Source organism: Arhodomonas aquaeolei DSM 8974 (assembly GCF_000374645.1).
Classification (GTDB): domain Bacteria; phylum Pseudomonadota; class Gammaproteobacteria; order Nitrococcales; family Nitrococcaceae; genus Arhodomonas; species Arhodomonas aquaeolei.
Genome location: NZ_KB894805.1, coordinates 112544 through 169103, shown reverse-complemented (window position 1 = coordinate 169103; position 56560 = coordinate 112544). Strand labels below are relative to the sequence as shown.

The window sequence follows — 56560 nt, the reverse complement described above, 5'->3', positions numbered from 1 at the left end:
TCGATTTCCCGGTGATCTACGCCTCGGCGCTCAACGGCTACGCGAGCATGGACGCCGATGCCCGCGAGGGCGACATGACGCCGCTGTTCGAGGTCATCCGCGACCGCGTCTCCGCTCCCACGGTGGATCCCGAGGGGCCGTTCCAGATGCAGGTCAGCTCGCTGGACTACAGCAGCTACGTCGGCGTGATCGGCATCGGCCGTATCAAGCGTGGCCGGGTGCGCCCCAACCAGCAGCTCACGGTCGTCGACCGCGACGGCAACCGCCGCAACGCCCGCCTGCTGCAGGTGCTCGGCTTCCTGGGGCTGGAGCGCGTCGAGGTGGACGAGGCCCAGGCCGGCGACATCATCGCCTTCACCGGCGTCGACGGCGTGCACATCTCCGACACCCTCTGCGATCCCAAGACCCCCGAGGCGCTGCCGGCGCTCACCGTGGACGAGCCCACGGTGAGCATGACCTTCCAGGTCAACACCTCGCCGTTCGCCGGACGCGAGGGCAAGTACATCACCTCCCGCCAGATCCGCGAGCGCCTGGAGCGCGAGCTCCAGCACAACGTCGCCCTGCGCGTGGAGGAGACCGACGACCCGGAGAAGCTGCGGGTCTCCGGCCGCGGCGAGCTCCACCTCGCGGTGCTGATCGAGAACATGCGCCGCGAGGGCTACGAGCTCGGCGTCTCCCGGCCCGAGGTCATCGTCCGCGAGGTCGACGGCGTGAAGCAGGAGCCTTACGAGCAGCTCACCGTCGACACCGAGGAAGACTACCAGGGCGCGGTGATGCAGAAGCTCGGCGAGCGCGGCGGCGAGCTCACCAACATGCTCCCGGACGGCAAGGGCCGCGTGCGCCTGGACTACACCATCCCCGCCCGCGGGCTGATCGGCTTCCGCACGGAATTCCTCACCGCGACCTCCGGGACCGGGATGATGTACCACGTCTTCGACCACTACGGGCCGGTGAAGACCGGCGATTACGGCCAGCGCATCAACGGCGCGATGATCGCCAACGCCCCCGGCAAGGCCATCGCCTACGCCCTGTTCAACCTCCAGGGCCGCGGCCAGATGCTGATCGGCCCGGGCGACGAGGTCTACGAGGGCATGGTCATCGGTATCCACAACCGGGACAACGACCTGGTCGTCAACCCGATGAAGGCCAAGCAGCTCACCAACGTGCGCGCCGCCGGCTCGGACGAGAACATCATCCTCACCCCGCCGACACGCTTCACGCTGGAGCAGGCGCTCGAGTTCATCGACGACGACGAGCTCGTCGAGGTCACCCCGGTGGCCGTGCGCCTGCGCAAGAAGCTGCTCACCGAGAACGAGCGCAAGCGCGCCTCCAAGAAGGTGAGCAACGGCTGAGACCGGGGGCAGCCGCACCGGCCAACCCGCCGGGGATCCCGGTGCGGGAGGCCGGCCCCGGGTGAAGCGTCAAGTCCGTCACGGGGGATGTCGGCTGCCGTGAGCAGCCGACCTACGTGACCGGTCACCGCCGGGCCTCTGCTGTAGGTCGTGCGCCGCAGGCGTGCGACATCCCGGCTCGGTCATTGAGGACGTCGCACACGGCCCGCGGCCGTGCACGACCTGCCGGTCTTCCGCTCCGGGAACATGCAGGCGCGGCGGCTCAGCGACGACAGCCGACGGCCGGGCCAGAGACGGAGCCGAGCCGCGCAACGTGGCCGGAAACCGGCACGGCCTGTCCAGAACCACGCCCGGCTCAGACGTCCGGCCCCAACGCCCCGCTATCGAGCGCCTCGGAGCGCGTCCGCCAGTCCGGCAGGGCTTCGTCCATCAGGGCGTAGAAGCGCCGGGAGTGGTTGAACTCGAGCAGGTGGCAGAGCTCGTGGACCACCACCAGATCGATCAGCGCCTCGTCGCGCTCGACGAGACGCACGTTGAGGGTCACCTCGCCGCTGCGGGAGCAGCTCCCCCAGCGGCGGCGCATCCGCCGCAGACGCAGCCCCGGCTGGCCGATGGGCCAGTGGGCAAGACGGTCGCACCAGTGTGACAGCCGCTCGGCGAAGACCCGTTCCGCCCGGGTCCGGTAAAAGCGCCGCAGCGCCTCCGCCACCCGGCCCTCGTCCAGCCCCGGCAGCGTCAGCCGCAGCGTCCCGTCGCGGACCTCACCCCCGTAGCGCCCCGCACGCTCCAGGCGTAGCGGGTACTCCACGCCGAGCACCGGGTGCGGAGCCCCCTCCTCCAGCCGCCGCGGCACGGGCAGCCCCGGCAGCGCGCGCTCCACCCAGCTCCGGCGGCTGTCCAGGAACCGCCGCACCACCGCCTCGGGACAGCCCCGGGGCAGGCGCAGCTCCAGCACCGGCCCGGGCAGCAGGTGCAGCGCGATGGTGCGCCGGCGCTGGACGCGCCGCCGCAACGGGATGACCGTCTCGCCGACGGTGAGCGTGCGCGGCAGCACTCAGACCACCAGCACCGGCTCCTGCAGGGCAGCGAGCTGCTCACGCAGGCCCAGCAGGTGTTCTTCCCAGTAGCGCTGCTCCGCGAACCAGGGGAAGGCCCGGGGGAACGCCGGGTCGTGCCAGCGCTGGGCGAGCCAGGCGGCGTAACGCATGACCCGCAGGGTGCGCAGCGCCTCCACCAGGTTGAGCTCGCGGCGGTCGAAGTCACGGAAGTCCTCGTAGCCGGCGAGGATGTCGGAAAGCTGGCCGGTCATCTCGGCGCGGTCGCCGGAGAGCAGCATCCACAGGTCCTGGACCGCGGGCCCGGTGCAGCAGTCGTCCAGGTCGACGATGTGCGGCCCCGCCTCGGTCCAGAGGATGTTGCCGGGGTGGCAGTCGCCGTGGATGGCGATGGACGCGACGCCGCCGGCACGCTCGAAGGCGGCGTCGATGCCGGTGACCAGCTCCGCGGTCACGCTCTCGTAGGCGTCGCGGAGATAGTCCGGGATCCAGCCGCCCGATAACAGGTACTCCCGCGCCGTCGCCGCCGTGCCGGGGTCCAGCTGCGGCCGGTGGCGGAACGTGGTCGCCTCGCCCACGGTGTGGATGCGCCCGAGATAGCGCCCCAGCCACTCCAGCGTGTCCGCGTCGTCGAGCTCGGGGGCGCGCCCGCCGCGACTCGGATACACCGCGAAGCGGAAACCGGCGACGGTATGCAGGGTCTCGCCGCGGTGGCGTATCGGCGCGACCACGGGGATCTCGGCGGCGGCCAGGGCCTCGGCGAAGGCATGCTCCTCGAGGATCGCCGCCTCGCTCCAGCGCTCCGGGCGGTAGAACTTCACCACCACCGGGCGCTGATCCTCGATGCCCACCTGGTAGACCCGGTTCTCGTAGCTGTTGAGCGGGAGCAGGCGGCCATCCACCTCGAAGCCGACGGACTCCAGCGCGTCCAGCACGGTATCCGGGCCGAGGCGGGTGTAGGGATGATCGTCGGCCTGTTCGCTCATCGCCCTCGCCTCGCTGATACCGGACCGCCAGCATGCCGGGCCGGTGCGGCACGCGCAACGCCCGCGGCGGTAACGCTCGCCGTCGCCGGGCGCGTAGAATGCGCACCATGCTGTTACAACTGCGAGACGCCACCGTCACCCTCGGCCCGCGCACGCTCATCGACGGCGCCGGGTTCACCCTGGACGCCGGCGAGCGCGTGGCGCTGATCGGCCGCAACGGCACCGGCAAGAGCACCCTACTGCGCGTGCTCGCCGGCGAACTTCAGCCCGACCACGGCGAGCGCGAGACCCGCCGCGGTCTGCGCGTGGCCACCCTCGACCAGGAGGTCCCCGCCGGCACCGCCGGCCGGGTGTTCGACGTGGTCGCCGACGGCCTCGGCGAGGCCGCCGCACTGCTGCGCCGCCACCACGACGCGGCCGCCGCCATGGCCCGGGGCGAGTCCGGCGCCGAGACCCTCCTGCAGCGCCTGCACGACGAGCTGGAGGCGGCCGAGGCCTGGCAGACGGCGTACCGCGTGGACGCCGTGCTCGAACACCTGGCGCTCCCGGCGGACGCGGAGTTCGAGGCGCTCTCCGGCGGCCTGCGCCGCCGTGTGCTCCTCGCCCGCGCGTTGGTCTCGGCACCGGACGTGCTGCTGCTCGACGAGCCCACCAACCACCTGGACGTGACCACCATCGACTGGCTGGAGGACTTCCTCACCGGGCTGGACTGCGCGATGGTGGTGGTCAGCCACGACCGGCGCTTTCTCGAACGGATCGCCACGCGCATCGTCGAGCTCGACCGCGGCTGGCTGACGAGCTGGCCGGGCAGTTACGCCGAGTACGAACGGCGCAAGGCCGAGGCGCTGGCCGCGGAGGAGAAGGCCAACGCGGAATTCGACCGCAAGCTCGCCCAGGAGGAACGCTGGATCCGCCAGGGCATCAAGGCCCGACGCACCCGCAACGAGGGCCGGGTACGCAACCTCCAGGCGATGCGCCGCGAGCGTGCCCAGCGCCGTGAACGCACCGGCCAGGCCCGTATCGCCATCCAGGAGGCGGAGCGTTCGGGGCGCCTGGTCGCCGAGGCGGAGCACGTGGACTTCGCCTACGACGGCACCCCGGTGGTCAAGGACTTCTCCACGCTGCTGATGCGCGGTGACCGCGTCGGCCTGGTCGGCCCCAACGGCGTGGGCAAGAGCACCCTGCTGAAGCTGCTCCTCGGCGGACTGGAGCCGGACAGCGGCCGGATCCGCCGGGGCACCAACCTCGAGGTGGCGTATTTCGACCAGCACCGCAGCACCCTGGACGAACAGGCCAGCGTGATCGACAACGTCGCCGGCGGCAGCGAGCAGATCACCGTCAACGGCCGGCGCCGCCACGTGATCAGCTACCTGGGGGACTTCCTCTTCGCCCCGGAACGGGCGCGCACCCCGGTGGCCTCGCTCTCCGGCGGCGAGCGTAGCCGGGTGATGCTCGCGCGGCTGTTCGCCGAGCCGGCGAACGTGCTGGTCATGGACGAGCCCACCAACGACCTCGACATCGAGACCCTGGAGCTGCTGGAGGAGCGCATTGCCGCCTTCCAGGGCACCGTGCTGCTGGTCAGCCACGACCGCCGGTTCCTGGACGACACGGTCACCAGCCTGCTGGTATTCGAGGGCGGCGGGCGGATCACCGAGTTCGTCGGCGGCTACAGCGACTGGGCCGAGCACGAACGCCGCCGTGCCGCGGAGCAGGCCCCCGCCGGTGGCCGAAGCGCCCGCCCGGCGGCGTCATCGCAGCAGCGCGGCGGACGCCGCAACCGCAACAAGCTCAGCTACAAGGACCAGCGCGAGCTCGACGCCCTGCCCGCGCGTATCGAGACGCTGGAGGGGGAGATCGAGGAGACCCAGCAGGCCCTCGCGGACCCCGCACTCTACCAGGGCGATCACGGCGAGCGCATCGCCGAACTGAAGGAGACGCTCGCCCGGCTCGAGGACGAGCTCGGCGAGGCCTACGGACGATGGGAGACGCTGGAGGCCGGCGGCGAGGCCTGAGGCGGCCGCCGCCTCAAATGGCTTGGCGCGCCAGACCGCGGGCGTCGGTCAGCGCCTCGACCCGGTCCCAGCCCTGCCAGACCGGGACGAGCTCGCCGGGCAGCGGGCGCAGGTGGCCAAGCTCGCGCCAGCGCTGAGCGGGCTCGTGGAAATCGGAGCCCAGCGACGCCGTCAACCCCAGGCGCAGCGCCCGTGAGCGCGCGGCGTCCAGGTCGCCGGGCCCGCCCCCGCCCACCACCACCTCGATCCCGTCGCCCCCGGCCTCGGCGAAGGCGGTGCACGCCCGGCTGAGCTTGGTGGCGGTGAGACCGTAGCGCGTCGGGTGGGCGAGCACCGCGCGTCCTCCGGCGGCGTGAATGGCCTCGACACCCTCGGTCATGGCGACCCAGCCCGAGCCCACATACGCCCGCCGGCCCCGGGCGAGATAGCGCCGGAAGGCGGCCTGGTGGGAGTCCACCACGCCCCGGGCCACCAGCGCCCGGGCAAAATGCGCGCGCCCGATGGCACCCTCGCCGGCCTCCGCCCGGGCCGCGTTCAGGGCACCGTCCACCCCCGCGCGCTCGAGCTTGTGCGCGATTCGGGCCGCCCGGTCGTCGCGGGCGGCGACCTGGCCGTCGAGGAGCCGGGTCAGCGCCGGGTGCGTCGGGTCCACCCCCAGGGCCACGACGTGCAGGTCGCCGCCGGCCCAGGTCACCGACAGCTCCAGCCCGGGCACGAGCTCGACGCCATGCCGCTGCGCGGCGGCGCCCGCCTCATCGAGACCGGCCACCGTGTCGTGATCGGTCAGTGCCAGTACCCGCACGCCGTTTGCCGCGGCTCGCGCGACCACCTCCGCCGGTGCCAGGGCACCGTCGGAGGCCAGACTGTGGCAGTGCAGATCGATGGCGGACAATACGCCCATTTTGCGCCTTTCCCGGTTACTGCCGCCGGACGGCGGACCAACCAGTCTGCCACACCCCGGTTTCACGCAACACGGCGTCCCGATGAACCCCGTTCACGCTCATCGGGACCGGGATGACGGCCCCGGCGGCGTTGGCTACCGTTGTCAGTGGGAACACCCCAGTGGAGGACAGCAAATATGGCCATCAAGAGTTGGGATCCCCGCAAGCTCCAGGACCACGACATCCAGGGCAGTCGCTTCGAGCATCTGGTCGCCGACGCCTGGGCCGAGGTCCATGAGGACGACGGTCTGCCCGGCCAGTCCGCGGAGGCTTCTTACACCGAAACCGCCTCCGCCAGCGAGAACGGCTCCGACTGGCACGCCACCCATACGCCCTTTGCCAACCTGCGGGACCAGCTCACCCGCCACTGACCTGCGAATCAAGCCCGCCTCCGGGCGGGCTTGAACTCGACCTTCCCCGCCCCCACCTTCCCGGACGCGTGTTGCCTCGCGTCAGCCCGGCTGACTAGACTGCGACGACACACCGTCATCGCCGCCGCGCGCGGCAGACCGGCACCATAAAGAGCGATCCATCCGTCCCGGCTTGCGCGGGGCGCTACAAGCAATCCAAGCACAGGAGCTGCAAGATGAAGATCGAACTGCCCGAACTCCCCTACGCGATGAACGCGCTCGAGCCCCACATCTCCCAGGAGACCCTGGAGTACCACTACGGCAAGCACCACAAGGCCTACGTGGACAAGACCAACGCGCTCATCGAGGGCACGGAATTCGAGCAGATGCCCCTCGAGGACATCATCCGCAAGGCCAGCGGCGGGCTGTTCAACCAGGCCGCCCAGGTCTGGAACCACACCTTCTACTGGAATTCCATGAGCCCCAACGGCGGTGGCGAACCCACGGGCCCGGTCGCCGAGGCGATCAACCAGGCGTTCGGCTCCTTCGAGGACTTCAAGAAGGAGTTCAACGAGAAGACTGCCGGCAACTTCGGCTCCGGCTGGGGCTGGCTGGTCAAGACCGCCGACGGCCGCGTCGAGATCCGCGAGACCGACGACGCGGATACCCCGGTCACCGACACCAGCGTGACCCCGCTGCTGACCTGCGATATCTGGGAGCACGCCTACTACATCGACTACCGCAATGCGCGGCCGAAGTACCTCGAGGCGTTCTGGAACCTCATCAACTGGGAGTTCGTCAACCGCAACTTCAGCGGCTGACAGACCGCGGCGGGGCGGCTTGCCGCCCCGCCGGCGTCTCCCTATAATCGCCTGCAAGGCAGCCGCGCCGTGGCTGCCTTTTTTATTTTCGTCACCCGGGCCCTGTGCAGGCGAAGGGACGCCCCGGGCCGATCCCCTGGCGGGACAGACAGCGAGGCAGGACGAGCATGCAGCCGCGACACTTCCTGACCCTGGACGACTGCACCCCGGAAGAGCTCCTCGGCATCCTCCGGCGCGCCTCCGAGCTGCGCCGGCTGCACGCGGACGGCGCGGTGCACACGCCGCTGACGGGCCGCGTGCTCGGCATGATCTTCGAGAAATCGTCGACGCGCACCCGCGTATCCTTCGAGGCGGGCATGGCCCAGCTCGGGGGCTCGGCGCTGTTCCTCTCGCCACGGGACACCCAGCTCGGCCGCGGCGAACCCATCGAGGACACCGCCCGGGTGATCTCGCGCATGGTCGATGCGGTGATGATCCGCACCAGCGCCCATGACACGGTGACCCGCTTCGCGGACCACTCCCGCGTGCCGGTAATCAACGGCCTCACCGACGACGCCCACCCCTGCCAACTGCTCGCCGACCTGCAGACCTACTTCGAGCACCGCGGCGACATCCGCGGCCGCACGGTGGCCTGGCTCGGCGACGGCAACAACATGTGCCTGTCCTACATGCGGGCCGCCCGGCTGTTCGACTTCCGCCTGCGCATTGCCGCCCCCGAGGGCTATGCCCCGGATCCGTCCCTGGTGGACGGCGACCGCATCAGCCTGACCTCCGACCCGGCGGCGGCGGTGACCGGCGCGGACCTCGTGGTCACCGACGTGTGGGCAAGCATGGGCTTCGAAGCCGAGCAGCAGGAGCGCATCGCCGCGTTCCGCCCCTACCAGGTGGACGCCGGACTGATGGCGCAGGCCGCGGAGGACGCGCTGTTCATGCACTGCCTGCCCGCACACCGCGGCGAGGAAGTCACCGCCGAGGTCCTGGAGGGAGCGCAGAGCGTGGTGTGGGACGAGGCGGAGAACCGCCTGCACGCCCAGAAGGCGCTGCTTGAGTTGCTGCTGCTGAAGGAATGATCGTGGGCCGGTGGACGACGGCAACGGCCCGTGCCCGACGACGTCCGCTGGCCTTGATCCGGGATGTCGCACGCCTTCGGCGCACGACCTACGGCGGCTGAGGGAATGATCGTCCCCGGCGCGGTGACCGGCCATGCGCCCCGACGCACCGGGACGATCCATGATCGCCGTAGGCTGGCAGGAGCGACCTGCCTGCCCGGGATCGCGGCGGATCGGCCTCTGCCGTAGATACCGTCTCGCGTATCAAGCGATTTGCGGGGTATCCGGTGTCTGTTTTTTGATGACGCCGAAGCGGATGTGGACGAGCCTGCGCATGACCGCCCCCGGGGCGGCCATCCTGGCGTTGCCCCGCCGGCGAAGCGCGCGCACGCCGGGGGCGTACGGTCGGCCGCTCAAGGCGGTCGACGTCGCCGGCACCGCAGGACGGGATGTTGGCTGCCGGGAGCAGCCAACCTACAACGCCGGTCTACTCCACGGGCGTTCCGCAAAGGATTCCCGCCAGCAAACCCGGTAACCCGCCCCTACCGTAGGTCGGCTGCTCCCGGCAGCCGACATCCCGCCAGATCGGCCGCGAACCTATCGCTCGGAAGCGATCGACAATCGGCGGTCCGCAACCGGCGCCTACCGGGACCGGGCTAGCGCCGGTCGCCGGTGGCCTCGGCGGCCATCTGCTCGAAGCTGGTATGGCGTACATCCTTGCCGCGGACGAAGTAGACCACGTACTCGCAGATGTTGCGGGCACGGTCACCGATACGCTCCAGCGAACGCGCCGACCACATGATATCCATCACCGGCGAGATCGCCTTGGGGTGATCCTCCATGTACTTCATCAGGTGGCGCATGATGCTGTCGTACTGCGCGTCAGCCGTGATGTCCTCCTGGGCCACCCGCACCGCCTGCTCGGCGTCCATGCGCGCGAACGCATCCAGGGCACCGCGAAGCATGCCCTTGACGTGCTCGCCCAGGGCCTCGATCTCACCCATGGGCCCGCTCTGGCGGTCCGCCTCCAGCAGATGCAGCGCCATGCGGCCGATACGCTCGGCCTCGTCGCCGATACGCTCCAGGTCCGTGATGGTCTTGATCACCGCGAGCACCAGGCGCAGGTCGCTCGCCGTGGGCTGGCGGCGGGCGAGCACCTGGGTGCACTCCTCGTCCAGCTCCACCTCGATGGCGTTGACCTTGTAGTCACTGGTGACGACCTTCTCGCCGCGATCCGTGTCGCCCTCCACCATCGCCACCAGGGCGTCGGCGAGCTGCTGCTCGACCATCCCGCCCATGGCCATGACGCGGTTGAGGATCGCCTCGAGCTCCTCGTTGAACTGCTGGGAGATGTGCTGGGAAATCGATTTCTTGTCCACCATCCTTTCCTACCCCGCTGGACCGGTGCTCAGCCGTAACGCCCGGTAATGTAGTCCTCGGTCTTCTGCTCACGCGGGTTGGTGAACAGCGTGTCGGTATCGTTGAACTCCACGACCCGCCCCAGGTGGAAGAACGCCGTGTAGCCGGCGACACGGGCGGCCTGCTGGAGATTATGGGTCACGATCACGATGGTGTAGTTGTCCTTGAGCTCGTCGATGAGCTCCTCAATGGTGGCGGTCGCCAGCGGGTCCAGCGCCGAGGCGGGCTCGTCCATGAGGATCACCTCGGGGCTCACCGCGATGGCCCGGGCGATGCAAAGGCGCTGCTGCTGGCCGCCGGACAGCGCCGTGCCGGGCGTGTGCAGCCGGTCCGCGACCTCGTTCCACAGCCCCGCGCGGCGGATACTCATCTCCACGAGGTCGTCCATCTCCGAGCGGCCGTTCACGAGCCCGTGGAGCCGCGGGGCGTAGGCGATGTTCTCGTAGATGCTCTTGGGGAACGGGTTGGGCTTCTGGAAGACCATGCCGACGTGGGAGCGCAGCTGCACGACGTCCACGCTCGGGTCGTAGATGTCCTCGCCGTCGAGCTCCACGCGCCCCTCGATGTGCACCCCCGGTACGAGGTCGTTCATGCGGTTGAGGCAGCGCAGGAACGATGACTTGCCGCAGCCCGAGGGCCCGATCAGGGCGGTGACCTGGCGCTCCTGGATATCCATGTTCACGTCGAACAGGGCCTGGGTGTCGCCGTACCACAGGCGCAGGTCCCGGACCTCCACCTTGCTCGGCGGCGTCTCCGAGTGACGGTCCCGTGGGGTCGCGGTGGTGGTGTCTTCGGTATCGATATTCGTCATCTCGGACCGGCTTTCAAGCGTTTCAGCAGAATACATAGCGTTACGGTCCCCTGGCTACCAGCGGCGTTCGAAACGGCGGCGCAGCAGCACGGCGGCCGCGTTCATGGACAGCAGCACGACGAGGAGCACCACGATGCCCGCCGCCGTCTTCTCGACGTAGGCCCGCTCCGGCATGCTCGCCCAGGTGAAGACCTGGGCGGGCAGCACCGTCGCCGCCTGGGTGATGGAGGTCGGTGCATCCGGGATGTAGGCGATCAGGCCGACGATGATCAGCGGCGCCGTCTCGCCGATGGCCTGGGCCAGGCCGATGATCGTGCCGGTGAGGATCCCCGGCAGCGACAACGGCAGGACGTGATCGCGCACCACCTGCCAGCGCGTCGCCCCCATGGCCAGTGCACCCAGCCGGATCGGATCGGGCACCGCGCGCAGCGCGGCCCGCGAGGAGATGATGATGATCGGCAGCGTCATCAGCCCGATGGTCAGCCCGCCCACCAGGGCGGAGGAACGCGGCACGCCGAAGAAGTTGATGAACACCGCCAGCCCCAGCAGGCCGAAGAGTATCGACGGCACCGCGGCAAGGTTGTTGATGTTCACCTCGATGGTCTGCGTGAGGCGGTTGTCCGGCGCGAACTCCTCGAGGTAGACGGCGGTCATCACGCCGATCGGAAAGGCGAACAGGAACGTCAGCACCAGCAGATAGATCGAGCCCACCGCCGCGGACCAGATGCCCGCCATCTCCGGCAGCTTGGAGTCGCCGTTGGTGAAGAACGGCGTATTGAACGCCGTACGCAGCCGCCCGCTTTGCTCCAGCTCGTGGACGGTCTGCACGACGTCATCATCGAGCTTGTTGGTATGCCCCTTGCGGAACTGGTCGATGTCGGACTTAGCCGGCACCCAGCGCTCCACGGTGGTCCCCAGCAGGTCCGGGTTCTTCTCGACCTCCTGCGGGATCACCCGGAGAACGCCGCGGGAGACGACGGGTCGGAGCTTGTCGGAGACCGCCAGCGGCGGCAGCTCCACCGTGTCCTGGCTGTAGGTGATCTGCGCCTTGACCTCGGTGTAGTAGAACGCCGGCAGCCCCTGGTTGAGGATGTCGGCGAAGAACGCCACCAGGAACGCCACCGCGAGCAGGATCGCGCCGCCGCAGATAGTGCGAAAGCGCCGCTCGGCACGATAGCGCCGGCGCAGGAGTGGATTATCCCTGGAACCCTTGAGTTTCATGCGCTGGCCCCGTTCAGTCGTACTGCTGCTTGAAACGCCGGACCATCACGGCGCTGATCACGTTGAGCGAGAGGGTGATGATGAACAGCACCAGCCCCAGGCCGAACGCCGAGAGCGTCGCCGGGCTGTTGAACTCCTGGTCCCCCGTGAGGGCGTCGACGATACGCACGGTAACGGTGGTCATCGCCTCCAGCGGGTTCGCGGTCAGGTTCGGGCGCAGGCCAGCGGCCATAACCACGATCATCGTCTCGCCCAGCGCCCGGGAGACACCCAGCAGCGTCGCCGAGACAATGCCCGGCGTGGCCGCCGGCAGCAGGATCTGCTTGATGGTCTCGCTCTTGGTGGTGCCGAGGGCGTAGGCCCCCTCCCGCAGGCTCTGGGGGATGGCGTTGATGACGTCGTCGGACAGCGAGGAGATGAAGGGGATGATCATGATACCCATCACCAGGCCCGGCGAGAGGATGTTGTTGTAGGAGGCATCCAGCCCGAAGAACGCCGCGATGTCCACGATCAGCGGGCTCACCGTGATCGCGGCAAAAAAGCCGTAGACGACCGTAGGGATGCCCGCGAGCACCTCCAGCACCGGCTTGGCCATGCCGCGGACACGGCGGCTGGCGTACTCGGACATGAAGATCGCCGAGAACAGGCCCACCGGCAGCGCCACGGCCATAGCGATCAGCGTGACCATGAAGGTGCCCGCGAACAGCGGCACCGAACCGAAGGTATAGCCCGAGGACCCCGCCTCGCCGGCGCGTCCGGCACCGACCAGGAACGCCTTGTCCGGCGCCCACTCCGTGCCGGTCACGAAGTTCCAGAGGCTGACGACCTTGAAGAAGCGGATCGCCTCGAAAACGATGGACAGCACGATGGCGATGGTGGTGGCGATGGACACCAGCGCCGCGGCGAGCAGCAGCCAGCGCACCAGCCGATCCAGGTGATTGCGTGCACGCAGCCCCGGGCGGATCTGGTGCAGCCCCGCGGCGAGGCCGCCCGCGGCCAGCACCAGGGCCGCGGTGAAGGTCATCGCCACCGGCGGGTGGGCGATACCCAAAAGCCCGGCGAAGCTCGCCACCAGGGCCACCGCGATGGCCGGCATGGCCATCCAGACGACGGCGTACCAGCCGTACTGCTGCGGCCGCGAGTGCATGCGCTCGCCGCCGCCGCGTGCCAGCGCCACCGCGCGCCGCCGCCCCATGACGAAGGCGGCATAACTGAGGGGGATCAGGCCCCCGAAGAACACCAGGATCGCATTACCCGTATCCACCGGGCCCTCCGTTCAGCGTCTGCACCGCGGGTCGAGACTGGGCGCAAGCCTAAGGCAAACGCGCGCGAGCGCAACCCCTACCAAAGAAACCGGCCACCCCAGGGATGGCCGGTTCCAGCCGCCGGGCACTGCCACCGAGGGTGATAGCGCCCGGCTCCAGCTCACCGCTGTTACTTGAGCTCGGAGAGCTTCAGCGGCTCGAGGTTCTTCACCACCTCGCGGTACTTGTCCTGCACGGCGCTCGGCAGCGGGATCAGGCCAAGGTCCTTGAGGTAGCCGACCCGGCTGATCATCTTCTTGCTCATGAACAGGTTGGCGTACTCCTGGATGCCCGGGACCTGGCCGACGTGGGCGTTCTTGATGTAGAAGTACAGGCTGCGCGAGACCGGGTAGTCACCCGAGGAGATCTTCTCCGGCTCCGGCTCGACGCCATCGATGGAGACACCCATGATCTTGTCGGTGTTCTCCTCGAGGAAGCTGTAGCCGAAGATGCCGAACGCATCGGTGTTCTGGGCCAGCTTCTGGACGATCAGGTTGTCGTTCTCGCCGGAGGGCACGTAGGCGCCGTCCTGGCGGATATCGGTGTAGCCGCCGCCGTAGGCGTCGATGTCCTCGGACGCGGCCTCCATGACCAGCTCCTCGAAGGCGTCGCGGGTGCCGGAGGAGGTCGGCGGGCCGTAGATCACGATCTCGCGGTCCGGGAGGCTGGAGTCAATCTGGTTCCAGTTGGTGTAGGGGTTGTCCACCAGCTTGCCGTCCTGCGGCACCTTGGCGGCCGTCGCCAACAGCAGCTGCTCGCGGGTCAGGTTGATCGGCTCGTCGTCCGCGGACTGGGCGAAGACGATGCCATCGTAACCGATGACCGTCTCGGTGATTTCGGTCACACCGTTGTCCTGGCAGCGCTGGAACTCGCTGACCTTGATGCGGCGCGAGGCGTTGGTGATGTCCGGGGTATCCTCGCCGGCGCCCTCGCAGAAGAGCTTCAGGCCGCCGCCGGAGCCCGTGGACTCGATGACCGGCGTGGGGAAATCGGTGGTGGCACCGAACTCCTCGACCACGTAGCTCGCGAAGGGATAGACCGTGCTCGAGCCGACGATGCGGATCTGATCACGCGCCTGCGCACCGGTAGCGCCAGCGCCCAGAGTGATCACGGCGGCAGCCGCGATGGCGGACTTCTTCCAGGTCTGCATCAGGTAACTCCTCGTTGACGTCGGGCAGATATCCCCCGTTCGGGGGCCTGGCAACGTGGCCCGGCCTGTTTTTCCCGCCGGGCAACTGGGCGCAAAGTCTAGGCATGGAAAATGACAAACATGTGAACGCGAGGCTGAAGTTCGATGGCAGCCCGCACCCGGACTCCGCACCGCACCCTCTAGCAGCGCACCCCGGACGGGTCCATGCGTCAGATCACGCCCGCCGACCGGCGGCCGCCACGGGGGCAGGAAAGTGCCCGCGGGTGGCGTTGGCGATGCGCACCAGCGCGAGCATCAGCGGCACCTCCACGAGCACGCCCACCACCGTCGCCAGCGCCGCCCCCGACTGCAGCCCGAACAGCGCGATGGCCACCGCCACCGCGAGCTCGAAGAAATTGCTCGCCCCGATCATCGCACCGGGCGCCGCCACGCAGTGCGGCACCCGCCAGGCCCGCGCCCAGCCGTAGGCAAGGAAGAAGATCAGGAAGGTCTGCACGACCAGCGGCACCGCGATAAGCGCGATGTGCAGCGGCGCCCGCAGGATCACCTCGCCCTGAAAGGCGAACAGCAGCACCAGGGTAATGATCAGCCCCGCCGGGGTCACCGGGGCGATCCGGGCGAGGAAGACCTGCTCGTACCAGTCACCGCCGCGCCGCGCGGTAAGCGCCCGCCGTGTGAGATAGCCGGCGGACAACGGGATGACGATGTACAGCACCACCGACAGCGCCACCGTGTCCCAGGGCACCTGGATGCTGGAGACCCCGAGCAGGAACACCACGATGGGCGCAAAGGCGAACAGCATGATGAGGTCGTTGAGCGCGACCTGCACCAGCGTGTAAGCGGCGTCCCCGCGGGTGAGCGTGCTCCAGACGAACACCATCGCCGTGCAGGGCGCCGCCCCCAGCAGGATCGCGCCCGCGAGGTATTCGTTCGCCAGCGGCACCGGGATGAGCGGCGCGAAGACCACCTTCAGGAATAACCACGCTATGGCGAACATGGTGAACGGCTTGATCAGCCAGTTCACGGTGGTGGTGATGATCAGCCCGCGGGGCTGGTGGCGCACGCCGATGACCGCGGTGAAATCGATCTGCGCCATCATCGGGAAGATCATCGCCCAGATCAGCACCGCCACGGGGATCGACACGTGGGCATATTCCCAGCGCGCCAGGGCCTCGGGCACCGCCGGTGCAAACTGGCCCAGGGCGACCCCCGCCGCGATGGCCAGCGCCACCCACACGGAGAGGAAACGCTCGAATACGCCCATCCCCTCGCTGACGGCCGGTGCGGCGGTCTGTGTCTGTTGCTCGGCGTTCAAGGCGCCCCTCCTGTTGCCCGGCGCCTCACAGGGCGCGCTGATTGACCCGCGCCGAGAGCGCGTCAGCACTCTCGCGACGCTCGGAGTAGCGGTCGGTGAGTGCCCCGACACGGTCCCGGACCAGCCAGGTGAAGCGCACCAGTTCTTCCATGACGTCGACGATCCGGTCGTAGTACGGGGACGGTTTCATGCGATCGTCGTCCCCGAACTCCATGAAGGCCTTCGGCACCGACGACTGGTTGGGGATGGTGAGCATCCGCATCCAGCGCCCGAGCACGCGGAGCTGGTTGACCGCGTTGAACGACTGGGAGCCACCGCTGACCTCCATCACCGCCAGGGTCTTGCCCTGGGTCGGTCGCACGGCGCCCAGCGACAGCGGGATCCAGTCGATCTGCGCCTTGATGACGCCGGTCATCGCCCCGTGACGCTCCGGCGAGCACCACACCATGCCCTCCGCCCAGGTGGCGAGGTCGCGGAGCTCCTGGACCTTCGGATGCGCCGCATCCCCGGCGTCCGGCAGCGGCAGGCCGCTCGGGTGGAAGATGCGCGGCTCCGCGCCCATGGCCCGGAGCAGTCGCGTCGCCTCCTCGACCACGAGCCGGCTGAACGAGCGTTCCCGCAGCGAGCCGTAAAGCAGCAGGATACGCGGCGGGTGCGTCACCTCCGGCTTCAGGCCAAGCTCGGCGGGGTCCGGCGCACGGAACAGCTCCGGGTCGATATTGGGCAGGTCTTCATGCGCCATCGTCGTCACCCTCGTTGAGAAGCCGTGACACGCGCTCGCGGATTCCGTCACGGCAGGCGTGAAAGATGGCCCGGAGCGTGTCCCCGTCGCCATCGGCCCGGGCCGGGTCGTCCACGGCCCAGTGCACCCGTCGGGTGCCCGGCGGCAGGACCGGGCAATGCTCGTCGGCGTGTCCGCAGACGGTGACCACAAGATCAGCCCACTGCAGGTCCTCGCCGGTCAGCCGATGGGAGGCCTGCCCGGAGATATCCACACCGGCGTCGGCCATCGCCTCCACCGCCCGCGGGTGCAGCCCGTGGGCCTCGATGCCGGCGGAGCGCACGTCAACACGCTCACCACCGAGATGACGGGCCCATCCCTCGGCCATCTGGGAGCGGCAGGCGTTGCCGGTGCACAGGAACAGAATGCGGCGTTTCACGATTCCACGGCCCCCCGCTCAGCCACAGCGCGCGCCCGGGCGCTCCGGCATGGCGTCCAGGCGGTCCCGGTCGGCCGTGAATGGTGCCCGCGCCGCCAGCTCGCAAGCGGTGCTCTCCAGCACCCGCAGCTGCCAGGCGGGCAGGGACGGGGCGATCCGGTAATGGATCCACGCCCCTTCGCGGCGATCGCGTACCAGTCCGGCCTCACGCAGCGACGCCAGGTGGCGTGACATCTTCGGCTGGGAGACTCCGATCGCCGCGGTCAGCTCGCACACGCACAGCTCCCCGGCCGCATGCAGCAGCATGACCGCCCGTAACCGTGTCTCGTCACCCAATGCCCGGAAAAACGCCGAAGCGGCGCCGTCCATGACCCCGGTTACCGTCGCCGGCTCCCCCATGCATTCACCTCCATATCCCACGGCACAGCACCACCGGCCAATCCGGCACGCCAGTCCGTGAGGTTGTACCCCGGGAATATATTTGGATATTCGTATATACGCAATTACAGATATATTACCCGGGCCACGCTGGCTGCCAGTGACGACGCTGCCCGATGGGACATGGCGGCGAACGCCAGCGGGGCCGGTCGTCCGGACGGCACGGGGTTAACCGCGCCATCAAGGGATGCACGGCGCCGGAACCGGTGAACGGTCAGTGCCGGCGCTCGGCAGCCCCCGCACGGACCCGCCGGTAGACCGGAAACAGGCAGCAGAAGGTGCTGCCCTCGCCCACCCGGCTCTGGATGTCGAGCCGCGCACCGTGGCGCGAGAGCACGTGCTTGACGATGGCGAGCCCCAGCCCGGTGCCGCCGGAAGCCTGGCTGCGGCCACCGTCGACGCGGTAGAAGCGCTCGGTGAGGCGCGGGACGTGGTGGGCGGGGATGCCGGGCCCGGTATCCGCGACGCACAGGCCGGCGCCGCCCGCGCCCTCCTGCCAGCGCACGTCGATGTGCCCGCCCTCGGGGGTGTACTTCACCGCGTTGACCACGAGATTGCTGAACGCACTGCGCAACTCGCCCTCGTCGCCCTCCACCACCAGGGCCGGATCCGCGGTGAGGTGGATGACGTGCCGCCCGTCGCTGAGCGCCCGGGCCTCCTCCACCACGCCTTCGAGCATCGCGGCAACGTCCACCTGCCGCGGCTCGCGGGGCCGGTCAGCGGTCTCCAGGCGGGAGAGCAGGAGCAGATCGTCGATCAGCCGTCCCATACGCCGGGTCTGCTGGTCGATGAGCTCCAGCGAGCGGCTGATCTCCTCCGGCTCGCCGCCGAACTCCGCCAGCGTCTCGGACAGGCCCTGGATCACGGTCAGCGGGGTGCGCAGCTCGTGGGTGATGTTGGCGACGAAGTCCCGCCGGATCACCTCCAGGCGGTGCACGCGGGTGACGTCGCGGGCCAGCAGCAGGCGCCGGTCCTCGCCGTAGGGCACGATCCGGATCTCCAGGGTGAGCTCCTCGTCCACCGGCGAGGGGATCTTCACCGCCTCGTGGGTCTGTCCATTGGCGAGGAATTCGGCGAAGTCGGGATGACGCAGGAGGTTGGCGACACGCTGCCCCTGATCCAGCGGCCAGCGCAGCCCCAGGTAGCGCGCCGCCTGCGGGTTCCACCACTCCATCTCGCCACCGGCACGGAGAACGACGGCCGCGTCCGGCAGGGCGTCGCTGGAGGCCTTGAAGCGGTGCAGCAGCGAGACCAGACGCCGTCGACGGCGGACCTGGGCGCGCTGGCGGCGAAACAGCAGCTCCGCGATATGCGCCCAGACCCCCTCCAGCCGCGGCGGATGGACCCGGCGGCCCTGGCGGACCCAGCGCTCCAGGCGCATGAGCATACGCCCCTGCCACGCGATCCAGGCGAGCAGCACCAGCGCCAGCACCATCCACGGACGGCCGGCGAGTGCACCCACGACGAGCGCCCCCGCGACCATCAGGGCCACCTGCAGCCAGGCCTCCGGCCAGGGGTTGCGCGGCATCATCGGGGCGGCGCCGGGACGGTCACGCCTGGGCGGAGAAGCGGTAGCCCGTGCCCCGGACCGTCTGCACCAACCCGGCGTGGCCGGTGGGCTCCAGGCCCTTGCGCAGCCGACGCACGTGGACGTCCACGGTGCGCTCCTCGACGTAGACGTTGGTGCCCCAGACGTTGTCGAGGAGCTGCGAGCGGGTGAACACCCGTTCCGGGTGGGTCATGAAGAAGTGCAGCAGCCGGAACTCGGTGGGCCCCAGCTCCACGCTGTCCTCACCCGCATTGACCCGGTGACTGACAGGATCGAGCCGCAGCCCCTCCACCTCCACCGGCGACTCGCCGGCAGTGGGCTGGGTACGGCGCAGCACCGCCTTGATCCGCGCGATCACCTCCCGCGGGGAGAAGGGCTTGCTGATGTAGTCGTCCGCGCCGGTGTCGAGGCCGCGCACACGGTCCTCCTCCTCGCCGCGGGCCGTAAGCATGATGATGGGGATGTCGCGGAAGTCGGGACGGCGCTTGAGCCCGCGGGCAAAATCGAGCCCGCTCTGGCCCGGCAGCATCCAGTCCAGCAGGACCAGATCCGGGCGCGCCAGGCGCATCGCCGCCTCGGCATCCTCCGCCGATTCGGCGTGACGGACCTCGAAGCCGGCACGGCCCAGGCCCATGGCGATCATCTCGCGGATCGGTGCCTCGTCCTCGACGATCAGAATGCTCGCAGCCATAACTCATCCATCCTCTGAGATCGCGCGGCATTATCCACGTAAAAGGTGACAGCACCATGACAGGAGCCCGCCGTCTCAGGAACGCTCCAGTATGCCCTCCGGGGCCGCCGCCTCCTCCTCCGCCGCACCGGACCGAAGCCCTCTCCGGACATCCTCGCAGGTGGCGCGGGCGAGTTCGCTGCGGCCGAGCTCTTCGGTGGTCCGGGGCGGCCCGACCGTCACCGTCACGGTCAGCCGGGGATAGCCCGCCACCTGCCAGAGGTTGGTGACTAGGCTCTGATCGTCGGTAAAGGGCACGGCCTCGGCGTGACCGTCGTCGGTATGGTAACGCAGTGCCACCGCCTGCACCGGCGCACCGGCATCAATGGCCGCCTGGTAGAGCCGGGCGCGAAACGGGCGCACCCCGAGCCCGTCACCGGTGGTCCCCTCCGGGAAGAAGAGCACGCGGGCACCGGCATGCAGGCGATCGCGCATGGCCGCCACCGCACGCGCCGCGGCCGCCTGACGCCCGCGCTCGATATAGACCGTCCCCAGCGCCGTCGCCGCCTGCCCGATCACCGGCCAGCGGCGTACCTCCGACTTGCTCAGAAAGGCCACCGGCCAGAGCGCGGCGAGGCACACGATATCCAGCCACGAGACGTGGTTGGAGACCAGTAGCACCGGTCCAGGCACCGGGCGGTCGCCGCGCACGACCAGCCGCGCACCCAGCAGCCGGCAAAGGCCCCGGCACCACTGGCGCTGCGCCCAGCGGCCGAGCCCGTGGGGCGGCACGCCGGCGCGGCGCTCCAGCGCCACCGCGGAAACGATCCAGACCCCGCCGATCAGCGTGTACACTCCGGCGAGGACGACCCGCAGCAGTCGTCTCATTCCGCGTAGATCTCCCTCAGCGAGGCGATGACACGCTCCAGCGCCTGGTCGAACGCCGCCACCTCCTCGAGCTCCACCACGTCGGCATCACGCACCGCCCGGGCCATCTCCGCCGCCGCGTACTCGGCGACGCGGAAACCGGCACGGTTCACGAACACGTAACGCCGTCCCTCGTCGAGACGCGCGGAGAGCTTGGCGCGGACCACCGGATCGTGGTCGCGCAGCTCGAACCAGCTTCCCACCGCGAGGGACTCCACTCGTGCCATGTCCTCGGCGTCGGGTGGACGCTGGCCCCAGCCCGCGGCCGCCGCCGGCGCCTCCGCGCTGCGTGAGGGCGCGGGCTCGTCGGCGCCCTCGTCCCCGGCCGGGTCCTCACCGGGTGTCAGGCAACGCAGGTGTACCGACTCCAGGTCGCGGAACAGCTGGGTCATCTCGTGGGGGTTGTACATGATGCCGTTCAGGCCCTCGCGGAGATCTTGGAGCAGCCGGGGCATGAGCTGGAGCATGCGCTGGCGCTCGTCGGCGTCGCGCTTCGGGCGCACGCTCCAGAGCAGCTCGTCCATGACCGTGAGCTGGCGCCGCCACGTCTCGCTCTCGCGGCCCTCGCGCACGGCGGTGATGAACAGCACCCGGAACCACGCCTCCTCGAGCAGCCGGACCACCACCGCCGGTACTCGCTGCTGGCCGAGTCGCTCCTCCACCGCCGACTGGACCGCCTCGCGGGCGATCTCCACGCGCAGGTTGCCCTCGGCGGTCTGGCGGGTACGCTGCTCGATGACCCGGGCACGCTCCTGCTCGCGCTCGACGAAATAGCGTATGTCCCGGAGCGCGACGTCGAAGACACGAACGTCGTCCTGGTAGCGGGTGACCACGCGCTCGACCACCTCCACCACCTTGCAGTAGAGCGGATCGGTGTCCAGGTCCTGGGGCTCGGTCCAGCCCGTGGCGGCGCCGGCGAGCTCGTTGATCAGGCGGCGGGCGGGGTGCTCGGGCTGGCTGAAGAGCTTGCGGTCGCGCAGTGCCACCCGCAGCACGGGGATCTGCAGCCGCGCTATCACCACCCGCAGCGAGGGCGCCAGGCGCGGATCGGCAAGCAGGTTGTCGAAGAGCATGCTCACCAGGTCGATGACGTCGTCCACCGATGCATCGAGCGCGGTCGCGTGCCCGTGCTCGTCCAGCCAGTGATTGACCCGGGCCTTGATCCGCTCCGGGTCCGTCTCCTCGCTGCCGAGCACCTCCTGCTGCAGCGCCGAGAGTGCGCGCAGGACGACCCGGCGATCCGCGATACCGCCGCCGGTGACTCCGCCGGCACCGGATCCGCCGGGGCCGGCCGCGGGACCGCCGCCAGAACCGGAACCGCCGCCCGGCCCGCCGGGTGCACCGCCACCGCCCGGCACTACCGCGGGGCGGACCTGGTGTTTCATGCGGCGCATCAGGCGGTAGAGCAGCTCGGCGACACCACGATCGTCGTCGGCGTCATCGTCACCGGCGTCCGGCGGCGTCGGCTGAGCCGGCTCCGCGGCATCCCGCGTCTCCTCCGGGGTCTCGTCCTCCGGCTGCTCCGCGCGGTCGCGCTTGTCCGCCCGTGCCCCCGCCGCCTCGAGCTTGGCGTCAACGGCCTTGAGCACGCGGGGCAACTCCAGATCGAGGGTGCGCTCGAAGAGCTTGTAGAGGATCAGGCGTGGATTGAGGGCGATGTCCACGTCCTGCATCGCCAGGGAGAAGGCCAGCACGACCGTGTGGGGATGGAACGGGCTGGCGTCCGAGGGAAGATCGTCGATGTCGAGCAGGTCGCGCAGGCGCGCGTCGACGCTGCCGACGAACACGCCGTGACGGCCACGCAGGCGGGTAGTCGCCGACTCGATGGCGACCTCCTCCTCGAGGCGGCGGTCATCCATGAGGGCGAGGTCCTCGCCGTCGGCAGCGCCGGCACCCGCGCGCGGGCGCAGCGGGGTGGGACGATGGCGGGCGAGGCCGGTGAACAGCCATTCCAGGGTCTCGCGGAAATGCGCGACCACGAGCCGCCGCTGCAGGCGGAGCTCGCGCATGGCCTGGAAGTAGGCCTCCTGGGTCTCTGCCTCTGTGGCGCGCTCGGCGCGCTCGAAGAGGACGTCGTCGCTCCGGTCGAGGGTCCGGGTCGCGGTGCGCACCAGACGTTCGGTGGCGAGATGGCGCAGGTCCTGCACGACCTCGGAGACGCGCTGGCGGTGCCCGTCCCTCAGGTACACGACCTTGTCATCGGCGTTCATAACCCTCCCATCGTGCTGAGCCCCCTGGGACGCAATCCCGGCACCCATTCCACCGTTTATACATCACTTTGACCGAGAAAGGGCGCACACGTCGACACTCCGTCACCCTCGTGCCGCCGGGGATGAGTTCTGCTAGACTGCCGCCGACCCCGAAACGCCCCGCGCCGCGCACTCGCCGGCAGCACCGCCGGCGCCAGGGGGTGTTGCGGTACGCGCCGGGGCGGGTACCGGGACCGTTGGCATAGAGAGACGACATGAAGCTCCTGTTGATCGTGTTGCTACCGCTGGCGGGCATTGTACTGCCACCCGTGCTGGTACGCGCCGGACGCACCGCCAGTGCGTGGGCCGCCGCGACCCCCACCGCGCTGGCACTGGTGCTGCTGGCCGGGATGGCACCAACGGTCTTCGAAGGCGGCGTGGTCGAGGCGAGCTGGCCGTGGATGCCCGCACTGGGGCTGAACCTGGCCTTCTTCCTCGATGGCTTCGGGCTGCTGTTCGCCGGCCTCATCCTCGGCATCGGGCTGCTCATCATACTCTACGCGCGCTACTACCTCAGCGAGGACGACCCCATGGGTCGTTTCTACGCGATGCTGCTGGCGTTCATGGGGGCGATGCTTGGCATCGTGCTCTCGGACAACATCCTGCTGCTGGTGGTGTTCTGGGAACTCACCAGCATCAGCTCGTTCCTGCTCATCGGCTACTGGCGCCACCGCGCGGACGCGCGCCAGGGCGCGCGCATGGCATTGGCGGTGACCGGCGCCGGCGGACTGTGCCTGCTCGCTGCGGCGATCCTGCTCGGACACGTGGTCGGCAGCTACCAGCTCCAGGCCATCCTCGCCGCCGGCGATACCATCACCGCGAGCCCGCTGTACCTCCCGATCCTGGGGCTGGTACTGCTCGGGGCGTTCACCAAGTCCGCCCAGGTGCCCTTCCACTTCTGGCTGCCCCATGCCATGGCGGCGCCTACGCCGGTCAGCGCCTACCTGCACTCCGCCACCATGGTAAAGGCCGGCGTGTTTCTCATCGCCCGGCTCTATCCCGCGCTCTCGGGCACCGAGGAGTGGTTCGTGCTGGTTACGGTGATCGGGCTGGCGACCATGGTCTTCGGCGCCTACGGCGCGCTGTTCAAGGACGACCTCAAGGGGCTGCTCGCCTACTCCACGATCAGCCACCTCGGGCTGATCACCCTGCTGTTCGGGCTCAACACCCAGGCGGGCGTGATCGCCGGCGTTTTCCACATCATCAACCACGCGACGTTCAAGGCGTCGCTGTTCATGTCCGCGGGCATCATCGATCACGAGACCGGCACCCGCGACATCCGCAAGCTCGGCGGCCTGCGCCACTACATGCCGGTGACGATGTGGCTCGCGGCCATCGCCGCAGCCTCCATGGCCGGCGTGCCCCTGTTCAACGGCTTCCTGTCCAAGGAGATGTTCTTCACCGAGGTGGTGGTGGAGAGTGAGCGCCTAGGCGGGATCGGCTGGCTGCTGCCGGTGTTCGCCACCATCGGCGGCCTGCTGAGCGCGGCCTACTCGCTGCGCTTCGTCCACGACGTGTTCTTCGGCGACGAGACCGGCGCCCTGCCCCGCCACCCCCACGAGCCGCCGCGCTACATGCGCGTACCCGTGGAGATCCTGATCCTGATCTGCGTGGTCGTCGGCGTGGTCCCCTCGCTGGCGATCAGCACGGTCCTCGCCACCGCCGCCGGCGGCGTGCTGCTCCAGGCGCCGGAGCCATTCAGCCTGGCCCTGTGGCACGGCTTCAACGTCCCGTTGGTGATGAGCGTGCTCGCGCTGGCGGGTGCCGTGGCGCTCTATTACCAGCGGGACGCCGCCGAGCGCTGGCACGAGCGGACCTTCCCGGCGTTCACGGGCAAGGGGTGTTTCGAGTCGGTGCTCGCCGGCGCCATCGCGGCGAGCCGCCGGCTCACCGCCTGGCTCGACGACGGCAGCGTCCAGCGCAACGTCGTGCTGGTAATCGGCACCGCCGTGGTGATGGCCGCGGCAGGCGGCATCACCGGCGGGCTGGACGCGGGGAGCCGCGCGCTCACCCCGGCGCCGCTGCCCGCGGTCGCGGTCTGGCTGATGGGCGTTATCGCCACGGTCGTGGTCGCGCTGCGTCACCACGACCGTTTTCTGGCGCTGGTGGCCACCGGCGTGGTCGGCCTGCTCTCAGCGCTGACCTTCATCTATATCAGCGCGCCGGACCTCGCCCTCACACAGCTCTCGGTGGAGGTGGTCTCCACGGTGCTGCTGCTGCTCGCGCTCAATGTCCTGCCCAAGGAGACCCCACACGAGAGCAGCCCGGGACGGCGCTGGCGCGACGGTGTCCTGGCGGTCGCCGGCGGCGGTGGCATCGCCGCGCTGGCCTATGCCGCGATGACCCGGCCGCTGGACTCGATCTCGCGCTACTTCCTCGAGACCAGCGTGCCCGGCGGCGGCGGCCACAACGTGGTCAACGTCATCCTCGTCGACTTCCGCGGCTTCGATACCTTCGGCGAGATCACCGTGCTCGGCATCGCCGCACTGTGTGTCTACGCGCTGATCCGTGACGAGGCCCACACCATGGCGAGCGCGGACACCGAGGCCCGCCACCCAAGGATGCTGCTGATCGGCTCCAGGGTGATGCTGCCGCTGCTCGCCGTGGTCACCGTGTACGTGTTCCTGCGCGGCCACAACCAGCCCGGCGGGGGGTTCATCGCCGGGCTGATCGCCGCCGTGGCGATGGTCACCCAGTACATGGCGAGCGGCGTGCACTGGACCGAGCAGCGCCTGACCGGCAACTACTTCCCGATGATCGGCGCCGGCCTGCTCACCGCCGGGTTCACCGGCCTGGCGAGCTGGCTGTTCGACGTGCCCTTCCTCACCAGCACGTTCTCCCACGTGAACTGGCCAGTGGTCGGGGACTTCGAGATCGCCAGCGCCGTGGCCTTCGACCTCGGCGTGTTCCTGACCGTGGTCGGCTCGGTGGTGCTCATGCTCTCGCAGTTCGGCAAACAGCAGCCGCCGGTGGAGGGGCGCTAGCTCATGGAGATCCTCATCGCCAGCGGTATCGGCGTGGTCACCGCCGCCGGTATCTACCTGACGCTGCGGGCGCGCACGTTCCCGGTCATTCTGGGGCTGACGCTGCTCTCCTACGCGGTGAACCTGTTCCTGGTCAGCACCGGGCGGCTCGCGATCAACGCGCCGCCGATCGTCCATGAGGGCACAAAGGCCTACACCGATCCGCTGCCCCAGGCGCTGGTGCTCACCGCCATCGTCATCGGCTTCGCCATGACCGCCTTCGTACTCGTGCTCGCGCTCAAGGCCCGGCGCGAGCTCGGCAGCGACCACGTGGACGGACGCGAATGACACACCTGCCCATACTGCCCGTGCTCATCGCGGCGTTCGCCGGCTTCGTGCTGGTGCTGATCGCCGGCGCGCCGCTGTTCGTCCAGCGTGTGCTCTCGGTGACCGCCACCGCCGCCGGACTGGTGACGGCGATCGTGGCTGTCACCGCAGTCAGCGACGGCTCGGCGATCGCCTACGCCCTCGGCGACTGGCCGGCGCCCTACGGTATCGTGCTCGTGCTCGACCGCCTGAGCGCGCTGATGGTGCTGCTCACCGCCGTAATCGCCATGATCGCGCTGCTGCAGGCGATCCAGGGCACGGACCGGCGCGGGCGGTTGTTCCATGCGCTCTACCAGTTCCAGCTCATGGGCATCTACGGGGCGTTCCTCACCGGGGACATCTTCAACCTGTTCGTGTTCTTCGAGATCCTGCTGATCGCGTCCTACGGCCTGCTGCTCCACGGCCACGGGCCGGGCCGCACCCGCGCGGCGGTGAAGTACGTGGTGATCAACCTGGTGGGATCGGCGCTGTTCCTCGTCGGGGTGGGCACGCTGTACGCCGTGGCCGGCTCACTCAACATCGCCGACCTCGCCGGCCGGGTCGCCGAGGTCGCCCCGGCGGACCGGGGCCTGCTCTACGCCAGTGCCTTCCTTCTGGTCACGGTGTTCGCGATCAAGGCCGCGCTGGTACCGCTGTCGCTGTGGCTGCCGGACGCCTATGCCGGCGCCACCACGCCGGTGGCGGCGCTGTTCGCGATCATGACCAAGATCGGCGTCTACGCCATCCTGCGGGTATACACGGTGGTCTTCGACGCCCCGGCCTCGGCGGCGGTGGAGGCCATCGGCCCCTGGCTGCTCGGCGCCGCGCTCGCCACCATCGTCATCGGGATGACCGGCTCACTCGCCGCTGCCGGCCTGCGGCGGCTCGTCGCCTACGCCATGCTCACCTCCGTGGGCACCATGGTCGTCGGCATCGCGGTATTCACTCCGGCGTCCATCGGCGGCGGTCTGTACTACCTTCTCCACAGCACCATCGCCACGGCCGGGATGTTCCTGCTCGCCGGCGTTCTCGGCGAGTTCCGCGGGGACTCGGGCGACCGTTTCGAGCCGGCACCCCGCCCCGGCGGCTGGGCCACCCTAGGCCTGCTCTTCACCGCCCTCGCGGTGGCCGTGGCCGGCCTGCCACCGCTCTCCGGCTTCCTCGGCAAGACCCTGATACTCCAGTCCGTGGCGGGCGTCTCGCCCACGACACTGGTATGGCCGGTGGTGCTCGCCGGCAGCCTGTTCACCGTGGTGGCGTTGAGCCGCGCGGGCAGCGCCCTGTTCTGGAAGGACGAGCCGCCGGCGGGGCCGGTCACCGCCCCGAACATGGCCGCCTACGTGCCCGCCGGGATCTGCGTGGCCCTGGTGGTGGCGATGACGGTGTTCGCCGGGCCGATCAGCGGCTACACCAAGGCCACCGCGGGTGATCTCCTCCACGGCCCGGGGGCGTACACGCAGGCCGTCATGGACGCCGGCCGGCAGACCAGCCCCGGCCACCACGACGAGGGGGCGTGACATGCTGGCCAGACTGTTTCCCAATCCGGTGCTTTCGGGGTTCGTGCTCGTAATCTGGATGCTGCTCGTCGACAGCATCGGTGCCGGCGCGATTCTCGTGGGCGTGATCCTCGGCCTGATCATCCCGCGGCTCACCCAGGGGTTCTGGCCGGACCGCATCCACTTCCGTCGCCCGAAGGTGCTGTTCACGCTGATCCCGGTGGTGGTCTGGGACATCATCGCGGCCAACGCCGCGGTGGCCTGGATCGTGCTCACCCGGCGCAATCGCGACCTGCGCCCGGTATTCCTGATCATCCCGCTGGAGATCCGCGAGCCCCATGGGGCGATGGCGCTGGCGAGTATCATCACCCTCACCCCCGGAACGGTGTCGGTGCAATTCAGCGCGGACCGGACCACCCTATACGTGCACATGCTCGACTGCCCGGACGAGACGGAGGCCGTGGAGGACATCCGCACACGCTACGAGCGCCCGCTCAAGGAGCTGCTGGAATGCTGACGGTCACGCTCTACATCGGCTTCGCCGCCGTGATCGCGGCCATGGCCATGAACCTCTACCGCCTGCTCGCCGGCCCCACCGCCGAGGACCGCGTGCTGGCGCTGGACACGCTCTACATCAACGCGATCGCGCTGATCCTGCTGGTCTCGATCCAGTTCGCCGACCGCATCTACTTCGAGGCGGCGCTGCTCATCGCCATGATGGGCTTCGTCGGCACCATCGCGCTGGCCAAGTACCTCGGCCGCGGCGCGCTCATGGACTGAACGGAGGCGACCGTGTCGGAAGCCATCACCGCCGTGTTCATCCTCATCGGGGCCTTCTTCGTGCTCGTGGGCTCGCTGGGCCTGCTGCGTTTCCCGGACTTCTTCACCCGGCTGCATGGCCCGACCAAGGCGACCACGCTGGGGCTGGCCAGCCTGCTCGCCGCCTTCGTGGCCTATGCCGCGGGTACGGAGAGCGGGGTGACCGTGCGCGAGTTCCTGATCACCTTCTTCCTGTTCATCACCGCGCCGGTGAGCGCCTTCATGCTCGGGCGCTCGGCGCTGCGCCGCCGCGTCGACTCCGTCGCCCCGCGGCCCGCGGCCATCGACGACGACGAGGCGGAGGACGACCCCGCGTGATCGATCCACAGCGCGTCGCCGAGGACGCCCGCCGCGCCCTGGACGAGGACGTCGGCAGCGGCGATATCACCGCAGTGCTCCTGCCCGCGGAGCGCATCGACACCGCCACGGTGATCGTGCGCGAGCCCGCCGTGGTCTGCGGCCGCCCCTGGTTCGACGCCGTCTACCAGGCCCTGGACCCGGCGGTGCATATCGACTGGCACGTGGACGAGGGCGATGCCGTCAAGGCGGACACCCTGCTGTGCACCCTTAACGGCCCGGCTCGCAGCCTGGTCACCGGTGAGCGCACGGCGCTCAACTTCCTGCAGCTGCTCTCCGGCACGGCCACCACCGCGCACCGCTACGCCGACGCCCTGGCAGGCACCGGCTGCCGGGTACTCGACACGCGCAAGACCCTGCCGGGGCTGCGCCATGCGCAGAAGTACGCCACCGCCTGCGGCGGCGCCGTGAATCACCGCCAGGGGCTGTTCGACGCGATCCTGATCAAGGAGAACCACGTCCTCGCCTGCGGCGGCATCACCTCGGCCGTTCAGGCCGCCCGCCATCACCACCCGGCCGTCACCGTCGAGGTGGAGACCGAGACCCTCGACGAGGTCGCCGAGGCCCTGGCCGCCGGTGCCGACATCATCATGCTGGACAACTTCCCGCTCGCGGCCATGCGCGAGGCCGTGACCATGAACGCCGGCCGCGCTAGGCTCGAGGCCTCGGGCAACGTCGAGTGGGAGGGCCTGGCCGGGATCGCGGCGACGGGTGTGGACTACGTGTCCACCGGGGCACTGACCAAGCACGTTCGCGCCGTGGACCTGTCCATGCGCCTGCAACCCGGCAGCAGTCCGCCGGCGTAACCGACTCTAATGCACCGCGACCGACACGGAGGTTCGACATGTCGCGCTATACCCTCGCCCTCGCGGCCCTGCTGCTCCTCGCCCTGCCCACGGCCGCGCCCGCGGGCAAGGCAAAGGCCCGCTATTCCGCGCCCTATCTCCTGGACGATCCGGACTCCACCGCCGAGCGCGGCCGGCGCCTGGAGCCCGGCGAGCCCGTGACCACCGACCGCCGCGAGGGCCGCTACGTGCACGTGCGCACCCGGGACGGCAACAGTGGCTGGGTCCGCAGCAGCCAGCTGCGCTGAACCCCGCCACCCGCGGCACCGTGTCGGGAAAGCGGCGTCGCGGCATCACATCCGTGAAACCCCGCCGCGCCAGCGTGACCCGCGTCCCGGCAAGCCCGAGCGAGCATCATGGCGAAGGCGACCCCCTGCTCTGGCTCAACCACTGGATGAACCGGACCCGGCGCCTGCTCGGCTTCCCGTGCTCCGTGCTCGTCCCTGGCCCGGGCCATGAAGCACCGCGTCGCCAACGCCACCGACTACATCGCCCGCTTCGAGCGGGCCGCGGGGCGGGAGGCCCGAAGGCGGGGGAAGGACGGCGTGGTCTGCGGCCACATCCACCGCGCCGAGATCGAGCGCATCGACGGCGCGCTCTACACCAACTGCGGCGACTGGGTGAAGAGCTGTACCGCGTTCACCGGCGCCGCCGACGGCCATCTGGCGCTGGTGCACTGGAGCGATGCGGCACGGGGCCCCTGAATCGTTGCGACGCCGCCCCGCCGCAGCAGGCCGCGGCCTGAGCCCGCGGGCCCCGTGCCGCTACTGCGGTGCGCGGATGATCATGCGCTCGCCGCTGAGCTGGATGTCGAAACGGCCGAGGTAGCTCATGCCGAGCAACGCGGTGTCGTCGCCCAGCCCCGGGTTAACGGCTCCGCGCACGTCCCGCGCGGCGAGGCCACCGAGGGCGGACGGTATCCAGCCGCGTGAGGTGGCCCCGCACGCGGCCGTTGGCCGTGCTGAAGGTCGCCACCGGCCCCTCCCGCAATCCCAGGCGCGATGCGGTGCCGGGGGAGACGGTGACGTAGGTGGCGCCGGTATCCAGCAGAAAGGTCACCGGCTCGCCGTTGATGCGCCCCGTGGCGACGAAGTGGCCGGAACGGTTGCGCTCCAGCACCACCCGGCCATCCCCGCCGGTCTGCGCCACGCCGGCATTCGGGTTACGCCGTTCCTCGAGCACCCCCTGGAACCACCAGGCGCCGAGCCCCAGGACAAGCACCCAGAACGCCATCATCATGCCCCGGCCCATGCGCCGCTGACCCCGCGCCTGTTCATCCATGGCCATCGTCTCCTGTCACCGCTGCGCCGCCGGCGTATCATCGACGACGGACATCCACACGCGAGGGCAACCATGCAGGTCGACGGCGCCCTGTTGCGCGAGATCCTGCGACGGCTGGCTGCCGGACCGGTAGCCACCGAGGATATTCCGGACCGGCCGACGGAGACCGTTGCCGTTCACCTCCACTGGCTGCGGAATGCCGGTCTCGCCACCGCACCGGAACCCACCGGGCGGCCCTCCCGGCTCACCGCACTGACCGGCGACGGCGCCGGCCTCGCCCGCCTCGCCGCGGACGAGCGGCGCTGGGGAATGCTCGTCGAGCGCCTGCGCCGCTACCCCCATCACCAGGTGGCGACGGCGCTGTTCACGCTGGCGCGGGCGCACTGACCCCCGTCTCCGGGACGATGTCCACCAGGCAGGTCTGCGCGCTCGGCGCCTGCCCCAGCCCGGAGGTGGGGGCGTCCCGGGTGAGCGCGTTGGGGTTGCCCGAGCGCTCCGGCCCGCCGGCCGGGTCCGGAGTATAGTCGGAGCCCGTGGGCAGGACCGCGACCCCGGCCATCACGCCGTCCCACAGCCGCGCACCGGCGAGGCAGGCGCCGCGGTCGCTGATCACGCGCACCGTGTCGCCGTCGCTGATCCCGCGGGCGGCGGCGTCCGCCGGGTTTATCAGGACCGCCTCCCGCCCGTTGATCCGCGCCCGCCGGCTCGGCGCGGCATGGGTGTACTGCCCGTGCAGGCGGTTCGCCGGCTGGTGGGAGAGCAGATGCAGGGAGCGCCCTCGGCTGCTCTCTCCGCCCAACCACTCCGCGGGCGCCAGCCACTGCGGATGGGGCGGGCAGTCGGCCAGCCCCATCGCCTCGATGCGCCGGGAGTGGATCTCGATACGCCCGCTCGGCGTCGGCAGGGCGTGGCGCTCGGGGTCCGCGCGGAAGTCGGCGAGCTGCACCCGCTCCACCGGCGGCTCACCCGCGCCGAAGCGGTGATAGCCCCGGTGACGGAATGCCTCGTAGTCCGGCAGTTCCGGGTAGCGCTCGCGCAGTCCCGCGTACAGATAGCGCAGCCAGCCGTCGACGTCACGCCCCTCGGTGAAACGCTCCCCCTCGCCCAGGCGCCCCGCCAGGTCGGCGAAGATCGCGTAGTCGTCCCGGGCCTCGCCGTAGGGCGGGAACGCCTGTTCCATGGCCACGAGCGTGTCGTCCTGCGAGGAGCCGCCGATATCCTCGCGCTCCAGCGGCGTGGTCACGGGCAGGACGACGTCCGCGTGCCGCGCGGTGGCCGTCCAGAACGGCTCGTGGACGATCACCGTCTCCGGGCGCTGCCACGCGCGGGCCAGGCGGGTGAGGTCCTGGTGGTGGTGAAACGGGTTGCCACCCGCCCAGTACACCAGCCGGCAGTCCGGATAGCGGCGGCGCTCGCCGTCGTAGTCGAACGGCGCGCCGGGCTTGAGCAGCATGTCCGCGATGCGGGCCACCGGGATAAAGGCCTCCACGGGGTTGGGCAGCGGCGGCAGCCGGGTCAGCTTCCGGCGGTGGGCCCCGTTGCCCACCGACCCCGCCGCCGAATAGCCGGCGCCGAAGCCGCCCCCGGGCAGGCCGATCTGGCCGAGCATTGCCGCCAGCACCATGCCCATCCAGTAGACCTGCTCGCCGTGGTCCGCCCGCTGCAGCGACCAGCTCAGGTTGATCAGCGTCCGCGATCCGGCCATCTCCCGGGCCAGCTCCCGTATGGTCGCGGCGGGCACCCCGCTCACCGACGCCGCCCACTCCGCGTCCCTGGCCGGGGTGTCCGCCTCGCCCATGAGCGTGCACCGAAAGGGCTCGAAGCCCTCGGTATAGCGTGCGAGGAAATCCCGGTCGTACAGGCCCTCCTCGACCAGCGTGTGGGCGATACCCAGCATCACCGCGAGGTCGGTGTTGGGGCGCACCGGCTGCCACACCGCACCTGCCAGGGCGAGGTCGTCGCGCAGGGGCGAGAGGTTGATCAAGCGGCAGCCGCGCGCCGCGGCGGCCTGCAACGCCGGGCCCACCACGTGGCGGCCGATGCCGCCGGACTGCATCTGGGCGTTCTTCCACGGCACGCCGCCGAAGCACACCAGCAGCTCGGTCTCCCGTGCGATCACGGACAGCGAGGTGGAGGCCGCGCGGAAGGTATTGAAGTCGTAGCCCATCACGTAGGGCGTGATCACCTCGGCCGCGGCGAAGGAGTAGGTATTCACCGAGCTGACATAGCCGCCGGTCGCGGCAAGGAAGCGGTGGACCTGGCTCTGGGCGTGGTGGAACCGCCCCGCGCTTGCCCAGCCGTAGGAGCCGCCGTAGATGGCCTCGTTGCCGTGCTCGCACCGGGTGCGTGCCAGCGCGCGCGCGACGTGGTCCAGCGCCGTCTCCCAGGAGACCGGCACGAACTCGTCCCCGCCCCGGGGCCGCTCGTCGGTGGACGCCCCCTCGAGCCAACCACGCCGGATCATCGGTCGCCCGACGCGCTCGGGGCCGCGGGTCTCGCGCAGGACCTCGCCCACCGGTGAGGGGTCCGGGTCATCGGGCCAGGGGTGGACGGCGGTGACGGTCTCGCCGTCGATATCGAGGCGATACGCGCCCCAGTGCGTGAGCGTGCGGACGGTGCGGGTCATGGGGTGGCTCCATTCGACGCGGTACCCGGGTCTCACGAACCCGATCCCGACATACTAACCCGGTCGCCGGCCTGTGCGCTCGGGGGAAACGGCCCACCCGCAATCCCCGGCGCGTTACCCGTTCCCGGGCGACAGGGGGTAGACTCCCGCCCCGGAACCGGCACGAGGAGGGTCACAATGGCGGAGGCGATGCAGGACACCGGCGAGCTGTTCTTCTGTGGGCTGAACATGCAGCTGCAGGTCCCCGGCTACGCCAGCCGGGTGATTACCACGCTGCTCGGTGCGCGGGACGGTCAGTACCTCGCGCTGCATGACAATGGTGCCAATGGCGGCGGCCTCGAGCGCCTGCGCCTGCGTCCGGGGGACCCTCTGGTGGTACGCTTCTTCCACGAGGGCGTGGCCTACGGGTTCCGGAGTTACGTGCGCCAGCTCCTGCGTGAGCCAGAGCCCATGGTGTTCATCGCCTACCCGGAGGAGACGCAGTCGTTCGCGTTGCGGCAGACCCCGCGGGTGAACTGCCGGCTGCCCGCCCGGGTTCGCGTGGGCGACGACGGCGAGGAAAGCACGGCGCTGGTCCTCGACGTCAGCGAGCACGGCTGCCGGGTGGCGCTGCCCATCGCCCCGGCCGTCGACGAGAACGAGACCCTGCACATCAGCCTCGCCCTGCCGGAAGAGACGGAGCCGCTGGTGCGCTTCTCCGCCGACGTACGCCGACGCAGCGAGGAGGAAGGCCGGCAGGTCCTGGGCCTGAGCGCCGACCTGAGCCAGACCTTCCAGCGCCTGGGGGCCTACTTCCCCTCGGACTGATCCCCGCCGTCGAGCACGCCCCGGCGCATCTGGTCCTCCTCGATGGACTCGAACAGGGCCTGGAAATTGCCCTCGCCGAAGCCCTCGTTGCCCTTGCGCTGGATGAACTCGAAGAAGATCGGCCCGATCACGGTCTCGCTGAAGATCTGCAGCAGCAGCCCCTGGCCCTCGGTGGGGGCGCCGTCGATTAGGATGCTGCGCTCGCGCAGGGCCTCCAGGTCCTGACCGTGACCGGGCACCCGCTCGTCGACCTTCTCGTAATAGGTCGCCGGCGTGTTCATCAGCCCGAGTCCGTTGCCCGTCAGGGCGTCCACGGTGGCGCAGATATCGTCAGTGCCCAGGGCGATGTGCTGGATGCCCTCGCCGTTGTACTCGCGAAGGAATTCCTCGATCTGGCTCCTGTCATCCGAGGACTCGTTGATCGGGATCCGGATGCGCCCGTCGGGGCTGGTCATCGCCCGCGAGTGCAGACCGGTGCGCTTGCCCTCGATGTCGAAGTAGCGGATCTCGCGGAAGTTGAACAGCTCGGTGTAGTAGTTCGCCCAGTAGTCCATATGCCCGCGGGCGACGTTGTGGGTCAGGTGGTCGATGTAGGTGAGCCCGGCCCCCTTCGGTGCCGGATCGGCACCGGCCACGGGCTCGAAGTCCACGTCGTAGATGGACTGCTCACCGTAGCGGTCCACCAGGTAGACCAGGGCGCCGCCGATGCCCTCGATGGCGGGTATGTTGAGCTCCATCGGGCCGGTGCGCGGGGCCACGGGGGTCGCACCGCGGGCCACCAGCGTCTCGAGCGCCGCCGCGGCGTCACGCACGCGGAAGGCCATGGCGTTGGCGCAGGGCCCGTGCTCGCGGGCGAAGGCGGCGCCCTGGCTGTCCGGCTCGGCATTGACGATGAAGTTGATCCCGCCCTGGCGGAAGAGGCTGACCGCCTTGCTGCGGTGACGGGCCACCTCGCTGAAGCCCATGCGCCGGAACAGCGCCTTGAGCCCGGCCGGCTCGGGGGCGGCGAACTCCACGAACTCGAAGCCGTCCGTGCCCACGGGGTTGTCCCAGAGATCCTGATACTGCTCGGCCGCGCTCATGATGCGCCTCCTGCACGTCGGGTGGGTATGTCCGGGACGATACCGCACCGGTGACGCGCTGTTTTTGCAGAATCACCGCCTCACGCGCAGACTGTGCAATGAACCTGCATTGACACCGATCAATACGCAATGGACACGCACACCCTCGCGTTCGACACCTATGACCGCCGCCTGCTCGAGGCGCTGCAGGCGAATGCGCGCCTGTCCAACGTCGCCCTCGCCGAGCGCGTGCACCTCTCGCCGTCGCAGTGCCAGCGCCGACTCAAGCGCCTGGAATCCGCCGGCGTCATCCGCGGCTACGCGACGATGCTCGACCGCCGCCGCCTCGGACTCGGGGTGATGGCCTTCGTGAACGTCTCTCTGGAGAAGCACGGCACGGATCCGGCGCGCGCCTTCGCCGGGGGGATCGGCGAGTTTCCCCAGGTGCTGGAATGCTGGGCGGTGAGCGGGGACTCGGACTACCTCCTGCGCGTGGTCTCGCCGGATCTCGAACGCTTCTCCGAGTTCCTGCTCCACGAGCTGCTGGGCCTGCCGATGGTCGCCAGCGTGCGCTCGAACATCCTGCTCCAGCGGCTCAAGGAGACCACCGCCCTGCCCCTGGACCAGCTAGGATAGCCCCGAGCGCCGGGCGTCCAGCGCCTCCATGAGCTCCAGCGCCAGCGCCGCCCCCGGCGCGTTCACCCCAAGGTCGCGCATCAGCCGGGCGGCGCGCTGCACGCGCACCACCGCGTCGCCGCCAAAGCGCCACTCCGGCGGCCCGGCCCCCTCCGCGGGCTCGATGGCGCCCTCGTCCACCAGCGCCACCACCCAGCGGGACTCCACGCGGCAGAGACCGCTCACCTCGTCCAGGGTCCAGCCCCGGGTGTGCTCCAGTATCACCCCGCTCAGGGCCTCGTCGGCTTCCGTCATGCCGCACCTCGCATCCGTGTATGGCGGCATGCACCGCCGTTTATCCCAAGCATAGGTCATCCCCGCCGCGGTCACCGCGGGAAGAGATCGCCCTGGGCACCGTCGCGGCCGCGCTTGCGCGCGAGCCTTTCACGACGCCGTTCGGTCTCCTCGGCACCGGCGGGCAGGCGTGACGTCCAGGCGAGCGCCCCCTGCCAGTCCCGCCGGACGTGCTCGTGGTATTTCGCCAGCGCCTCCGCGGCGTGCGCGTCGCCGGCTTCGGCCAGGCCCTGCCAGATCGCGCGCGCCCCGGCCCAGTCGCCGGCGCGGCGGCGCAGGCGGGCGAGCTCGTGGCGCCCCGGCGCATCGAGGGCCGGAGCGGCCTCCAGCACCGCCCGCGCCCGGCGCTCGTCGCCACTCATGTACCATGCCCGGGCCGCCGCCCGGGAGCAGGCGCCCCAGCGCGCGGGCTCGACGAAGACCTCCCCCAGCACCGGCCACAGTGCCGCCAGCGAGAGGAGGTCCCGACGGTTGTGATCCAGCACCGCCGGCAGCCGTTCGGTGGTTCCGCCATGCAGCAGCTCGGACCACACCAGCGGCGCCTGGTTCCCGGGCAGATCGTCGTCCCGGCGGAAGCCGAGCAGGCGCGCCTCCGCGGTGGCGAGCCGGCAGTCCGGCCACGTCCGGCGGAAGAGCCGGCGCACCGGGTGCAGGAGGTCCGCGTGGCCGGTCCGTTCAAGGGGGTGGTACTGCCGGGCCAGGCGGAAACGGTCGCGCAGCAGCGGCGCGTCGAAGGACTTGCCGTTGTAGCTGACGAGGACGTCGTCGCCGCCCAGTGCATCGCGCACAGCGGCGAGCATGGCCGCCTCGCCAGCGAACGCCGTGATCAGGTACTGCTCCAGCGCCAGCGCCGTGCCATCCAGGCGCGCCAGGCCGACGAGGTAGGCCACCGTGCCGGTGCCGCCGGCGAGACCGCTGGTCTCGGTGTCGATGAACACCGCGGAGCGGCCGGGGAACGCCCCCACGCCGGGCAGCGCGACGGCGTCGCCGACGCGGCCCAGGGCCACGTGGCCGTGCGCGCTCTCCAGCGGGATGCGCTGGCGCACGCGCACCAGCGAGTCCGCCACCACCTCACCGCCGACGCACGCGGCGACGTCCGCCGCCGGCACCGGCCCCGCCGCCGCACCCGGGCGCCGACGGCCGCCGTCAAGGCGACGCAGGCGCTCGCGCAGGGCGTCGTCGCCCCCGCGCTCGGGGGCGTCGTCCGTGCCGGCTTGGCGCCGGAGGGTGTCAAGACGCGCGCGGAGACTCATCACCGATGAACAGCTCGAGCACGGTCAGCGCCGCCTGTCGGGGCGAGAACCCGCGCTGGTCCTCCGAGGCGAGGATCGGGCCGACACAGCCTGGGCAGCCGTGCTCACAGCCGCAGGCCGCCACGAGATCCCGCGCATCCGCCGCCACGGCGTGACGCTGGCCGAACAGCGGCTCGGAGAGGCCGACGCCGCCGGGGTAGTTGTCGTACAGGAACACCGCGGGGCGGAAGTGGCGCTCCGCCTCCGGGTCCACCTCGCCGCCGTCCAGGGTGCGCAGGCTGCCGCGCCCACTCGCGCCCACGGTTGCGAACCAGCGCGCGTCGCCGTCACCGACGGCCCGGCCGAGGTCGTTGGGCTCGGCCATGATCCGCAGCGCCGCCACATGGTGCATAGCGTAGGCCGCGCCGAGAAAGCCGTCGATGGCCTGCTGGCGGCCCGGCACTGCGTCCGCCAGGGCCCGGGGCTCGACCTGCCACCACACCGCGGTGGTGTGCATCTCCTGGTCCGGCAGGTCGATGTTGCCGAAGCCGATGTTCTCGTGGCTGTAGTAGCGGATCTTCTTGTAGCCCGGGATCCGCCGCACCAGGTGGACCTCGCCGTTGGCCACCTCCGCGTCGGCCGCCCGGGCGGACTCGAAGTTCTCCAGGATCTTCAGCCGGGTGTAGTCGATGGCGTCGGTGTAGTAGTCCGCACGGGTCTCGCGCACGTAGGCCTTGCGCCCGGTCCAGTCCAGGTGCTCGACCTGGTAGGGGCTCGCCTGCACGAGATAGATCGCGCCCTCGTAGATCGTCTCCGCGGCGCTGGAGAAGTCCACCTCGGCGATGATGCGCCGCGCCCCGTCGGTGGTGTCGATGACTACGAAGTTGCCCTCGGCCACCGCGCGCAGGCTCACGCTGTTGGCCGGGTAGCTGTCCTCCATCCAGTGCCAGGCCTCGCCCTCGCGGTGGAGCACGCCCTGCTCGACGAGATAGTCCAGCAGCGCCTCCAGGTCCTCGCCGCCGAAGCGCTCGCCCCGGCGGAACGGCAGCTCGAAGGCCGCGCAGCGCACGTGGTCGAGCAGGATGAGGAGCTGGTCCGGGCTGATGCGGGCGTGCTCCGGCGAGGCCCCGAGGAAGAACTCCGGGTTGCGCACGATGTACTGGTCCAGGGGCTCACTGGAGGCGATCAGCACCCCCAGTGCCGGACGGTTGCGCCGCCCCGCCCGGCCGAGCCGCTGCCAGGTGGCCGCGATGGTGCCGGGATAGCCGTTGAGCACGCACACGTCCAGCGCGCCGATGTCCACGCCCAGCTCCAGCGCGGAGGTGGCGATGACGCAGTCGACGTCGCCGCCGCGCAGGGCCTTCTCGGTGCCCCGGCGCTCGGTGGGGAGGTAGCCGCCGCGGTACGCGGCGACCCGTGCCGGGCGGCGGGGATCGCGGTCGAAGACGTCCTTGAGGTACTTGGTGAGCACCTCGACCATCAGCCGCGAGCGCGCGAACACGATGGTCTTCATGCCGCCGCGCACGGCGGTGCGCGCGATGCGCGTGGCCTGCGAGCGCGCCGAGGCACGGATGCCCAGATCGGCGTTGACCACCGGCGGGTTCCACAGCAGCAGGTGCTTCTCCCCCGCCGGCGCACCGCTGTCGGTGATCGCCGCGACCTCGTCGCCCACCAGCGAGGCGGCCAGCTCCGCCGGGTTGGCGATGGTCGCCGAGGAGAGGATGAACACCGGGTCGGCGCCGTAGAAACGGCACACCCGGCGCAGCCGGCGGATGACATTGGCCACGTGGGAGCCGAACACGCCGCGGTAGGTGTGCATCTCGTCGATGACAACGTACTTCAGCGACTCGAAGAACTGCGCCCATTTGGTGTGGTGCGGCAGCACCCCTTTGTGGAGCATGTCCGGGTTGGAGACGACGATATCCCCCTTGGTGCGCACCGCCTTGCGGGCGTCACCCGGCGTGTCGCCGTCGAAGGTGTAGGCGCGGATGCCGAGCCCGCCGGCCTGGTTGAGCTCGGTGAGCTCGGCGACCTGGTCCTGGGAGAGCGCCTTGGTCGGGAAGAGGTACAGCGCCTTCGAGCGTTCCGTGAGTGCGGACTGGAGCACCGGCAGGTTGTAGCACAGGGTCTTGCCGGAGGCGGTGGGCGTGACCACCACGGTGTGCCGGCCGGCGCGAACCTGGTCCCACGCCTCGCGCTGGTGGCTGTAGAGCCGCGTCATCCCCCGGTCGCGCAGCGCGCCGGCCAGATCGGGCACGAGCTCGTCGGGGATGTCGGCATAGCGGCCGTCCCGCGCCGGGATCGTGAGCTCACCGGTGATTCGTCCGCTATACTTGCGCCGCAGGCGCCCGGCGAGACGGCGCACCGGGTCGAGCAGGCGCGCGTCTTCGGTTTCCGCTGCCGCTATGGCCATTCGTGCCCCCGTTTGCCAGCGACTGGGCTCAATAACGGCGCCGCGCCGCCGTTCGCGTTTGCATCCGCGGGGGAGCCCGTCGAGAATGAAAAGATTATAGAACCCAGAGAGAACGAACAAGCACCATGCCGGTTCTCACACGCCGCCAGCAGGACATCCTCGAGTTCCTCCGGGACTGCGCCCGCGAGGGCGAGGCCCCGACCCTGGGCGAGATCTGCCGCGCCTTCGGGCTGCGCTCGCGCGGCTCGCTGCACAAGCACATCAGCGCGCTGGTTGAAGCCGGCCTGGTCGAGCCGATGAACGGCCGCCGCCGCGGCGTCCACCTCACCGGGGCGGCGCAGGAGGGCGACACCCTGCCCCTGCTCGGGCGCATCGCCGCCGGCCTGCCCATCGAGGCGGTGACCGACGTCGAACCGGTGCCCGTGCCCGAGCTGCTGCGCGGGCGTGGGGAGTGCTACGTCCTGCAGGTGCGCGGCGACTCCATGATCGATGACGGCATCCACGACGGCGACTGGGTCGTGGTCGAGCACCGCGAGCATGCCCGCGACGGTGAGGTGGTAGTCGCGCTTATCGACAACGAGGCCGCCACCCTAAAGCGCATCGAGCAGCGCCCGGAGGAGGTGATCCTCCACCCCGCCAACGCGGACCACGCGCCCCAGCGCTACGACCCGGACCAGGTTGCCGTCCAGGGCGTGGTGGTCGGCCAGATGCGGCGGTACAACTGACATGACCGGCGCGGGCGAGGTGCTTGTCCTCCACGACGGGCATATGCTCGCCCACCGCCCGGACGCGCAGGACCCCTTCCTCCCCGGCCGGCTGGAGCGGCGGGTCCGCGAGATCCTCGCCGGCCTCGGCGTGCAGTGGAACTACCCGGAGCACCCGGGACGGCTGACCGCGATCCTGGAACTGCTCGAGCGCGAGCCCGTCGCCGGCGTGCGTTTCGGCCCCGGCCGGCAGGCGGAGGTCGACGAACTCGCCCGCGTGCACACGCGGACGTACCTCGATACGATCTTCGCGCTGCGCGGCAAGCACGCCTGGGTGGACGTGGACACCACCGCCGTCTCGCCGGGCAGCGTCGAGGCGGCGGAATGGGCCGCCGGCACCGCCATCGCCGCGGTGGAGGCGGTGGTCGCCGGCGAGGCCCCGAGCGCCTTCGCCCTGGTCCGGCCACCGGGTCACCATGCCGAGCCGGTGCGCGCCCGCGGCTTCTGCCTGTTCAACAACGTCGCCGTGGCCGCTGCTCACGCCCAGGCCAGGCTCGGCTGCCGGCGCGTGCTCATCGTCGACTGGGACGTCCACCACGGCAACGGCACCCAGGACATCTTCTGGGCGGACCCGGACGTGCTGTTCTTCGACACCCATCGCGCCTCGCCCTTCTACCCCGGCACCGGCGCCCTGGAGGAGGTGGGTGTCGGGCTCGGCGAGGGCACGACGGTAAACGTCCCGCTGCCCGGCGGCGCCGGCGACACGGCCATGCTCAAGGCCTTTCGGGAGCTCCTGGTTCCCGCCGCCGACTGGTTCGAGCCGGACCTGGTGCTGGTCTCCGCCGGCTTCGACGCCCACCGCCTGGACCTGGCGCTGAACGTCACCTACGAGGGCTTCGCCGCAATGACCGCCATCGTGCGCGAGATCGCGGAACGCCACTGCGGCGGACGCCTGGCCTTCGTCCTCGAGGGGGGCTACCACACGGAATCGCTCTCCCAGGGGGTGCGCGCGGTGCTGGAGGTCCTCGCCGGTGGCGAGGTACCCGAGCCGCAGGAGAGCGGCGTGGCCGAGGTCACGGCCGCCGCGGCCTTCCACCGCAGCGCGTTTGTGGAGGAGCGCTGAGCCCTCAGCCCAGCGCCAGCCGGGCATAAAGGACGAACGCAACGGTGCTTGCCACCACCATCACGGCACCGTAGCGCCAGTTGAGCCGCAGTACCCCGGTAGGGGCCACCTCGTAGGCCCCCTGCAGGGCGAGGTTGAGCCCGGAGAGCGGACTCACGGCGACGCCTATCCCCCAGCCGGTGAGAAAGGTCATCGCCAGCAGGCTCGGATCGGGGGACAGGGGCGCCAACAGCGTGCCGAAGGCGGCGATACCGATCACCGGGTGTACCCCCACCAGCGAGACCAGGACCATCAACGCCAGCACCATGCCCGCCTGCAGCCCCCCGAAGTGGTCGAACGGCACCCAGCCACCCAGGGTCGCCACCACGCCCTGCAGCCCGGCCGCCAGGAAACCGGCGGCGAGGAAGAGGCCCAGCTCGTTGGCCATCAGCGGCAGTCGCGCGACGACCTGCCGGCCCAGCAGCCGCAGCGGCTCCGGGTCGCGGAACGGCAGCACGGCGGCGGTGAGCATCGGCGCGAGGACGGTAATCATGCCGAGCACCGACAGGGTCGGGTCCCACCAGTGGCCGGTCAGGATGATCGCGGCGAGCACCCCGGGCAGCCACAGGCTGCCCCAGTGCAGCGGATAGCCGCGGAAGTCCGCCAGCGGCCCGCGGGCCAGCTCCACAGCGGTGACCGCCAGCGCCACCCCGGCCAGCGGCAGGCCCACCATCAGCAGTGACCCGAGGCGCGCGCCCGGGGCGTAGGTGAGTGCCGCCGCCATGGCGGCGAAGAACGGCGACCAGAATGCCGCCGACGCGAAACCGCGGGTGAGCACGCGCAGCTGTCGGTCATCCAGATCGCCGTCGCGTACCATGCGGTGGGCCATGATGAACACGGTGGAGAGGTTGACAACGGCACCGAAGAGGTGCAGCCCGAGCAGAGTGCCCACCACCCCGCGCCGTCCCGAGGGCAACCGTTCCTCGCCGCCGCCTGCCGGCGCGGCGATCAGGCGCAGGAACCCCACCGCGGAGAGCATGCCGATGAGCGCGGCGTTACCCGCCAGCGCCCGCCCCCAGGCCGGCGGCTCGCCATTGGCCACCGTCCAGGCGAGCCCCCCGCCCCCGGCGGCCAGCAACGCGAGCACCTGCCGACGGGTACGCGAGGCCACGTCCGGCCACAGCAGCACCCCCGCCAGCCAAGTAAGCGCACCGGCGAGCGCGATCGGCACCACGGGCACGAAGGCGTGCACGCCGGCGCACGCCATCGCCACCGCCAGCGCCATGCCCGCGACGCCGCGCCGCCGGCGGCGCCGTGCCTGCGCGCGCATCCGTCTGCCTTCCATCGCCCTCGCCTTCACGCCACACCTGGCCCGGCGGCCCACCACCGCCGGGGCCATAACGGGCAAAGCGTGGCAGTATATCAGCCCGGTATCACCGCCCCGGGGTCGCGCCTGCCACCGCCCGGCAAAAACCGCACGCGGATTGACTTGATGGGACGACGGCGCCGCCGCATCCTTGCATTCTGCCGCGGCCCTGCGTCGCGATCCCGAATCAACTGCCACAGCGATCCGACTGACACATGAATCTCGACTCCGCACTCGAGCGCTTCGGCCTGAGCTTCGAGGCCCTTCAGCAGCCCGGCGGCCTCGCCCGACTTGACGCGCTGTTCCGTGACCGCCTCGCCGCCCGGGCGCCTGAACTCGCCACCCGCCTGCTGCGTTACCGCCGCGGCGAACCCCTGTCCGCCACGGAGACCAGCGCGCTGCTGCTGGAGCTGGGCCCAGAACTGGAGGAATTCCTCGGCGAGCTGTTCGACATCGGCGCCGCGCTGGACCGCGCCCGCGCCGCCACCCTCTCCCACGACGTGGTCATGGGCTTCAAGCAGGAGTTCGTCCAGCGGCGGGTCAAAAAACACCGCCGGCCGGTGGAGACGTCCTTCGCAGAGCTGGACGCCTGGCTCGAGGAGCGCACCGGCGGCCACGACGGCGACCGCGAGCACCGCGTCGCCACCTACGCGATGGGCCTGCTGGCCGACAGCGACGCCAACGCCGAGGCCATCGAGCGCGTCACCGCCTGGTGCAAGCTCGCACGCAAGGAGCCGGAGGCCGCCCGCACCGTCGCCGGCTGGACCAGCTTCCGGCTGCCCCAGCGCGTCGACCACACCGCACTGGTGCCGCTGCAGGAGACCGGCGACGGCGTCGCACGCCGCGAGGCCGGCGAGGGCCACAAGCGCCGCCGCGACGGCTTCGGGCTCACGGACGGCCGCGCCAGCGCCCGCGCCGTTCAGGGCGAGGTGCACTACTGCATCTACTGCCACGAGCACGACGGCGACTTCTGCTCCAAGGGCTTCCCGGAGAAGAAGGGCTCCCCGGAGCTCGGCCTCAAGGAGGACCCGCTCGGCAACACCCTCACCGGCTGCCCGGTCGAGGAGAAGATCTCCGAGATGCACTCCTTCAAGCGCGACGGACACACCCTCGCCGCGCTGGCCGTGGCCATGGTGGACAACCCCATGATCCCCGCCACCGGCCACCGCATCTGCAACGACTGCATGAAGGCCTGTATCTACCAGAAGCAGGACCCGGTGGATATCCCGCAGATCGAGACGCGCTGCCTCACCGACGTCCTCGACCTGCCCTGGGGCGTGGAGCTCTACCACCTGTTCACCCGCTGGAACCCCCTGCGCGCCGAGCAGTTCCTGCCGGCGGCGGACAACGGCCGCCGGGTGCTGGTGGCCGGCATGGGCCCGGCGGGCTTCACCATGGCGCATCACCTCACCCAGGCGGGCTGCACCGTGGTGGGCGTGGACGGGCTCAAGATCGAGCCCCTGCCTCGGGCGCTGCTGGAGGAGCCGGTGGAACGCTGGTCCGACCTGGTGGAGGACCTCGACGAGCGCATCCTGATGGGCTTCGGCGGCGTCGCCGAGTACGGCATCACCGTGCGCTGGGACAAGAACTTCCTCAAGCTCATCTACCTGACCCTGGCCCGGCGGCCGAACTTCAGCGTCCACGGCGGCGTGCGCCTGGGCGGCACCGTCACCCTTGAGGACGCCTGGCGGCTCGGGTTCGACCACGTCACCATCGCCACCGGCGCCGGTCTGCCGCGGGTCCTGCACATGGGCAACAGCCTCGCCCGCGGCATGCGCCAGGCGAACGACTTCCTCATGGCGCTGCAGCTCACCGGCGCAGGCAAAGACTCCAGCCTCGCCAACCTCCAGGTACGGCTGCCCGCGGTGGTGATCGGCGGCGGACTCACCGGCGTCGACACCGCCACTGAGGTGCAGGCCTACTACATCAAGCAGGTGGAGAAGGTCCTCCACCGCTACGAGACCCTCACCGCCGCCCGTGGCGAGGAGGCCGTGACCGCCTCGCTCAACGACGAGGACCGCGAGACCCTCGCCGAATTCCTTGCCCACGGCCGGGCGGTGCGCGCCGAGCGCGAGCGCGCCGCGGCCGCCGGCGAGGCGCCGGACTTCGCGCCGCTGCTGCGTGAGTGGGGCGGCGTGACCATCGCCTACCGCAAGGGTATGAACGCCTCGCCGGCGTACACGCGCAACCACGAGGAGCTCACCAAGGCCATGGAGGAGGGGCTCTTCTACGCGGAGGGCCTGGAGCCGCTGTACGCGGACGTGGACCGGTACGACCACGTGAAGTCGCTGGTCTGCCGGCGCATGCAGCGCGTCGAGGGGCGCTGGCTCGCCACCCGCGAGGAGGTGACGCTGGACGCCCGCTCGATCTTCGTCGCCGCGGGCACGGTGCCCAACACCATCTACGAGCGCGAGTACCCGCGCACCTTCGCGCTCAACGGCAACCACTTCCTCCCGCACATCGCCCGGCGCGAGGAGCTCCAGCCCGTGGAGGACGCCGATCACTGCAAGTCCCCGGAGTTCGGGCCGTTCACCTCCTATGACGAGGACGGCCACCGGGTGAGCTTCATCGGCGACACCCACCCGGCATTCAATGGCAGCGTGGTCAAGGCCATCGCCTCCGCCAAGCGCAGCTATCCGCAGATCCTGCGCTCGGTGCAGTCCAAACCGCAGGCCTCGGACGCCAGCGCCGCGGGCTTCCTTGCCGAGATGGACGAGCAGTTCAGCGCCCGGGTGGTCTCGGTCAACCGCGAGAATCCGGCGATGACCGAGGTCTGGGTACGTGCCCCCCTCGCCGCACGGAACTTCCGCGCCGGCCAGTTCTTCCGGCTGCAGACCTTCGAGAGTACCAGCCCGGTGGTCGAGGGCACACGACTCCAGGTCCCGCTGCTCACGGTCAGCGGCACCGGCGTCGACGGCGACTGCATCCGGCTGATGATCCTCCAGTGGGGCGCCGGCCCGCGGCTCGTCGGCCGGCTCCAGCCCGGCGACCCGCTGGTACTCATGGGCCCCACCGGCGCGCCCACGGACATGCCCACCGGCAAGACCATCATGGTCGTCGCCGGGCGCTGGGGCGCGGCGGTGATGCTCGACATCGGCGCCGCCCTGCGTGCCGCGGGCAACCGCGTGCTCTACGTCGCCGCCTTCGGCAGGGCCGGCGACGTGGACCACCAGGACGAGCTGGAGGGCGGCGCGGACCAGATCCTCTGGTGCACCGCCGGCGAGCCCACCATCGAGGCCCGCCGGCCGCAGGACACCAGCCTCGTCGCCACGGACATGCTCGACCTCGTCCGCCGCTACGGCGACGGCGAGGTCGGCCCCGCCGACGGCATCCCGCTGTCGGACGTGGACCGGGTTATGGTCATGGGCGGGACCGGACTGCTCAAGGGCTTCCAGGCCGCACTCAAGGGCGAGCTGCGCAGCTATTTCGCCCCCGGTGTGGAGGCCTTCGGCACCGTCGGCTCGCCCATGCAGTGCATGATGAAGGGCGTGTGCGCCCAGTGCCTGCAGTGGCAGATCGACCCGGATACCGGCGAGCGCACCCGCCCGGTATTCACCTGCGCCGGCCAGGACCAGCCGCTGTCGTGGATCGACATCGACAACCTCTCCGCGCGGCAGCAGCAGAACCGCCTCACCGACCGCCTCACCGGCCAGTGGCTGGACTACGTCTTCGAGCGGGAGGCCCAGGCGGACAACCCGGCGGGCGGATAGACCGCGGGGGACCGGGGCCGGCCATTCACGGCCGGCTGCCGTCGGCCCTCGCGATCACGCAAGCGGCCCCGCGCGGGCCGTCACCGCTGGATATGGCGCCGGTCAGGTCCGTGCAGGCACGCTCGGCAGCCCCGGCAACACGGAAATGGCCGCCGGATACGGCCAGAGTGCCTCCAGAATCCGCTGCGTACCGGCCTCCCTGGCGCTCGTGAACAGCCGGCTGCCGGGGGCGGCCCCGGAAAACTCGTCACGAAGCAGATCGTCCTCGGCCAGCCGGCGCCGGACCTCCCGCGCCACCGCCTCCCCCGTCTCGATGATCTCCACGTCCGACCCGACCCGCTCGCGGATCAGCGGCGTGAGGAAGGGATAGTGCGTGCACCCCAGCACCAGCGTGTCCACCCCCGCCTCGATCAGCGGTTCGAGATAACGCGATACCAGCGAGCGGGTCTCCGGCGTATCCAGCGCGAGCCGCTCCACCTGGTCCGCCAGCCCCGGGCAGGGCTGCAGGAGCACGCGCTTGCCCGCGCTGAACCGCCCGATCAGCGACCGGATCCCCGGACTGGCAACGGTGGACGCCGTGGCCAGCACGCCGATCACTCCGCTGCGGCTCGCCAGCACCGCCGGTTTCACCCCCGGCTCCACGCCGACGATGGGCACCTCGAAACGCTCGCGCAGCGCACGTATCGTCGCCAGGGTCACGGTGTTGCAGGCCACCACCACCGCCTTTGCGCCCTGCTCCACCAGATACGCCGTCAGCGCCATCGAGCGTGAGAGAATGAAGTCGTGGGGCTTGTCGCCGTAGGGCGCGTGGCGGGAATCGGCGATGTAGAGCACGTCCTCCGCCGGCAGCAGCCCGCGGATGCCGCGGGCGATAGAGAGACCGCCGACACCGGAGTCGAAAATCCCGATCGGTTGTTCGGACTGCATCAGGGGCGGATACGGCCAAGTGTGAGCGACCCCTGCAGTATACCCCCGCACCGAACCGCACCAAACGAGGCCCGGCGCCCTTCATTCGAGGGGGTAAGGGAAGGGCTCTCGACGGTCGGGGCCCCTGATGCAGGTCAGGCCCGGCCTCGGGAAACCGCCCGTCTCCGCCGCCGCGCCGACCGAACCAGCAACATCCCGCCACGTGCCAGCAGCTCGAGCACCAGCGTCAGCGCCACACCGACCCCCAGGCCGAACACGATCGCCCCGGGATCCAGCCGGATGACGTAGGAGTAATCGCTCAGCACCGCCCGTTTGATCTCCGGCACCGGCCTGACCAGGGCCTGCGTATACGCACTCACCGGCCCCGTCCGGTACCGCGTCAGGCTGCGCTCCAGCACCAGGTTGCGGTGATAGATCGCCTGGATGCTTTCGCCGCCCGCCTGGAACACCTCGTCGTCACTGTCGCGATAGTGCGACACCAGCTCGGCGATGCTGCCGTCGAAGAACCGGTCCGCCTCGTCCTGGAACTGTCCCAGGCTCCGTTGCGACTCCGCATAGTGTGCGGCGAGCGTCTCCCCGTACTGGCCCACATAGAACGGCACCTGCACGGCCAGCAGCGCCGTGCCAAGCAGGACAAACAGGCGGGCACAGGAAAGCAGGGTCTTCACAGGCTCTCAACCTCGGACGCGCCGGGTACGGGTACACGAAAGCCTCTCGCTACCGGGACAGGCATGCAAGCCGGACCTGTCCACGGTCTCAATAAGGCGGCCCGGCATCCAGCACCTCTGCCCCCAGGAGCACGCGCTCTCGTCACACATCACCAAGCCGCTGAAGCAGCCGATTGGCCACCGACTCGCTCAGCGTCTTCCCGGGGTCCGGCGCGTAGTAGAGATACAGGGCCAGCGGCCCCCTGGAGCTGGAGCCGGTCAGGCTCCAGAGGAAGTCGCGTGTCTCCCACTTGCCACCCGAGAAGGTCTCCCCGTTCTCGGCGGGGCGGGTGACGATCAAGCCCAGGAGCACGGTTTCGGTTCGCGGGTCGCCGGCACGGAGGCTGGACAGGTTCGCCGTGGAGAACTCGCCCAGGCCGGCGCGTTCGATCTGCTGCCGGTAACGGTCTTTCGCCCTGTCCATCAGCTGACGCCGGGCGTCCGAGCGTGCGAGCACATGGACACTTCCCTCCCTGATATCCGTGGGATCGGTGATATCCAGCAGCTTGTCGAGGACCGCGCGACGCTGCTCGGGGGTGGAGAACTCCGCCCGCATGAACATCTCGTCAAGGGCATCCACCTTGCTCCCGGGAAGCACCATGACGGCCTCCACCAGACGCCGGTCGATATCCTCCGGCTCCGGCACGAAAGTCACGAAGAGCTGGATCACAACCATTATCGCGATAACTGCGAACATCACCCTGGCGAATGGCCCGTCGCCGGAACCGCCACTACCGGTACCACCGCCGGCTGCACCACCACCACCACCTCCTCCTCCGCCTCCGCCGCCGATAGCGGCCCACGGCCGGTCGTCCGCGGGCGCGAGGGCGACGCGTGGATACACGCCCATGGCATAGGGCGCGAACGGCCCATCGATGGGGGTGAAGGAAACGACGGACGTACTCATATCGGGATCCAGAGGGGGCGTTGTGGTGTTGGTTTTACCGCAGCGTGCGCGCTACGCCCGATCGATGCGTCGCCGGAGATCCTCGGCCATGCGCTCTCCCGCCGCCTCCTGCGCGGCCGCGGAAGGGCCGCTGTGCGCCGTCCGGGCGATGAACCGCACCGCGCTGCCGAAGCGGCACGACTCCCGCAACGTCAGGTGCAGCACGGGCAGAACCCGCTGGCTGCTGCCGCTTAGCGGGCACCAGCGGAAATCCACGTCCGCAAGGCCGGACAGGGGCACTCGCTCGGTATCGCGTCCGTCGCGCATCACGAGTGCATCGCCGGCATCGTAGACGTCGTCGACCAGCCCGGTGAACATGCTCTGCCACTGCCACACGAGTAGTGCACCGGCGAACGGCAGGAAGGCGGCCACTTCGAACCGGCCGGCCAGCGCACTGAGCGTGACCGCCGCGATGCCGCAGACCAGACAGAACGCCAGCAGGATACGACGCCCCGGTCCGGTCGCGCGGGTGAGACCGCCCTGCATCTGGCGCCTGGAATCGGATATCCGCCGCATGCCCGTCCCCTCACCGTCTCACGAATGCGCATCCGTGCTTATCACCGGCACCATGCCGTACACGAAAGACCGGCCCGAGCGTGAAGGCTGTACGGCATGGCAGGGATTGTCCAGAGAGCGCCGGGACGGCTACGTCGCCGCAAGCACCCAGAGCGACACGGCGTTGATGAGCGCGTGGGCGATGATGGCGGGCCAGAGGCTGGCGTAACGGAGGACGGCGACGGCGAGTATGGCACCGACGAGGGCGGTCTGGATCACGCCGAACGCCCCCTGGTAGACGTGGCCGAGGCCGAAAAGGAGGGAGGACAGCAGCACCGGCCCCCACAGGCCGCCGAGCAGCGCGCGGGCGCGCTGGAGCAGGAAGCCGCGCGCGAGCAGCTCCTCGTAGAGGCCGATAAACAGGCTCAGGCCCAGGAGCTCGGGCACGCCTATCCCGCCGGCGACCCGGTTGCCGAGCTCGGTGATGCGCGCAAGCTGGCCACTGACGGCGTCCGGGAAGAGCTGCATGACGAACAGCCGCAGCAGAATGTTGACGGCAAAGACGATCACCAGCAGCTGTACGCCGCGCAGCACGTCCCGCCAGCCGGGAGCAACCAGGCCAAGCCCCGTGAAGGTGACCCCGCGCCAGTAGCAGAGCAGCGCGAGGCCGGCGAGGATCACCACGCCCTGCGCCACGACCACGCCGATCAGCCCGCTCGCCGGCGCGAACCCGGCGACGACCAGCGGCGCGGCACTGCCCGCGGCGAGCACCAGGGCCAGCGCGAGACACAGATCCGCCAGGGCGGCGAGCCGCCCCGGCGTCCGGGAGCGGGCGCTCACTGCCCGTCCCGCGGATCCCTGCGCTGGAACTCGCCCTCGATGACGTCACGGTGACCACGCTGGCCGTAGCCGCCCCCGGGCCCATTTCCCGGCGGCGGGCCGTAGCTCACGTGGACGTGGCGCAGCACCCAGCGGATCAGGAACCGTCGTGTCCAGGGGATAAGGCAGGCAAACCCGAACACGTCCGTGATGAATCCCGGAGTGAGCAGCAGGACACCGCCCAGTGCCAGCGCCACGCCCTCGAAAAGCTCGATGGCGGGCACGCTGCCCCGGTTCATGTTCGCCCGCGCGCGGGTGAGTGTCTCCAGCCCCTGCTGGCGCAGCAGCGCGGTACCGGCCGCCGCGGTGAGCAGACACAGGGCGATGGTCGGCAGTGCACCGATGGCGCTCCCCACCTCGATGAGGACGTACAGCTCCATCAGCGGCGCACCGATGAACAGCAGCAGAATCAGTAATGGCAAGGCTCTACTCCGTTGATAACTGGGCGGCCGGTCACCGCACCTCCACCTCGCGGCTCGCCTGGCGGAACTTCACCCGCCAGCCGGACCATACCGGCAGCTCCCACCGCCGGGGGTCGCGCTTGCGCACGCCGGAGACCTTCTCGGCGATGACCTCCCGGCGACGGACATCATAGTGCACGCGCATGTGGAGGTCGGTCAGCCGGACCTCACGGGGATACGTGCGGTCGAACCAGTCCCTTTCCCACCCCGGGACGCCATCGAATGCGAGATCCCCCGGCTCGATGAGCGTGAGATCCGCGCCCTCCTCCATGCCGAGCTCACCCAGCCGGGCCGCGAGCCACGCCTGCGGCTCGGGCACCCCGCCCTCGCCGTGGCCCAGCGCGACGTACAGCGCCCAGGCATCGATATCCTCGCGCAGGCGCTCACCCGCCGGGGCGAGCAGCCGGTCTTCCAGGATCAGCGAGGCCGCGGCCCGCCGGGCCGCCGGGCCGGTCAGGACCTCGCGGTCCTCGCGGATGGTGCGCTCGGCATAATGGTGGACCACCGTACCCACCAGGGCGTCGTCCTCCAGCGCGGCAGGCCCGGGACGGGTCTCCGTGATCCCCAGCTCAGGGAGCGCATCCAGCGGCAACGGCGACAGGCAGGTGGCCAGGGTGACGTTCTGCCGCGTGCCGCGACGGCCGGGGACACTGTGATCGTCGAGGACCAGTGCGGCCTCGTCCTCCTCGCCGAACAGGCTGTCGCCAACCGGGAACGCCTCGCCCTGCCCGTTCGCCAGTGCTTCCCGACGTTTGGTGCGGCGCACGTGCACCAGCTCCGGCATCGCCACCGCGGCGGCGCGGAGCGCGGTGCCGGCCTGCGTGGCGAGATCCGCGTCCTCGCCGGCGGTGCCCGGCAGGTCCATGGCCTCGCGCAGCTGCGCGGCCAGCCGCCCGGCCTCGGTCCGCTGGCGCCGGTCCACGCGCACCCCCGGCAGATCGACACCGCGAAGCGCCGCCACCCGCAGCGTCGCATCGCAACGCCGGCCCAGGGCCTTGCCCAGGCGCTCGCGCTCGTCCGGATCGCCGGGCGGGGACGCCAGCCCCCGGCCGGCAGAGAGCGCCGCGGCGAGGTCGGCCATGAAGGCCGCCGTGACGGCGTCCGGCATCGCCACCACCAGGTGCGCGAGCCAGGCGTCCACCGGCAGCGAGAACAGCCGGCGGCCGCGTTCCGTCACCGTACCCGTCTCGTCCAGCGCAGCGATGGCCTGCAGCCGCGCCCGGGCGGCGGCAAGCGCGTTGTCCGGCGGCGCCTCGGGGAATTCGAGCGCCGCGGCATCCCGCCCGGCGCACGCGGCGGCCAGCACCAGCTCGGTGAGATCCTCGCGGACCACCTCCGGCGGCGTGATCTCGGCGAGCGGCGCGCGTTCGCCCCACAGGCGCAGGCATACGCCGGGGGCCGTTCGTCCGGCGCGCCCCCTGCGCTGGTCCGCACTGGCGCGGGAGACCGCCTGCAGCGCCAGCACGGTGCGGCCGTTGCGCCGCATCGTGCGCCGCTCCAGGCCGCTGTCCACCACGGCGGTGACGCCGGGCACGGTGAGCGAGGTCTCCGCCACGTTGGTGGCGAGAATCACCCGGCGTGGCCCCTCGGGGCTCAACGCCCGGCGCTGGTCCGCCGCCGGCGCGCCCGCGTGCAGCGCGATGACCTCCGCCTGGACCCCGCCGAGCGCCCGCGCCGCGTCCGCGATCTCCCCGCGGCCGGGGAGGAACACGAGCACGTGCCCCTCCGTCTCCGCCAGGGCCCGCTCCACTGCGGGCGCAAGGCGGGTCTTCAGCTCACGGCTGTCGGGCATCCCCCTGGGATCGTCGCCGAGGTGGTGGACGCTCACGGGATAGGCCCGGCCCGCCGCCTCCAGCAGCTCGGCACCGAGGTGGCCCGCCAGGCGCTCGCCCTGAATCGTCGCGGAGGTGATGACCAGCCGCGGCCCCTCCGTGCGGGCACGCAGCAGCGCCAGGAGCAGGTCCGTGTCCCAGCGCCGCTCGTGGAACTCGTCCAGCACGACAGTGGCGAAACCGGCAAGCCCGTCCGCCGCCAGCCAGCGCAGGGCGATACCGGGTGTGACGAACACCACCTCGCTGTCCGGACCGTGGCGGACATCACCGCGGATGGCATGGCCCACCCGGCCGCCGGGCGACTCGCCCAGGTTGCCCGCGACGAAGCCGGCCAGGCTGGTGGCCGCGAGCCGGCGCGGCTCGATCACCAGCACCCGCCCCTGCCCCCGCGCCCACAGCGGCAGCCGCGTGGACTTGCCCGAGCCTGTGGCCGCGGACACCACCACCGGCCCCTGCGCCAGGGCGGTACGGAAGGACGGCTCGATGACGTCAATGGGGAGTTGGGGCGCGCTCTCGGTCATGGCCCGACAGGGTATCCGCGCGCGGCGACAAGCCCAAGGGCCGGCGCAGTAACTCGTGCGCGATCTTCGGCACCGGATCCGCGTCGTGGCGGGCGGCATAGGCTGGCCGCCCCAGGCCGCAAAGATCCAACGCGGCGAAACGGAGAGTGTCGGCTGCCTCGAGCAGCCGATCTACGGCAGGAATCCCGGGCGGTGACAGGCCGCGCGGGTTGGCCGCTCCTGGCAGACCGGTAGGTCGTGCACGGCCGCGTGCTGTGTGCGACATCTTCAATGAGCACGCCGGAATGTCGCACGCCTGCGGCGCACGACCTACGCGAGTTCCCGTAGGTTGGCTGCTCCTGGCAGCCAACATCAAACCGCGTGAAACGGAGGATGTCGGTGGCCGTCAGCAGCCGAGCTGCGGTAACGATCGCGGCCGGATCAGTACGCCGCGGGCACCTCGAGCACGCCGCGGGCGATGGCGTAGCCCATCGCGGCCCCCATGGCGACATCCGTGGGATAGTGCAGGCCGAGCACCACCCGGGAGCAGGCGATCAGCACGGTAAGCACGGCGAGCGCCCCGGTCAGTGCCGGGAAGTGGGCCGCCGCCACGGTGGTGAAGCCCACCGCATGCAGGGTATGGCCGGAGGGGAAGCTGTACTGGTCGAGCATGCGCGTCGCCGAGCGGATGCCGGCGTCCGTGGCGCAGGGGCGCGGCCGCGCCGTGCGTGCCTTCACCCATTTGTAGGCCGCTAGCCCCGCCAGCGCGAACGCCGCCATACGCAGGCTCGCCTCCGCTCCGGCGCGCCCCTGGGTCAGGGGCAGCACGAGCATGAGCACGTACCAGAATACCCCGTCGCCCAGGCGGCTGACCCCGGTGAACAGCCAGCGCACCGTGGTGAACCGGCAGGCGCGGTTGGCGTGCAGACACAACGCCCGCTCCGCCGTCATGACCCGTCCCCAGCCTGCAATCGCCCGTGTCGGCCGCATCGACGCACCCTCGCCGTGGTTGCAACGGCCTCAGCGTGCCCCGGGCAGGTGGCAGTGCGGTGACGCGGTTATGACGGGTTACGGTCAGCGGGCTATTCGGTGCCCGGGTGCTCCACATCCGCGCCGCCGTCGGCGCGCTCCAGCGCGACGGCGACCACCACCGGCCCGGCGAGACGGACCCAGCCGCGGCCGCGCTCCTGCTCCGGACCGTTGAACTCGAAGCGGTACACCCGCCCCAGACGCAGCCGCCCGGTGGCGTCGCGTACGAGGTAGTAGCGCTCCAGGGCCACGGTATCGTCGAGCAGGGTGACGCCGCGCCGGGTGCACACGCGCCGGCAGCGTCCCAGCGCCGCGGCCCGCGCACGGAGGTTCACCCACCAGGCCATGGCGAGGGCGGCAAGCAGCGTCAGCGGCAGCAACCCGGGCGGTGTCATCGCCTCCCCCCTCAGGTGAACGCCAGGACCACGATCATCGCCGGCACGGCGAGCAGGCTGCTCAGCAGGATCAGGCTGGAGGCCAGAGCCTCGTCGCCGCCGAGCTGGCGTGCCAGCACGTAGGAGGCGGACGCTGCCGGACAGGCCAGCATGATCAGCGCGATGCGCGTGTGAGCCGGCGACAGCCCCAGCGCCCAGGCAAGGAGCGCCCCTATCGCCGGCAGCGCCGCAACCTTGAGCACCGCCCCGGCCAGCGCCCAGCGCACCCGCCCGCGCACGCGGGACGTGCACAGGGTACCGCCGATGCACACCAGCGCCAGGGGCAGTGCCATCTGCCCCACCGCGGCGAGACTGCGGTCCAGCATCACCGGCAGCGTCGCCCCGGCCAGGGCGAGCCCCAGCCCCAGCGCGCAGGCGATGAGGATAGGATTGGTCACCAGGCCGTAGGCCAGTCCGCGGATCATCCCGGCCCCACCGCCGCGGCCGGCGAGCAGCACCACGACGGCGGCGATGTTGTAGAGCACCACCAGCGGACCGAAGAGCAGCAGCGCGCTGGACTGCGCCGCTGCCACCGGCGCCCGTTCAACCGCCTCGAAGGCATAGATCACCACCGGCAGCCCGATGAAGGCGAGATTGCCACGGAAGACGCCCTGCACGAACGTCCCCGTCGCCGAGGCCGGCAACCCCAGCATCCGGGCCGCCACGTAGGCGATCAGGATCCCGCCCACGGTGGCACCGATGGCGACCGCGAGCAGCCCGGTGACCGCGCCGAACTCCGGGTTCGCGGAGGCGATGCGCTGCACGAGCAGCGACGGCAGCCCCACCCAGTAGGTCACACGATTGAGCTCGCGCAGGGAGCGCTCGGAGAGAAAGCCGGTTCGGGTCAGCCCCCAGCCCAGCGCAATGACGAAGAACACCGGGGCCAGGGCATTGAGGATGGCGAGCAGGACGGGCCTCCTTGATCGGTGGACACAACCCCGTCGAGGGTGATGCGCTTCACACAGTAGCTGTCGATCCGCCGCTACTATGGCGGTAAAACAACAGCATAACACCGCCGGCCACCCCGGATCGGCGGGACAACGAGGAGGAGAAGAGCCCATGGCCTGCGTGATCGCGGAGATTCGCGACGAGGCGCAGTCCGGTGGCCGGGTGGCCCCGCTGGTCCAGCGGGCGGTGCTGCTCGCCACGGTGCTGCGCACCCGGCATACGCTCGACTGGCTCAAGACGGAGCTGAACGGCTATGCCCATGATGCCACCCTGCCGGACTACCGCCGTGGCGACGGCGGCGTGCTGATCGCCTGGCGCCCGGGCGACGGCTGGATCCAGGCCCCCATCTCTCCGGCGATGGCCTCGCGGCTGTCGCACTTCGAGCTGCGCACCGGCGTGGAGGACCTGGAGACCCAGATCGAGGAGCAGGGCCCGCGCGGGGCAGCGCGGATGGAGTTCGACGGCGACGAGCTCGCCGCCCTTCAGCAGGAGGCCAGACTCGACAC

At 70.5% G+C, this 56560-nt stretch carries 54 protein-coding genes (2 of these 54 cut by a window edge); 21 read left to right on the top strand and 33 right to left on the bottom strand.

The features are described 5' to 3' along the window. On the top strand, positions 1-1352 hold the 3' portion of the coding sequence (gene typA / locus C516_RS0108650) for a translational GTPase TypA (protein WP_018717977.1). The gene continues 472 nt to the left of window position 1, outside the view; 1352 of the gene's 1824 nt are visible here — the last part of the coding sequence; the start codon falls outside the window, past its left edge; its stop codon occupies positions 1350-1352. A gap of 355 nt (positions 1353-1707) precedes the next feature. Here the strand turns inward: typA and C516_RS19070 are convergent, their stop codons facing one another. Together C516_RS19070 and C516_RS0108640 are read right to left on the bottom strand one after the other, a co-directional pair. Further along, the gene (locus C516_RS19070) at positions 1708-2406 is read right to left on the bottom strand and encodes a M48 family metallopeptidase (protein ID WP_018717976.1); all 699 of its coding nucleotides are present in this window, start codon (positions 2404-2406) and stop codon (positions 1708-1710) included. Continuing rightward, entirely contained in the window at positions 2407-3393 is a 987-nt protein-coding gene (locus C516_RS0108640) for a serine/threonine protein kinase (protein ID WP_018717975.1), read from the bottom strand. 98 nt (positions 3394-3491) lie between these two features. Here C516_RS0108640 and C516_RS0108635 point away from each other — a divergent pair, with 98 nt between their 5' ends. After that, positions 3492-5405: an ATP-binding cassette domain-containing protein gene (locus C516_RS0108635; RefSeq protein WP_018717974.1), complete on the top strand. Its 1914-nt coding sequence runs from the start codon at positions 3492-3494 to the stop codon at positions 5403-5405. Between the two features lie 13 nt (positions 5406-5418). Here C516_RS0108635 and C516_RS0108630 read toward each other — a convergent pair whose 3' ends face one another. After that, a complete protein-coding gene (locus C516_RS0108630; RefSeq protein WP_018717973.1) occupies positions 5419-6306 on the bottom strand; it encodes a PHP domain-containing protein in 888 nt (295 codons plus the stop codon). Between the two features lie 177 nt (positions 6307-6483). On the opposite strand from C516_RS0108630, the gene C516_RS0108625 reads away from it, so the two are divergent. The 3 genes from C516_RS0108625 to argF all read left to right on the top strand — a co-directional run bounded on the left by C516_RS0108625 (position 6484) and on the right by argF (position 8587). Continuing rightward, positions 6484-6717, top strand: a complete 234-nt coding sequence (locus C516_RS0108625; RefSeq protein ID WP_018717972.1) for a hypothetical protein — start codon at positions 6484-6486, stop codon at positions 6715-6717. Positions 6718-6932: 215 nt separating this feature from the next. Then, the gene (locus C516_RS0108620; protein ID WP_018717971.1) at positions 6933-7517 is read left to right on the top strand and encodes a superoxide dismutase; all 585 of its coding nucleotides are present in this window, start codon (positions 6933-6935) and stop codon (positions 7515-7517) included. A gap of 167 nt (positions 7518-7684) precedes the next feature. After that, complete coding sequence (gene argF / locus C516_RS0108615; protein ID WP_018717970.1) at positions 7685-8587, top strand: ornithine carbamoyltransferase; 903 nt, start codon at positions 7685-7687, stop codon at positions 8585-8587. 635 nt (positions 8588-9222) lie between these two features. On the opposite strand, the gene phoU is transcribed toward argF, so the two are convergent. The 13 genes from phoU to C516_RS0108550 form a co-directional block, all read right to left on the bottom strand. Continuing rightward, a complete protein-coding gene (phoU, locus tag C516_RS0108610) occupies positions 9223-9948 on the bottom strand; it encodes a phosphate signaling complex protein PhoU (protein ID WP_018717969.1) in 726 nt (241 codons plus the stop codon). A gap of 26 nt (positions 9949-9974) precedes the next feature. Beyond that, complete coding sequence (gene pstB / locus C516_RS0108605; RefSeq protein ID WP_018717968.1) at positions 9975-10796, bottom strand: phosphate ABC transporter ATP-binding protein PstB; 822 nt, start codon at positions 10794-10796, stop codon at positions 9975-9977. A gap of 54 nt (positions 10797-10850) precedes the next feature. Continuing rightward, on the bottom strand, positions 10851-12017 hold the full coding sequence (gene pstA, locus C516_RS0108600) for a phosphate ABC transporter permease PstA (RefSeq protein WP_018717967.1): 1167 nt from the start codon (positions 12015-12017) through the stop codon (positions 10851-10853). A 13-nt stretch (positions 12018-12030) separates the two neighbouring features. Then, positions 12031-13281 carry a phosphate ABC transporter permease subunit PstC gene (gene pstC, locus C516_RS0108595; protein ID WP_018717966.1) on the bottom strand — a complete coding sequence of 417 codons (1251 nt, stop codon included), beginning with the start codon at positions 13279-13281 and terminating at the stop codon, positions 12031-12033. 170 nt (positions 13282-13451) lie between these two features. Next, positions 13452-14471: a PstS family phosphate ABC transporter substrate-binding protein gene (locus C516_RS0108590; RefSeq protein WP_018717965.1), complete on the bottom strand. Its 1020-nt coding sequence runs from the start codon at positions 14469-14471 to the stop codon at positions 13452-13454. A 214-nt stretch (positions 14472-14685) separates the two neighbouring features. Continuing rightward, complete coding sequence (gene arsB / locus C516_RS0108585; protein WP_084594147.1) at positions 14686-15735, bottom strand: ACR3 family arsenite efflux transporter; 1050 nt, start codon at positions 15733-15735, stop codon at positions 14686-14688. A 76-nt stretch (positions 15736-15811) separates the two neighbouring features. Further along, positions 15812-16528 carry an arsenical resistance protein ArsH gene (arsH, locus tag C516_RS0108580; RefSeq protein ID WP_018717963.1) on the bottom strand — a complete coding sequence of 239 codons (717 nt, stop codon included), beginning with the start codon at positions 16526-16528 and terminating at the stop codon, positions 15812-15814. Beyond that, positions 16518-16946, bottom strand: coding sequence for an arsenate reductase ArsC (locus tag C516_RS0108575; RefSeq protein ID WP_018717962.1), 429 nt, complete (start codon positions 16944-16946; stop codon positions 16518-16520). Before C516_RS0108575 ends, arsH begins: the two co-directional genes overlap by 11 nt. 18 nt (positions 16947-16964) lie before the next feature. Next, positions 16965-17345 carry a metalloregulator ArsR/SmtB family transcription factor gene (locus C516_RS0108570; protein ID WP_018717961.1) on the bottom strand — a complete coding sequence of 127 codons (381 nt, stop codon included), beginning with the start codon at positions 17343-17345 and terminating at the stop codon, positions 16965-16967. Between the two features lie 253 nt (positions 17346-17598). Further along, on the bottom strand, positions 17599-18915 hold the full coding sequence (phoR, locus tag C516_RS0108565; RefSeq protein ID WP_018717960.1) for a phosphate regulon sensor histidine kinase PhoR: 1317 nt from the start codon (positions 18913-18915) through the stop codon (positions 17599-17601). Between the two features lie 19 nt (positions 18916-18934). After that, positions 18935-19624, bottom strand: coding sequence for a phosphate regulon transcriptional regulator PhoB (gene phoB / locus C516_RS0108560; RefSeq protein ID WP_018717959.1), 690 nt, complete (start codon positions 19622-19624; stop codon positions 18935-18937). Positions 19625-19699: 75 nt separating this feature from the next. Next, positions 19700-20491, bottom strand: a complete 792-nt coding sequence (locus C516_RS19065; RefSeq protein ID WP_018717958.1) for a lysophospholipid acyltransferase family protein — start codon at positions 20489-20491, stop codon at positions 19700-19702. After that, positions 20488-22740 carry a DUF1631 family protein gene (locus tag C516_RS0108550; RefSeq protein WP_018717957.1) on the bottom strand — a complete coding sequence of 751 codons (2253 nt, stop codon included), beginning with the start codon at positions 22738-22740 and terminating at the stop codon, positions 20488-20490. The genes C516_RS19065 and C516_RS0108550 overlap by 4 nt, the downstream gene beginning before the upstream one ends. A 254-nt stretch (positions 22741-22994) precedes the next feature. Here C516_RS0108550 and C516_RS0108545 point away from each other — a divergent pair, with 254 nt between their 5' ends. The 9 genes from C516_RS0108545 (at position 22995) to C516_RS0108505 (ending at position 30329) form a co-directional block, all read left to right on the top strand. Next, positions 22995-25763 carry a monovalent cation/H+ antiporter subunit A gene (locus tag C516_RS0108545; protein ID WP_018717956.1) on the top strand — a complete coding sequence of 923 codons (2769 nt, stop codon included), beginning with the start codon at positions 22995-22997 and terminating at the stop codon, positions 25761-25763. A gap of 3 nt (positions 25764-25766) precedes the next feature. Beyond that, positions 25767-26090, top strand: coding sequence for a Na+/H+ antiporter subunit C (locus C516_RS0108540; protein ID WP_018717955.1), 324 nt, complete (start codon positions 25767-25769; stop codon positions 26088-26090). After that, the gene (locus C516_RS0108535; RefSeq protein ID WP_018717954.1) at positions 26087-27625 is read left to right on the top strand and encodes a monovalent cation/H+ antiporter subunit D; all 1539 of its coding nucleotides are present in this window, start codon (positions 26087-26089) and stop codon (positions 27623-27625) included. The genes C516_RS0108540 and C516_RS0108535 overlap by 4 nt, the downstream gene beginning before the upstream one ends. A 1-nt stretch (position 27626) precedes the next feature. Continuing rightward, on the top strand, positions 27627-28121 hold the full coding sequence (locus C516_RS0108530) for a Na+/H+ antiporter subunit E (protein ID WP_018717953.1): 495 nt from the start codon (positions 27627-27629) through the stop codon (positions 28119-28121). Then, the gene (locus tag C516_RS0108525) at positions 28115-28384 is read left to right on the top strand and encodes a K+/H+ antiporter subunit F (protein ID WP_018717952.1); all 270 of its coding nucleotides are present in this window, start codon (positions 28115-28117) and stop codon (positions 28382-28384) included. Before C516_RS0108530 ends, C516_RS0108525 begins: the two co-directional genes overlap by 7 nt. 12 nt (positions 28385-28396) lie before the next feature. After that, positions 28397-28741, top strand: a complete 345-nt coding sequence (locus C516_RS0108520) for a Na+/H+ antiporter subunit G (RefSeq protein ID WP_018717951.1) — start codon at positions 28397-28399, stop codon at positions 28739-28741. After that, the gene (gene nadC, locus C516_RS0108515) at positions 28738-29586 is read left to right on the top strand and encodes a carboxylating nicotinate-nucleotide diphosphorylase (protein ID WP_018717950.1); all 849 of its coding nucleotides are present in this window, start codon (positions 28738-28740) and stop codon (positions 29584-29586) included. Before C516_RS0108520 ends, nadC begins: the two co-directional genes overlap by 4 nt. 38 nt (positions 29587-29624) lie before the next feature. Continuing rightward, complete coding sequence (locus C516_RS0108510) at positions 29625-29873, top strand: SH3 domain-containing protein (RefSeq protein ID WP_018717949.1); 249 nt, start codon at positions 29625-29627, stop codon at positions 29871-29873. 207 nt (positions 29874-30080) lie between these two features. Then, positions 30081-30329: a metallophosphoesterase family protein gene (locus C516_RS0108505; protein ID WP_018717948.1), complete on the top strand. Its 249-nt coding sequence runs from the start codon at positions 30081-30083 to the stop codon at positions 30327-30329. Between the two features lie 163 nt (positions 30330-30492). Here C516_RS0108505 and C516_RS19060 read toward each other — a convergent pair whose 3' ends face one another. Further along, complete coding sequence (locus tag C516_RS19060) at positions 30493-30906, bottom strand: retropepsin-like aspartic protease family protein (RefSeq protein WP_245558754.1); 414 nt, start codon at positions 30904-30906, stop codon at positions 30493-30495. Between the two features lie 72 nt (positions 30907-30978). Here C516_RS19060 and C516_RS0108495 point away from each other — a divergent pair, with 72 nt between their 5' ends. Then, the gene (locus C516_RS0108495; RefSeq protein WP_018717946.1) at positions 30979-31293 is read left to right on the top strand and encodes a hypothetical protein; all 315 of its coding nucleotides are present in this window, start codon (positions 30979-30981) and stop codon (positions 31291-31293) included. Here C516_RS0108495 and C516_RS0108490 read toward each other — a convergent pair. Next, positions 31271-33532: a molybdopterin-dependent oxidoreductase gene (locus C516_RS0108490; RefSeq protein ID WP_018717945.1), complete on the bottom strand. Its 2262-nt coding sequence runs from the start codon at positions 33530-33532 to the stop codon at positions 31271-31273. The genes C516_RS0108495 and C516_RS0108490 overlap by 23 nt on opposite strands. A gap of 177 nt (positions 33533-33709) precedes the next feature. Here C516_RS0108490 and C516_RS0108485 point away from each other — a divergent pair, with 177 nt between their 5' ends. Continuing rightward, complete coding sequence (locus C516_RS0108485; protein WP_018717944.1) at positions 33710-34339, top strand: flagellar brake protein; 630 nt, start codon at positions 33710-33712, stop codon at positions 34337-34339. Here the strand turns inward: C516_RS0108485 and hppD are convergent. Then, the gene (gene hppD, locus C516_RS0108480) at positions 34321-35421 is read right to left on the bottom strand and encodes a 4-hydroxyphenylpyruvate dioxygenase (protein ID WP_018717943.1); all 1101 of its coding nucleotides are present in this window, start codon (positions 35419-35421) and stop codon (positions 34321-34323) included. The genes C516_RS0108485 and hppD overlap by 19 nt on opposite strands. Positions 35422-35550: 129 nt before the next feature. Here hppD and C516_RS0108475 point away from each other — a divergent pair, with 129 nt between their 5' ends. Then, positions 35551-36036, top strand: a complete 486-nt coding sequence (locus tag C516_RS0108475; RefSeq protein WP_018717942.1) for an Lrp/AsnC family transcriptional regulator — start codon at positions 35551-35553, stop codon at positions 36034-36036. On the opposite strand, the gene C516_RS0108470 is transcribed toward C516_RS0108475, so the two are convergent. From C516_RS0108470 to C516_RS0108460, 3 genes are all read right to left on the bottom strand, one after another. Further along, positions 36028-36330, bottom strand: coding sequence for a chaperone modulator CbpM (locus C516_RS0108470; RefSeq protein ID WP_018717941.1), 303 nt, complete (start codon positions 36328-36330; stop codon positions 36028-36030). The two genes, C516_RS0108475 and C516_RS0108470, sit on opposite strands and share 9 nt — an antisense overlap. Positions 36331-36401: 71 nt before the next feature. Next, complete coding sequence (locus C516_RS0108465; RefSeq protein WP_018717940.1) at positions 36402-37622, bottom strand: ribonuclease H-like domain-containing protein; 1221 nt, start codon at positions 37620-37622, stop codon at positions 36402-36404. Then, positions 37600-40014, bottom strand: coding sequence for a DEAD/DEAH box helicase (locus C516_RS0108460; protein WP_018717939.1), 2415 nt, complete (start codon positions 40012-40014; stop codon positions 37600-37602). The genes C516_RS0108465 and C516_RS0108460 overlap by 23 nt, the downstream gene beginning before the upstream one ends. 125 nt (positions 40015-40139) lie before the next feature. Here C516_RS0108460 and lexA point away from each other — a divergent pair, with 125 nt between their 5' ends. After that, a complete protein-coding gene (lexA, locus tag C516_RS0108455; RefSeq protein WP_018717938.1) occupies positions 40140-40739 on the top strand; it encodes a transcriptional repressor LexA in 600 nt (199 codons plus the stop codon). A gap of 1 nt (position 40740) precedes the next feature. Next, positions 40741-41841 (top strand): histone deacetylase family protein, encoded by a 1101-nt coding sequence (locus C516_RS0108450; RefSeq protein WP_018717937.1) that lies wholly within the window; start codon positions 40741-40743, stop codon positions 41839-41841. Between the two features lie 4 nt (positions 41842-41845). Here C516_RS0108450 and C516_RS0108445 read toward each other — a convergent pair whose 3' ends face one another. Continuing rightward, a complete protein-coding gene (locus C516_RS0108445) occupies positions 41846-43165 on the bottom strand; it encodes a hypothetical protein (protein ID WP_156831174.1) in 1320 nt (439 codons plus the stop codon). Between the two features lie 236 nt (positions 43166-43401). Between C516_RS0108445 and C516_RS0108440 the strand changes: the two genes are divergently transcribed. After that, positions 43402-46896 (top strand): FAD-dependent oxidoreductase, encoded by a 3495-nt coding sequence (locus C516_RS0108440; protein ID WP_018717935.1) that lies wholly within the window; start codon positions 43402-43404, stop codon positions 46894-46896. A 102-nt stretch (positions 46897-46998) separates the two neighbouring features. On the opposite strand, the gene murI is transcribed toward C516_RS0108440, so the two are convergent. The 10 genes from murI to C516_RS0108390 all read right to left on the bottom strand — a co-directional run bounded on the left by murI (position 46999) and on the right by C516_RS0108390 (position 56167). Beyond that, positions 46999-47823, bottom strand: a complete 825-nt coding sequence (murI, locus tag C516_RS0108435; protein ID WP_018717934.1) for a glutamate racemase — start codon at positions 47821-47823, stop codon at positions 46999-47001. Between the two features lie 134 nt (positions 47824-47957). Then, the gene (locus tag C516_RS19055) at positions 47958-48491 is read right to left on the bottom strand and encodes a DUF2937 family protein (RefSeq protein WP_018717933.1); all 534 of its coding nucleotides are present in this window, start codon (positions 48489-48491) and stop codon (positions 47958-47960) included. A 142-nt stretch (positions 48492-48633) separates the two neighbouring features. Further along, the gene (locus C516_RS21395) at positions 48634-49437 is read right to left on the bottom strand and encodes a hypothetical protein (RefSeq protein ID WP_211210595.1); all 804 of its coding nucleotides are present in this window, start codon (positions 49435-49437) and stop codon (positions 48634-48636) included. 51 nt (positions 49438-49488) lie between these two features. Further along, entirely contained in the window at positions 49489-49992 is a 504-nt protein-coding gene (locus C516_RS0108420; RefSeq protein ID WP_156831173.1) for a hypothetical protein, read from the bottom strand. A 129-nt stretch (positions 49993-50121) separates the two neighbouring features. Further along, on the bottom strand, positions 50122-50811 hold the full coding sequence (locus C516_RS0108415) for a CPBP family intramembrane glutamic endopeptidase (protein ID WP_018717930.1): 690 nt from the start codon (positions 50809-50811) through the stop codon (positions 50122-50124). Further along, positions 50808-51272, bottom strand: a complete 465-nt coding sequence (locus tag C516_RS0108410; RefSeq protein ID WP_018717929.1) for an FxsA family protein — start codon at positions 51270-51272, stop codon at positions 50808-50810. The genes C516_RS0108415 and C516_RS0108410 overlap by 4 nt, the downstream gene beginning before the upstream one ends. 31 nt (positions 51273-51303) lie before the next feature. After that, entirely contained in the window at positions 51304-53664 is a 2361-nt protein-coding gene (locus C516_RS0108405) for a helicase-related protein (protein WP_018717928.1), read from the bottom strand. A 420-nt stretch (positions 53665-54084) separates the two neighbouring features. Then, a complete protein-coding gene (locus tag C516_RS0108400; RefSeq protein ID WP_018717927.1) occupies positions 54085-54594 on the bottom strand; it encodes a phosphatase PAP2 family protein in 510 nt (169 codons plus the stop codon). A 131-nt stretch (positions 54595-54725) separates the two neighbouring features. Then, entirely contained in the window at positions 54726-55067 is a 342-nt protein-coding gene (locus C516_RS19050; RefSeq protein WP_084594135.1) for a DUF3301 domain-containing protein, read from the bottom strand. 11 nt (positions 55068-55078) lie between these two features. Further along, the gene (locus tag C516_RS0108390) at positions 55079-56167 is read right to left on the bottom strand and encodes an AEC family transporter (protein ID WP_084594134.1); all 1089 of its coding nucleotides are present in this window, start codon (positions 56165-56167) and stop codon (positions 55079-55081) included. On the opposite strand from C516_RS0108390, the gene C516_RS0108385 reads away from it, so the two are divergent. Beyond that, positions 56166-56560, top strand: the 5' portion of a protein-coding gene (locus C516_RS0108385; protein WP_018717924.1) for an AbiTii domain-containing protein. It continues 268 nt past the right edge of the window; the window shows 395 of its 663 coding nt (coding positions 1-395); it begins with the start codon at positions 56166-56168; the stop codon falls past the right edge of the window. The genes C516_RS0108390 and C516_RS0108385 overlap by 2 nt on opposite strands.

Excerpts from the sequence above, each read along its gene's own strand:
- C516_RS0108640 (WP_018717975.1), bottom strand. The coding sequence starts at position 3,393 with ATGAGCGAACAGGCCGACGATCATCCCTACACCCGCCTCGGCCCGGAT.
- C516_RS0108635 (WP_018717974.1), top strand. The coding sequence starts at position 3,492 with ATGCGCACCATGCTGTTACAACTGCGAGACGCCACCGTCACCCTCGGC.
- C516_RS0108630 (WP_018717973.1), bottom strand. The coding sequence starts at position 6,306 with ATGGGCGTATTGTCCGCCATCGATCTGCACTGCCACAGTCTGGCCTCC.
- C516_RS0108625 (WP_018717972.1), top strand. The coding sequence starts at position 6,484 with ATGGCCATCAAGAGTTGGGATCCCCGCAAGCTCCAGGACCACGACATC.
- C516_RS0108620 (WP_018717971.1), top strand. The coding sequence starts at position 6,933 with ATGAAGATCGAACTGCCCGAACTCCCCTACGCGATGAACGCGCTCGAG.
- argF (WP_018717970.1), top strand. The coding sequence starts at position 7,685 with ATGCAGCCGCGACACTTCCTGACCCTGGACGACTGCACCCCGGAAGAG.
- phoU (WP_018717969.1), bottom strand. The coding sequence starts at position 9,948 with ATGGTGGACAAGAAATCGATTTCCCAGCACATCTCCCAGCAGTTCAAC.
- pstB (WP_018717968.1), bottom strand. The coding sequence starts at position 10,796 with ATGACGAATATCGATACCGAAGACACCACCACCGCGACCCCACGGGAC.
- pstA (WP_018717967.1), bottom strand. The coding sequence starts at position 12,017 with ATGAAACTCAAGGGTTCCAGGGATAATCCACTCCTGCGCCGGCGCTAT.
- C516_RS0108590 (WP_018717965.1), bottom strand. The coding sequence starts at position 14,471 with ATGCAGACCTGGAAGAAGTCCGCCATCGCGGCTGCCGCCGTGATCACT.
- arsB (WP_084594147.1), bottom strand. The coding sequence starts at position 15,735 with ATGGGCGTATTCGAGCGTTTCCTCTCCGTGTGGGTGGCGCTGGCCATC.
- arsH (WP_018717963.1), bottom strand. The coding sequence starts at position 16,528 with ATGGCGCATGAAGACCTGCCCAATATCGACCCGGAGCTGTTCCGTGCG.
- C516_RS0108570 (WP_018717961.1), bottom strand. The coding sequence starts at position 17,345 with ATGGGGGAGCCGGCGACGGTAACCGGGGTCATGGACGGCGCCGCTTCG.
- phoR (WP_018717960.1), bottom strand. The coding sequence starts at position 18,915 with ATGATGCCGCGCAACCCCTGGCCGGAGGCCTGGCTGCAGGTGGCCCTG.
- phoB (WP_018717959.1), bottom strand. The coding sequence starts at position 19,624 with ATGGCTGCGAGCATTCTGATCGTCGAGGACGAGGCACCGATCCGCGAG.
- C516_RS19065 (WP_018717958.1), bottom strand. The coding sequence starts at position 20,491 with ATGAGACGACTGCTGCGGGTCGTCCTCGCCGGAGTGTACACGCTGATC.
- C516_RS0108550 (WP_018717957.1), bottom strand. The coding sequence starts at position 22,740 with ATGAACGCCGATGACAAGGTCGTGTACCTGAGGGACGGGCACCGCCAG.
- C516_RS0108545 (WP_018717956.1), top strand. The coding sequence starts at position 22,995 with ATGAAGCTCCTGTTGATCGTGTTGCTACCGCTGGCGGGCATTGTACTG.
- C516_RS0108540 (WP_018717955.1), top strand. The coding sequence starts at position 25,767 with ATGGAGATCCTCATCGCCAGCGGTATCGGCGTGGTCACCGCCGCCGGT.
- C516_RS0108535 (WP_018717954.1), top strand. The coding sequence starts at position 26,087 with ATGACACACCTGCCCATACTGCCCGTGCTCATCGCGGCGTTCGCCGGC.
- C516_RS0108530 (WP_018717953.1), top strand. The coding sequence starts at position 27,627 with ATGCTGGCCAGACTGTTTCCCAATCCGGTGCTTTCGGGGTTCGTGCTC.
- C516_RS0108525 (WP_018717952.1), top strand. The coding sequence starts at position 28,115 with ATGCTGACGGTCACGCTCTACATCGGCTTCGCCGCCGTGATCGCGGCC.
- C516_RS0108510 (WP_018717949.1), top strand. The coding sequence starts at position 29,625 with ATGTCGCGCTATACCCTCGCCCTCGCGGCCCTGCTGCTCCTCGCCCTG.
- C516_RS0108505 (WP_018717948.1), top strand. The coding sequence starts at position 30,081 with ATGAAGCACCGCGTCGCCAACGCCACCGACTACATCGCCCGCTTCGAG.
- C516_RS19060 (WP_245558754.1), bottom strand. The coding sequence starts at position 30,906 with ATGGATGAACAGGCGCGGGGTCAGCGGCGCATGGGCCGGGGCATGATG.
- C516_RS0108495 (WP_018717946.1), top strand. The coding sequence starts at position 30,979 with ATGCAGGTCGACGGCGCCCTGTTGCGCGAGATCCTGCGACGGCTGGCT.
- C516_RS0108490 (WP_018717945.1), bottom strand. The coding sequence starts at position 33,532 with ATGACCCGCACCGTCCGCACGCTCACGCACTGGGGCGCGTATCGCCTC.
- C516_RS0108485 (WP_018717944.1), top strand. The coding sequence starts at position 33,710 with ATGGCGGAGGCGATGCAGGACACCGGCGAGCTGTTCTTCTGTGGGCTG.
- hppD (WP_018717943.1), bottom strand. The coding sequence starts at position 35,421 with ATGAGCGCGGCCGAGCAGTATCAGGATCTCTGGGACAACCCCGTGGGC.
- C516_RS0108475 (WP_018717942.1), top strand. The coding sequence starts at position 35,551 with ATGGACACGCACACCCTCGCGTTCGACACCTATGACCGCCGCCTGCTC.
- C516_RS0108470 (WP_018717941.1), bottom strand. The coding sequence starts at position 36,330 with ATGACGGAAGCCGACGAGGCCCTGAGCGGGGTGATACTGGAGCACACC.
- C516_RS0108465 (WP_018717940.1), bottom strand. The coding sequence starts at position 37,622 with ATGAGTCTCCGCGCGCGTCTTGACACCCTCCGGCGCCAAGCCGGCACG.
- C516_RS0108460 (WP_018717939.1), bottom strand. The coding sequence starts at position 40,014 with ATGGCCATAGCGGCAGCGGAAACCGAAGACGCGCGCCTGCTCGACCCG.
- lexA (WP_018717938.1), top strand. The coding sequence starts at position 40,140 with ATGCCGGTTCTCACACGCCGCCAGCAGGACATCCTCGAGTTCCTCCGG.
- C516_RS0108450 (WP_018717937.1), top strand. The coding sequence starts at position 40,741 with ATGACCGGCGCGGGCGAGGTGCTTGTCCTCCACGACGGGCATATGCTC.
- C516_RS0108445 (WP_156831174.1), bottom strand. The coding sequence starts at position 43,165 with ATGGAAGGCAGACGGATGCGCGCGCAGGCACGGCGCCGCCGGCGGCGC.
- C516_RS0108440 (WP_018717935.1), top strand. The coding sequence starts at position 43,402 with ATGAATCTCGACTCCGCACTCGAGCGCTTCGGCCTGAGCTTCGAGGCC.
- murI (WP_018717934.1), bottom strand. The coding sequence starts at position 47,823 with ATGCAGTCCGAACAACCGATCGGGATTTTCGACTCCGGTGTCGGCGGT.
- C516_RS21395 (WP_211210595.1), bottom strand. The coding sequence starts at position 49,437 with ATGAGTACGTCCGTCGTTTCCTTCACCCCCATCGATGGGCCGTTCGCG.
- C516_RS0108420 (WP_156831173.1), bottom strand. The coding sequence starts at position 49,992 with ATGCGGCGGATATCCGATTCCAGGCGCCAGATGCAGGGCGGTCTCACC.
- C516_RS0108405 (WP_018717928.1), bottom strand. The coding sequence starts at position 53,664 with ATGACCGAGAGCGCGCCCCAACTCCCCATTGACGTCATCGAGCCGTCC.
- C516_RS0108400 (WP_018717927.1), bottom strand. The coding sequence starts at position 54,594 with ATGACGGCGGAGCGGGCGTTGTGTCTGCACGCCAACCGCGCCTGCCGG.
- C516_RS19050 (WP_084594135.1), bottom strand. The coding sequence starts at position 55,067 with ATGACACCGCCCGGGTTGCTGCCGCTGACGCTGCTTGCCGCCCTCGCC.
- C516_RS0108390 (WP_084594134.1), bottom strand. The coding sequence starts at position 56,167 with ATGGGCTCTTCTCCTCCTCGTTGTCCCGCCGATCCGGGGTGGCCGGCG.